We start from the raw sequence: 55,031 nt of genomic DNA, 5'->3' as shown, positions 1-55,031 counted from the left end.
ATGGCTACTTCGATCGACACCACCGACTCAGATCCATCGTCCTCCGGTCACCGCGAGGCAGAGGATCTGCCCGAGGCCGTTGCGCAATACTTCGGCAAGCCACGCGCACGCGGCTGGATTCACCTCTACTCCGCCGTCGTCGCGGTCGTGGCCGGTGCAGCCTTGGTGGCGGTGTCCTGGGCGCAGGAGGGCCCGCGGGCGGGTCTTGCCACGTTGCTCTACACCGCGACGATCGTCGCCATGTTCTCCGTCAGCGCCACCTATCACCGTGTGACCTGGGTGTCACCGACCAAGCGCAAGTGGATGAAGCGCCTGGACCACTCGATGATCTTCCTGTTCATCGCCGGCAGCTACACGCCGTTCGCGCTGCTGGCCTTGCCGTCCGACCAAGGCATGCTGCTGTTCTGGATCGTCTGGGCCGGCGCCCTGGCCGGAGTGCTGCTCAAGATGTGCTGGCCGTCGGCGCCGGCGTGGGTAGGCGTACCGCTCTACCTGCTGCTCGGGTGGGTCGCAGCGTTCTTCATCGTGCCGATCATGCACGGCGCGGGCGTCGCGGCGTTGGTGCTGCTCGTCGTGGGCGGTGCGCTCTACAGCGTCGGCGGGGTGTTCTACGCCCTCAAGTGGCCCAACCCGTGGCCGACCACGTTCGGCCATCACGAGTTCTTCCACGCCTGCACCGCGGTCGCGGCGACGTGCCACTACGTGGCGATGTGGTTCGCGGTCTTCAGTTAGACCTGGCTGAAGTTCTCAGGGCCCCAGTAGGCCTTCATCGCCGTGATCTTGCCCTCGTCGTCGAACGCCATCACGCTGAGGATCTCCAGGCGCGTCCGGCCGGCCTCGCCACCGTCGATGATCAGCGCCCACAGGTAGGCCGCCTCGTGGCCGAGCGCGCGCAGCGTGATGATCTCGGTCTCGGCCTTCATCCCGAGCATGCCGGCGTAGAAACCGTGGATCGCCGAGCGCCCGATGTGCACCTCGCCGCCGACCGGATCCTCGACCGTGGCGTCGTCGGCGTACAACTCGGCGATGTCGTCGACCTTCGCCTCGCCGACGAGTTCCAGGTAGCGGTGGACGTTCTGCGTCATCAGCTCGGCACTCGGCATGCGCCGCACGCTACACGGCCGCGACGAGGGCGGCAGCGAGATCTTCCACCGTGGTGACGGGAAGGTCGCACACGTGCCCGCGGCACACGTAGGCAGCGTCGCGACCGCCGATTCGGTCGCGCCCGCGCAGCAGCTCCGAGGAGTCGACCGGTCCCCCGACGACCATCGCACCGCCCGGCGCCAGCCGGCGCGCGGCGGCCAGCAGCGCCGAGTCCGACGGGCCGCACGCCACCGCGATCTGCAGTGGCCCGCGCAGCTCGGCCTCGGCCACGGCGAGCCAATGACCGCCCGAGCGTGGCAGTTTGACCAATATCGGGGTCGCCGCGGCAAGTGAGGCACGGGCCGCCGACGCGTACCGTTCGGATCCGGTCAGGTGCGCGGCGAGCTGCAGCGCCTCGGTAATCGCCGACGCACCCGACGGCGTCGCGCCGTCGAGGGGGTCCGACGGCCGGACCATCAGCCGCTCCGCGTCATCGGCGGTGTCGAACCACCGCCCCTCACGGTCGGGATCGGCGAAGTGGTCCAGCGCGACGTCCAGCAGCCCGGTGGCGGCGGCCAGCCAGTCCGGGTCACCGGTGAGCTGGTAGAGCACCAGCAGTCCGGTCGCCAGGGCGGCATGATCCTCGAGGATGGCGGCGCTGTCGCCGACCCGGCCGCCAAGGCTGGCTCGCCGCAACCGGCCGTCGACGACGTGCAGGTCGAGCACCGACCGTGCGCATCGGGTTGCGGCATCGAGGAATTCGGGCCTGTCCAACGCCACCGACGCCTCGGCCAGCGCGGTGATCGCGAACCCGTTCCAGGCCGTCACCACCTTGTCGTCACGGGCGGGTTGCGGCCGGGTACGCCGGGCGTCCAGTAGCGTCGCCCGCACCCTGGCCAAACGCGACGCCGAATCGGGCGCACGCCGCAGCTGCAGCACCGAGGCTCCCTGCTCGAACGTGCCGGCGTCGGTCACGTCGAACAGCGTTGCGGCCCAAGCACCGTCGTCGTCACCGAGCACCTCGCGCAATTGCGCGGGCGTCCAGGCGTAGGTGAGCCCCTCCACCCCGTCGGCATCGGCGTCCAGCGAGGAGGTGAACATCGCGCCCTCGCCGAGATCACGCAGCAGGAACGTCGCCGTCGCCTGGGTCACCTCGCGCGCCAACGCGTCTGCGCTGCGTCGCGCCCAGTGCGCGTACGCCCGCAGCAGCAGCGCGTTGTCGTAGAGCATCTTCTCGAAGTGCGGAACCACCCACTCGGCGTCGACGCTGTACCGGGCGAAGCCACCGGCCAGCTGGTCGTAGACGCCGCCGCGCGCCATGGCGCGTAGCGTCCGCTCGACGGTCGCCAGCACGCGAGCGTCGCCGGTGCGTTCGACGTTGCGCAACAACGCCTCCACCAACGCCGACGGCGGAAACTTGGGCGCACCGCCAAAGCCGCCGCGTGCCACGTCCTCGTCGGCGAGGACGTCGTCGACGGCCCGGTCGCACACCGCCGCTTCCAACGCCGGGCCACCGCCGGGCAGACCGGACGCCATCGCGGCGAGCTCACCGGCGATGTCATCGGAGGCCCGCTCCACCTCGCTACGGCGCTGCCGCCACGTCTCGGCGACGGCGGCCAACAGCTCGAGGAAGTTCGCCTTCGGGTAGTAGGTGCCGCAGAAGAACGGCCTGCCGTCCGGGGTCAGGAAGCACGTCATCGGCCAGCCACCCTGACCGGTCAGCGCAACCGTCGCAGACATGTAGACGGCGTCGAGATCGGGGCGTTCCTCGCGGTCGACCTTGATGCAGACGAAGTCGGCATTCATCGCGGCGGCGACCTCGTCGTCGGCGAAGGACTCGTGCGCCATGACGTGGCACCAGTGGCAGGCGGCGTAGCCGACCGACAACAGGATCGGCACGTCCCGCACCGCCGCTTCGGCGAGCGCCTCGGCAGTCCACTGCTGCCAGTGCACCGGGTTGTCGGCGTGCTGGCGCAGGTACGGACTGGTGGCCTCCCCGAGGGCGTTACCCGCCACCGTCGAGACGACCGCCCTTCGTCGACCCTGGGTCACCAGGCTCGACGACGGTCCCGTCGTCGACGGCTTGGTCGGGCTCGGGATGCTCGGGGTCGAACGATTCCGGCAGCTTCTTGAGGTGCTTGTTCATCGACCACACCAGCAGAAAGGTGCCGATCAGCAGGACCACGATGACCACCAGGCCGAACGGGCTGGCCTTGCCGAAGTCCGGTCCGGTGTCGCGGGGCGTGTCGTCGGCGAGCAGGCCGACGACGAGCAGCAGGTGGTCGGTCACGGTTCGATCCCGGCGAACAGGTCGTCCTCGGGCAGCGACACGGGGAGGCGGGAGCGCGCCAGCTCGTAGTCCTCGGTCGGCCACAGCCGCTGCTGCCACTCCATCGGGGTGGTGAAGAAGAAGCTCTTCGGGTCGATCTGCGTGGCGTGGGCCAGCAACGCCTGGTCCCGCAGCACGAAGTACTTCGAGCACTCGACGCTGGTGGTGATCCGGCTGGCGACGACGTCGAGCTCCGGATCCCAGTCCTTGAGCCACTTCTCGAACGGACCCACCTGACCGTTCTTGGCGAACTCGTCCTGGAACAGCTGCATGCGCCGGCGCAGGAAACCGTGGTTGTAGTACACCTTGCTGACGGCCCACGGCTCGCCCGCATCCGGGAACAGACGGTAGTCGGCGGCGGCCTCGTAGGCGGCAATCGACACCTCGTGGCACCGGATGTGGTCGGGGTGCGGGTAACCGCCGTTCTCGTCGTAGGTGGTCAGCACGTGCGGCCGGAACTCCCGGATCGAGCGCACCAGACGCTCCGTGGACTCCACCAGCGGCACCAGCGCGAAGCAACCCTCCGGCAGCGGCGGCAGCGGGTCACCCTCGGGCAACCCGGAGTCGACGAACCCCAGCCACTCGTGCTCGACACCGAGGATCTGGGCGGCCTTCGCCATCTCGTCGATGCGGATCTCGTGGATTCGGCCGTGCACCTCGGGCAGGTCCATGGCGGGGTTCAGGATGTCGCCCCGCTCGCCGCCGGTCAGCGTCACCACCTTCACGCGGACGCCCTCGTCCACGTAACGGGCCATCGTCGCGGCGCCCTTGCTCGACTCGTCGTCGGGGTGGGCGTGGACCGCCATCAACCGCAGTTCGCTCACGTGTGCCTAATCTCCGGTGCCTGTCGCTTGAGTCATGGTCGTCACGGTTCAACCCGTTTGGGTGCCCCTATAGTTCCAGTCCTAGTCCAATCGTCCGAAACCAGACCCATGCCGACCGTCCACGGAGGGGTGAATCACCGCGTGATCGAACGCCCCGCCGCCCGCTACGGGCGCCAACGGATGGCCGCCGGCTCCCGCCGTCGGCTGGTCGCCGTGCTCTTCGTCGTCATCGTGGCCGCCGGCGTCGCGCTGGCGCTGGTCGCCTATCAGCGGCTTGGCACCGGGGAGGTCAAGGGCGACCTCGGTGGCTACCGACTGGTGGGCGGCGACCGCGTCGAGGTCACCGTCAGCGTCACCCGGGACGACCCGTCGCGGCCGGTGGTGTGCATCGTGCGCGCCCGGTCCGTCGACGGCGCCGAAGTCGGTCGGCGCGAGATCTTGGTGCCCCCCTCGACCGCGGAGACGGTCCAGGTCACGACGATGGTGACGGCCACCCGGCCGCCCGTGGTCGGCGACGTCTACGGCTGCGGCACCGACGTGCCGGGCTACCTCCGCGCACCCTGACGAGGTTTGGTCGGCGCGGCTCCCGGGCAACCCCGGGAGAACGCCGAACAGCCAATACGTGAAGTTTGGTCGTCTTGGCGGTGCTAACATGGACGGCGTACACGGTTCCTATTGGAGCCGTGTTTGCTGCTTTAATGCGCCCTCAGCGCCTGCGATCAAGGCATACGCCGAACACTTCCCGCTGACAGCGCGAGACCAAGACAGGAGCGCGACGACATGACGGATACCCAGGTCACCTGGCTCACCGAAGAGGCTTTCGACCGGCTGAAGGCCGAGCTCGACCAGCTCATCGCGAACCGACCCATCATCGCTGCCGAGATCAACGACCGACGCGAGGAGGGCGACCTCCGCGAGAACGGTGGCTACCACCAGGCGCGTGAGGACCAGGGCCAGCAAGAGGCCCGCATCCGGCAGCTCCAAGAGCTGCTCAACAACGCCAAGGTCGGCGAGGCCCCGAAGCAGTCCGGCATCGCGCTGCCCGGCTCGGTGGTCAAGGTCAAGTTCGTCGACGGCGGCGACGTCGAGACGTTCCTGATCGGCACCCGCCAGGAGGGCGTGACCGACGGCAAGCTCGAGGTCTACTCCCCGAAGTCGCCGCTCGGCGGCGCGATCATCGATGCCAAGGTCGGCGAGAAGCGCAGCTACGTGGTGCCCAACGGCAGCACCGTCGAGGTCGAGCTGCTGAGCGCGGAGCCGTACCACTCCTAGCCGCTCGTGGCGCAGATCGCCGAGGACCTGTTCCTCCTTCTCGTCGACAACGCCACCGCCCAACTCGCGCTGGAGCGTCAGCGGCGCGAGAAGGTCTTGGCGGTCGGCGTCCTGCTGGACCTCGCACTGGCGTGTCGCGTGCGGCCGTCGGCACCCGGTGACGCCGTCGAGCAGGGCCGGCTCGTCGCCCTGCAGTCGGGCGCCGCGACCGACGCGATCGTCGAGCCCGCGTTCGCCCTGCTTCGCGAGAAGCCGCTGACGCCGGCTCGGGCCGTGGCCAAGGTCGGCAAGGGCGTGGAGGCCGCCGTCGCCCAGCACCTGGAACGCCTCGGCGAGATCAGCCGGGTCAAGGTGCCGTCGACGCCCCTGCACCCGCAGTACGCCTGGCCCTTCGTGCGTCGCGAACGGGTCACCGCCGCCCGCACCAACCTCTTGGCGGCCCTCTTCGACCGGCGGCCACCCACCCCGTCGACGGCGGCCATCGTCACCGTTCTGCACTTCGCCGACGGGCTGGGTGCGCTGCTGAGCCTCAACGATCGGGGCTGGCGGTGGGTGCACTCGCGGGCCACCGAGATCGCCAGCGGCAGCTGGGTCGACGAATCTCCGAGCGCACTGCCGGAGGTCAACCTGGCGGTCACCGCCTCGGCGCTGCGCTCAACCCTTTCCTAGGGCCTGTTCCAGGTCGCCGAGCAGGTCCGCGACGTCCTCGATGCCCACGGACAACCGCACCAGGTCGGCGGGCACCTCCAACTGCGACCCCGCGGTGGACGCGTGGGTCATGGCGCCGGGGTGCTCGATGAGCGATTCCACGCCGCCCAGGGATTCGGCGAGGATGAAGATCTCGGTACGCGCGCAGAGTTGCCGGGCGGCGTCCTGGCCACCCTTGAGCCGCGCCGACACCATCCCCCCGAAGCCGGACATCTGCCGGGCCGCGACGTCGTGGTTGAGGTGGCTGGCCAGACCGGGATACAGGACCGTGTCGACCGCCGCATGCTCGGCGAGGAACTCGGCCACCCGCGCCCCGTTGGCGCTGTGGCGTTCCATTCGCAGCGAGAGGGTCTTCAGTCCGCGCATCGTCAGGTAGGCGTCGAACGGTCCCGGCACGGCGCCGGCACCGTTCTGCAGGAACGCGAACGCCTCGTCGAGTTCCTCGTCGTTGGTGAGCAGTGCCCCGCCGACGACGTCGGAGTGCCCACCGATGTACTTCGTCGTGGAGTGCAGCACGATGTCGGCACCCAGAGCCAGCGGTTGCTGCAGGGCGGGTGAAGCAAAGGTGTTGTCCACCAACACCTTCACGCCGGCAGCGGCGGCAAGTTCCGCGATCCCGGCGATGTCGGCGATCGTCAGCAGCGGGTTGGTCGGCGTCTCCACCCAGATCAGCTTGGTCGCCGGCGTGATCGCGGCGCGCACGGCGTCGAGATCCGACAGGGGCACGGGGGTGTGCGTCACGCCCCACTGTGAGAACACCTTGTCGATCAGACGGAACGTGCCGCCGTAGGCGTCGTCCGGGATGACGACGTGGTCGCCGGGGCGCAGCATTGCGCGCAGCGTGCAGTCCGTGGCCGCCATGCCGGAGCTGAAGGCCCGCCCGAACGTGGCGCCCTCGACGGCCGCCAGGCCTGCCTCCAGCGCGGCGCGGGTCGGGTTGCCCGTGCGGGCGTACTCGTAACCGCCTCGCAGCCCGCCGACGCCGTCCTGGGCGAAGGTCGAACTGGCGTAGATCGGCGCGTTGACCGCGCCGGTCCCCGGATCGGGCCGGTAACCGGCATGGATCGCCCTGGTCGCGGGACCGTAGGCGCGGTATGCATCTGCCTTGGAACGCTGCTCACTCATCGTCGTTCAGGGTAACGGTGTCGAGTATCAGCGGGCGCCGGTGTAGAACGAAGAGCATGTCCACCACGATCGAAAGTCTTCTCGACCTCGACACGCTGCTGACCCCCGAGGATCTCGAGCTGCGCACCATGGTCCGGCAGTTCGGCGATTCCCGGCTGCGCCCGAACATCGCGGAATGGTTCGAGACCGGTGAGGTGCCCGTACGCGACCTCGCCGTCGAGATCGGGAAGCTGGGGTTGCTCGGCATGCACCTGGAGGGCTACGGCTGCAGCGGATCGTCGGCCACCGCCTACGGCCTGGTGTGCCAGGAGCTCGAGGCCGTCGACAGCGGCCTGCGGAGCCTGGTGTCGGTGCAGGGCTCGCTGGCGATGTTCGCCATCCACCGCTGGGGCAGCGAGGAGCAACGCGAGCAGTGGCTCCCGGGTATGGCCGCCGGCGAGTCGATCGGCTGCTTCGGTCTGACCGAACCGGACTTCGGCTCCAACCCCGGCGGCATGCGGACGACCGCCCGCCGCGACGGGTCGGACTGGATCCTCAACGGATCGAAGATGTGGATCACCAACGCCTCGATCGCCGACGTCGCGATCGTCTGGGCCCGGGCCGAGGAGGGCGTGATCGGGTTCGCGGTTCCCACCTCGACGCCAGGTTTCTCGGCGCGGGCGATGACGCACAAGATGTCGCTGCGCGCATCGGTCACCTCGGAGTTCAGCCTCGACGACGTGCGCGTACCGGAGGATGCCAAACTACCGGGCGCACGGGGCTTGTCGGGTCCGTTGGCCTGCTTGTCGGAGGCCCGATTCGGCATCGTGTTCGGGTCGGTCGGTGCGGCCCGTGACTGCCTGGAGACGACGCTGGACTACGTCGGCACCCGGGAGGTCTTCGACAAGCCCCTGTCCGGCTATCAGCTGACCCAGGCCAAGATCGCCGACATGGCAGTCGAATTGGGCAAGGCACAACTGCTGGCCCTGCACCTGGGCAGACTCAAGGACGCGGGCACGATCAAGCCCGAACAGGTCAGCGTCGGCAAGCTCAACAACGTACGCGAGGCGATCAAGATCGCCCGTCAGTGCCGAACGTTGCTGGGCGCCAACGGCATCACGCTGGAGTATCCGGTGATCCGTCACGCCAACAACCTCGAATCGGTGCTCACCTACGAGGGCACCTCAGAGGTGCATCAGTTGGTGATCGGCGAGGCGCTCACCGGAGTCAGCGCCTTCCGCTGAACCACGGTCGACGTCAGCTTGTCGGAGAAGGTCTGCCGCTTGCGGTCCCACAGGGGCCAGAGCAGACCGAGCCCAAGGGGTAGGACGTCGACGACGTGGACGAGTTGGCGAATCGTCGACCGCCAGAAGCCAATCGGCTGAAGCGTCGTCGCGTCGAGGACCCGAATTCCGACGAGACCCTTGCCCAGGCTCGCACCGCCGCGCCCCTGCAGCCGCCCGACGTTCCAGAGCGCATACCCGATCGACGCCACCCAGCAGGCGACGAAGCACCACCAGCCCAGCGGCGTCGCACCCGCATCACCGCACTGAGACCCGAGGTCACGCGCGGATGGATCGCCGTCACACACCGGGTTTCGCGTGAACGACACCAGGGCTACCGCCACCAAGGCGAGCACGACGACGGGAACGAGGTCGACGACCGCCGCCACGACCCGCCGCCACCAGGGCGCGTGGATCGGTACTCCGGGTTCCGAGGATTGCACCACACGACGCTACCGAACGACCCGACGAGGACCCGTCTTCGGTGCTAGGGAGTCAATGGCGCCACTTGACCACCGGTCAGCCTGCGATAGGCGTGCACCATGAACAGGTATGCCACCGGAGCGGCGACCAGCAGGCCGATGAAGCAGACCAGCGCACCCACCACGATCATGACCAGAGCGATCAGCCAGGTGAGCAGCACCTGAACGAAGTTGTTCTTGGCAATGCCGACGCTTGCCTTGATCCCGTCGACCGGCGACAGCCCGCGTTCGACGATCGACACGGTGGTGAACAACGTGAAGATGGAGACGAGGAGGCCCGGGATGATGCAGAGGAACGAGCCGATGGAACTCGCGATGCCGACGATCAAGCTGGCAATCAGGACGCTGCCGACGTTGCGCGGCTTGAAGAATGAGCCGATCTCGACCTTCTCGCCGTTGGCGATGTCGAGCAGACCGCCCCAGTACGCCGAGGCGATCGCCCCGCCGAGGACGAACAACACCAGATAGCCGACGATCAAGACCAGGATGCTCGCCACGCCGTATCCGGCACCGTAGGAATAGCTGAAGCCCCCGCCGTCATAGGAGTCGTACGTGCTCGTCGTCGTGGGCGCCACGGCGCCCGCCAAGAACGTGACGATGCCGTAGACGGCCGCGAGCACCAGCGCGTAGACGAGCGTCGGCACGATGAGCGGGACGGCGTTCTTGCTGAACTTGTTCCACGCCCACCCGAACGCCTCGCCGACGTCGACGTTGTTGGTGGGGGCAGGCGGGTATCCGCCGTAGCCACCCTGCGCGGGGTAACCGCCCTGCTGATAACCGCCCTGCTGGTAACCACCCTGCTCATAACCGCCCTGCTGGTAACCGCCGGGAGGCGGCGGGGCGTAGCCGCCCTGCGGCGGTGGGGGCGGCGGATAACTGCCCTGCGGCGGTGGCGGTGGCGGGTAGCCACCCTGCGGGGGCGGCGGGTAACCACCCTGCGGCGGTGGGGGTGCGCCGTAACCGCCCTGGGGCGGCGGTGGCGGGTAGTTCCCCTGCGGGGGCGGCGGGTAGTTGCCTTGCGACGGGGGCGGGTAGTTGCCCTCGTTCGACGGGTGGTCACCCTCGGGCGGTGGTGGGGGGTTGGTCATGTCAGTCCTTGATGGTTCGGGCAGCGAAGCGCGACTACGGCCACGAGGCGTGGCGGCCGCGCCTGGCGATTGCGAGACGGCGAATCAGTTGGAGGAGAAGAACACGAAGTACGCGATCAAGCTGATGACCAACGACGCCGCGCCGACGATGATGCCGGCCAGTGCGAGGCCGCGGCCGGCTTGGCCGGTCTGCTTGATCTGATTGATTGCGACGAAGCCGAGGATGATCCCCACGATCGACCCGATCCCGCAGAACAGGCCGATCACCGAGCAGACCAGGGAGGCGATGGCGAGGTTGTTGTTACTGGGGGTGGGAGCGGGCTCGAAACCGCCGTATCCACCTGGTGGCGGATAACTTCCGGGTCCCCCCGGCGGCGGGTAACTTCCACCCGGAGGCGGAGGCGGATAGCTTCCGCCTGGAGGCGGCGGCGGGTAGTTGCCGGGAGGGGGCGGCGGATACTCGGTCATGAACGCCTTCCACTAAGCAATGTGCTGGTCCTAAGCGCTGCTACCCTACCCGAGAACCTGCTGAAAGAGGTCACCAAAAGGTCATCTGTTCGCTCGAAGTCCTTGCCCCGGCCAAGGGGCGTGGGACGGCCGAATCCGGCACTGCGGCATCGCTATCGGCGAGTGCTGCCGTTCGACAGGAACCCGAGCAGGTCGTGTCGCGTCAGCACGCCGACGGGCTTGCCCTCCTCGACCACCATCACGGCGTCGATGTCGCGTAGTTCCTTGGCTGCGGCACTGACCAATTCGCCCGCACCGATGAGCGGCAGCGCCGGGCTCATGTGCTGGGACACGGCGTCGGCGAGCTTGGCCCGGCCCTCGAACACCGCCGAGAGCAGTTCCCGTTCCGAGACGCTTCCCGCGACCTCGCCCGCCATCACGGGGGGTTCCGCACCGACGACTGGCATCTGGGACACCCCGTACTCACGGAGGATCCCGATCGCGTCGCGCACCGTCTCCGACGGGTGGGTGTGTACGAGGTCGGGCAGCGCACCGGACTTGCCGCGCAACACGTCTCCGACGGTGGTCTGCTCCATCGACCCGTCGAGCCGTTCCCGGAGGAAGCCGTACGACGACATCCAGGAATCGCTGAAGATCTTTGAGAGATAGCCTCTTCCGCCGTCGGGCAGCAGAACCACGACGACGGCGTCGGGCCCGGCCCGCTCGGCCACGCGGATCGCGGCGACCGCGGCCATGCCGCAGGACCCGCCGACCAGGAGCGCTTCCTGGCGGGCGAGTCGGCGCGTCATCTCGAAGGAGTCGGCGTCGGAGACCGCGATGATCTCGTCGGTGACGGTGGGGTCGTAGGCCGACGGCCAGAAGTCCTCTCCGACGCCCTCGACGAGGTACGGCCGGCCGGTGCCACCCGAGTACACCGATCCCTCCGGGTCGGCGCCGATGATCTTCACCGCACCACCCGAGACCTCCTTGAGGTAGCGGCCGGCGCCGGTGATCGTCCCGCCGGTGCCGACGCCGGCGACGAAGTGGGTGATCTTGCCGTCGGTGTCGGCCCAGATCTCCGGACCGGTCGTCTCGTAGTGGCTCGCAGGGCCGTTCGGGTTTGAGTATTGGTCGGGCTTCCACGCGCCGTCGATCTCGCGGACCAGGCGATCCGAGACGCTGTAGTAGCTGTCGGGGTGATCGGGCGGCACCGCCGTCGGTGACACGACGACGTCGGCACCGTAGGCGCGCAACACGTTTCGCTTGTCCTCGCTGACCTTGTCGGGGCAGACGAAGATGCATCGGTAGCCACGCTGCTGCGCCACCAGGGCCAGCCCGACACCGGTGTTGCCGGAGGTCGGCTCCACGATCGTGCCACCGGGCTTGAGCTCGCCACTGGCCTCCGCGGCGTCGATCATCTTGATCGCGATGCGGTCCTTGGAACTGCCACCGGGATTGAGGTACTCGATCTTGGCCGCTACCAGGCCCGCACCTTCGGGCACAACGGAGTTCAGCCGGACGAGAGGCGTATTGCCGATGAGCTCACTGACATGACCCGCGATTCGCATGCGTCCATCGTGTCAGGCGCACGGTTCGGTTACCAGGTCGCCTCTCGGATGTAGTCGCCGATCTGCTTCAGCGACCGCGTCGCTTCCTTCACACTCGGCGCCGCCAACTGGAATACGTGCATCTGACCAGGCCAGACGTGCACTTCGACGGGCACACCAGCCGCGGCGAGCATGTGCGCGGCCTTTCTGGCGTCGTTGAGCAGAACTTCCGAGCCGGACACGTGGATGAGGGTGCGCGGCAGACCGGTCTCGACGTGGTCGAGCGGTTCGTAGACCTCCTCGGACTTGCGCTTGGCCGCACGTTCGATGAGGTCGACGAGCGCGTCGAACGCCTTCGACGGGAACATCGCGTCGGAGTGTGCGTTCGGATGCTGGGCCCGGCCGTCGTTGTCGATCTCGAACAGCGGCGACATGGTGACCATCGCCGCGGGCAGCTCGCCCTCCAGATTGAGGCGTTCGGCCAGCGCCAACGACAGATAACCGCCCGCCGAGTCGCCCGCCAGGACGATCTGGGACGGGTCGTACCCCTTGAGCCGCAGCCAGCGGTAGGCGTCGTAGCAGTCGTCGACCGCCTCGCCGATGGAGTGCTTGGGGATCATGCGGTAGTTGACGACCAGGGCCGGGCTGTCGGCGAACCGCGACAGCGCGGTCACCATGCGACCGTGGGTGTTGGCACCACAGGCGAGGAACGCCCCGCCGTGCAGGTACAGGATGACGCTGCGTTTGCCGTCGGCCGGCAAGACACCGGCCGCCCTAATGAGCTGCGCAGTGCAATTCGGCAGGCCGATGGTGGCCCGCACGGTGCCTGGGGCTGGTCGCAGCACGCGGGCAGCGAAGTCGACCACGCCGAACGGGAATGGCACTCGCGACGCGTAACTACCCACGGCGAGCGTTGGCTTGATTGTCAGCATTGCTCCAAGAGCAAACAACCGACCCGCAAGGCTCGGGCCGTCTTCGACCACTTCGACCGGGGTACCGTCACTGACGGGGAATCGTCGCGTTTTACGCGCCCTACCACTGGTTACGGCGGATCCGTACGAACCGGAGATCTCACTTGGTGCGGTCATCGTCACCACTTCCCTACGCCAATGTAGTGCCCGGTTCGGTTAATGCTTAGCCAACCCCAGGTAACTTAGCTTGACACCTGCCAAATGTTCAACGAACGTAGAACTTGATTTCGTACCGGACTTGATATCGCACCGTGACCGGCCGTGACCGTGACCACGCGGATAACCCGGCCCGACGGACCTAAACTGATCGCGTGGTCATCCGTGGACCGCGTCGGTCGACCATTGCCCTGGCAGCGGCCGCCACGCTCGCATCGACGGGCTCCGCGTACGTCGGAGCCCGGAACCTCCTGCAGGTTCAGGCCGACCAAGCGCGCCAGGTCATCCCCAAGTCGTGGGACGTCCCCCCGCGGGCCGACGGCGTCTACGCGCCGGGCGGCGGACCGTTCGAGAAGTGGCATCGCGGCGTGTCGTTCGACATCCATCTGATGGTGTTCGGCGACTCGACGGCCACCGGCTACGGCTGCCGGATCGCCGACGAGGTGCCGGGCGTGTTGATCGCCCGCGGACTCGCCGAGCAGTCCGGCAAGCGGATCCGCTTGAGCACCAAGGCGATCGTCGGCGCGACGTCGAAGGGCCTCTCGGGACAGATCGACGCCATGTTCGTGGCGGGTCCGCCGCCGGATGCCGCCGTGGTGATGATCGGCGCCAACGACGTCACCGCGCTCAACGGCGTCGGGCAGTCGGCACGGCGCGTGGGTGCCGCGGTGAGGCGACTGCGCGGCAGCGGGGCCGTCGTCGTCGTCGGCACGTGTCCGGATTTCGGCGTCATCACCGCGATACCGCAGCCGCTGCGCACCGTCGCCCGCACGATCGGTCTTCGCCTGGCCCACGCACAGGCCACCGAGGTGCGCGCTGCGGGTGGCGTTCCGGTGCCGTTCTCGGAGCTGCTGGCCTCGGAGTTTCAGCAGGCTCCAGAGGAGTTCTTCTCCCAGGACATGTTCCATCCGTCGGCGGCCGGTTATGCGCTGGCCGCCCAGCAGCTGCTGCCCGCGCTGTGCAAGGCACTGGGCGAGTGGACCGTCGACGCCGACGTCGAGCCGGCACTCGAAACCCGGGGCGGCGGCGATTCGTTGTTGGCCCGTCTGGGCGGGGCCGCGCAGTTCTGGCGGCGGACGACGGGCGTACCCGCACCGATCGTCGCCACGGTCACGGGTTAAGTTCGCTGTAGCCGTCACCGTGCCGAGAAGCCACTGAACGAGGAGTTCGCCATGCCCGAAGCCGTCATCGTCTCCACCGCCCGCTCCCCCATCGGCCGCGCCAACAAGGGCTCGCTGGTGAACATGCGGCCCGACGACCTGGCGGCACAGATGGTCAAGGCGGCGCTCGACAAGGTGCCCGGGCTCGACCCGCGCGACATCGACGACCTGATCATGGGGTGTGGGCAGCCCGCCGGCGAGGCGGGCTTCAACATCGGGCGTGCCGTGGCCGTCGAGCTGGGCTACGACTTCCTGCCCGGCACCACCGTGAACCGGTACTGCTCGTCCTCGCTGCAGACCACCCGGATGGCGTTTCACGCAATCAAGGCCGGTGAGGGCGACGCCTTCATCTCCGCCGGCGTCGAGACCGTGTCGCGCTTCATGAACGGCAGCGCCGACGGGTGGCCCAACGGCAAGAACCCGGAATTCGCGGACGCGCAGGCCCGCTCCGACCAGGCCGCGACCGGCGCGACGGAGTGGCATGACCCCCGCGAGGACGGCCTGCTGCCCGACGTCTACATCGCCATGGGCCAGACGGCGGAGAACGTGGCCCTGTTCACCGGCATCAGCCGCGAGGATCAGGACCACTGGGGCGTCCGCAGCCAGAACAAGGCCGAGGAAGCCATCAACAGCGGCTTCTTCGAGCGGGAGATCTCGCCGGTCACGCTGCCCGACGGCACGGTCGTGTCCAAGGACGACGGCCCACGCGCCGGCACCACCTACGAGAAGATCAGCCAGCTCAAGCCCGTCTTCCGGCCCAACGGCACCATCACCGCGGGCAACGCGTGCCCGCTGAACGACGGCGCGGCCGCCGTGGTGATCATGAGCGACACGAAGGCGAAGGAGCTGGGGCTGACACCGCTGGCCCGCATCGTGTCGACCGGTGTGTCGGGGCTGTCGCCGGAGATCATGGGCCTCGGCCCGATCGAGGCGTGCAAGCAGGCGCTGGCGCGGGCCGGCAAGTCGATCGGCGACATCGACCTCTACGAGATCAACGAGGCGTTCGCCGTTCAGGTGCTGGGCTCGGCTCGCGCGCTCGGGATGGACGAGGACAAGCTCAACGTCTCCGGTGGTGCGATCGCGCTCGGCCACCCGTTCGGCATGACGGGTGCCCGCATCACGGCCACGCTGCTGAACAACCTGCAGACTCACGACAAGACGTTCGGCCTGGAGACCATGTGCGTTGGCGGCGGCCAGGGCATGGCGATGGTCATCGAGCGCCTGAGCTAACCGCTCCTCTCCATCGAGTGTGCGTACAGATCGCGATCTCAGAACTTTTCGCGATCTGTACGCACACTCGATTGCCACGCTCGTTGCACGCGCGCCAGGACGTCTGATTCCCGATTGGCCTTCGCCACCCGAATGACGTGCCACCCGAGTTCTTGGACTCGCTCGACGCGCACGATGTCCTTCGCGAATTGCACCGGGTCGGTGCGATGGTGGTCCCCGTCATACTCGACGGCGAGTCTTACGTCTTCCCAACCCATGTCGAGGAAGTACGTCGGCTGCCCGTAGCCCCCGCCTATCGGAATCTGCGTGCGGGGGCGTGGATAGCCCGCCCGAATCAGCAAGAGCCGCAACCACGTTTCTCTCGGCGACTCGGCGCCCGGGTCGTACAGGTTCAGCACCGCGGGCAGCTGTCGGACCCCTGGTGATCCCGGATGCCGCTTCGCCACCGCCATCACCGCCTCGACCGCCAAATCCGTTGCGTTGCCGAGTGCGTCGAGGCGCTCGACGCATCCGTTCACCGATCCTCGACGGCCGAGGTCGAACGCCGTTCTCGCCGCCGTGGTCACCCACATGCCGTCGATGGTTTCGAACTCGCCACTGCGCAGACGATCTCGACGGGTCTTCACGCCGCGCGGCGGGCGTGCATTCGGCCAGATGAGTTCGACCGGCACGTCGTCGGCAATCCAGCGACTGCCGTGCATCGCCGCAGCCGCCAGCCCGCAGACGACGCCGTCGCCGTAGGTCCACTGCCACGCGCCACGGATCCGCTGCCGCAGCGTCGGCTGAACACCGGCGGGCAGGTAGATGTCGGGAAGGATTGGCCGATGCGCGGTGCGCAATCGGTACTTGTTGGCCACCCGCCCGTTGACCAGTGCCTCGCTGCCGATGAAGGGCATCGTGTCGTCGTCCACGTTGGCAGCGTCACCGTGGCGACCGACCGCACGCCCCGTCGCGTGTGCTTGCAGATCGCGATCTGTGGACGAATCGCGATCTGTGAGCACACTCGACGAGTTGGGGGATTCGGGAGAAGAGCCCACCCGGACCCGGACAAGCAGAAAGCCCGTTCGCAATACGCGAACGGGCTTCCCGGGGAAGCGCTGCTAGTCGTTCTGGAAGTAACTGAGCAGACGCAGGATTTCGAGGTACAGCCACACCAGCGTCACGGTCAGACCGAGCGCGATGCCCCAGCCCGCCTTCGACGGCACACCGGCGCGGACCATCTGGTCGGCGGCGTCGAAGTCGATGAGGAAGCTGAACGCGGCGAGCGCGATGCACAGCAGCGAGAAGCCGATCGCGATGGGGCCACCGCTGCGCAGACCGAAGCCTTCGCCGCCGCCCACGCCGAACATGGCGAGGACGATGTTGAGCAGCATCAGGGCCATCACGCCGAACAGGCCGGCGACGATCATGCGGGTGAGCTTGGGCGTGACGCGGATGGCGCCGGTCTTGTAGACGACCAGCATGCCGAAGAACACGCCGAGCGTGCCGACGATCGCCTGCGCGATCATGCCGGGGCCGCCCGTGGAGACCAGGTTGGCGAACAGGAACGACGCGGCACCGAGGAAGAGACCCTCGAGCGCGGCGTAGGTCAGCACGATGGCCGGATTGTCTTGCTTGCGACCGAACGTCGCAATCATGACCAGGACGAAGCCACCGAGGCCGCCGACGAGCGTGAAGGGCATCATCAGCCCGACGTTCTGCGACACCAGGAAGTAGGAGACCACCGCGACCGCGGACAGCACGGCCAGCGTGATGCCCGTCTTGGTGACGACGTCGTCGATGGTGAGCGGTCGGGAGACCTTGCTGGACTGGTCGGCGTACGGCTGAGCCGCGTACGGATCGGCCTGTACCGTGGCCGCGCCGTAACCGGCGGCTCCGCCACCGAATTGGGCATAACCGCCGCCCTGCTGCTTTGGCAGGGAACGGAATACCGGGTTGCTGCTCTCGCGCACCGTCGGTTCCTCTCGTGATGCTTGTCGTCCGTCGGGTGACGAACTGTGCCGAACAATGGGTCAACGTGTGGCGACTCGGACCGGTTCCCGGCCTCGTCGGTGAAACTGTGAACTCCTTGGCAAAGGTTACCCGTGTCGCTCCGACCTGGGGTCACGATCTAGATTGCACACCGTGGCCGAAAACGAGGATCTCCTAGTAAAAGTCGAGAACGGCGTGGGTGTCGTGACCCTGAACAGGCCAAAGGCCATCAACTCCCTCACCCACGGCATGGTCGCCGACCTTGAGAACGCTCTCAGGAACTGGGCCGACGACGCTGCCGTGCACACCGTGCTGCTGACCGGAGCCGGCGAGCGTGGACTGTGCGCGGGCGGCGACGTCATCGCAATCCACGACAGCGCCAAGGCCGACGGCTCCGAGGCACGTTCGTTCTGGCACGACGAGTACGTCCTCAACGCCTACATCTCCCACTACCCCAAGCCCTACGTCGCGATCATGGACGGCATCGCGATGGGCGGGGGCGTCGGCGTGGCGGCCCACGGCAGCGTCCGCGTCGTCACCGACACCACCAAGATGGGCATGCCCGAGGTCGGCATCGGCTTCATCCCCGACGTCGGCGGTACCTACCTGCTCTCCAGGGCGCCGGGCCGCCTCGGACTGCACGCCGCGTTGACGGGCGCGCCGTTCTCCGGGGCCGACGCCATTGCCATGGGCTTCGCCGACCACTACGTTCCCCACGACCGGATCCCCGACTTCACCGGTGCCGTCGTCGCCGACGGGATCGAGGCGGCCCTGTCCGCGTTCGCCGTCGAACCACCCCCCAGCCCCCTTCTTGCACAGCGCGATTGGATCGACGAGTGCTACGCCGGTGAGACCGCCGCCGACGTCGTCGACGCACTGCGGGCCCAGGGCCCCGGCCCGGCCGAGGACGCCGCGAACCTCGTTGGCGGCCGGTCCCCGATCGCGGTGTCGGTGACCCTGGAGGCGGTGCGCCGGGCTGGTCGGCTCGACACCCTGGAGGACGCGCTGCGACAAGAGTTCCGCACGTCCTGCCGCTCCTTGGGCTCCCATGACCTCGTGGAGGGCATTCGCGCGCTCCTGGTCGACAAGGACCGCAATCCTCAGTGGTCGCCGGCGAGTCTGGCACTGTGTTCCAAGGACGCCGTCGACGAATACTTCGCGCCGGCCGACCCCGACCTGACGTTCCCCGGCGAGAAGGATTGATCGAACGATGACCTACGAGACCATCCTGGTCGCGCGCGAGGGCCGCGTCGGGACCATCACGCTCAACCGCCCGAAGGCGCTCAACGCCCTCAACAGCCAGGTGATGGTCGAACTCACCACCGCTGCAGCGGAATTCGACGCCGACCCGGGTATCGGCGCGATCGTCGTCACGGGTAACGAGAAGGCCTTCGCCGCCGGTGCGGACATCAAGGAGATGGCCGACCTGTCGTTCGCCGAGGTCTTCGCCTCCGACTTCTTCGCGACGTGGTCGAGGTTCGCCGCCACCCGCACGCCCACCATCGCCGCCGTCGCGGGGTACGCCCTGGGCGGCGGGTGTGAACTGGCGATGATGTGCGATCTGCTGATCGCCGCCGACACCGCCAAGTTCGGCCAACCGGAGATCAAGCTCGGCGTGCTTCCGGGCATGGGCGGTTCGCAGCGACTCACCCGCGCCATCGGCAAGGCCAAGGCGATGGACCTGATCCTCACCGGCCGCACGATCGACGCGGCCGAGGCCGAACGCAGTGGCCTGGTGTCGCGGGTCGTCCCTGCCGACGCGCTGCTGCAGGAGGCGAACTCGACCGCCGCCACCATCGCCGGCATGTCGCTGTCGGCGGCCCGGATGGCCAAGGAGGCCGTCAACCGCGCCTTCGAGTCCTCACTGACCGAGGGGCTTCTCTACGAGCGGCGACTCTTCCACTCCGCGTTCGCCACCGACGACCAGACCGAGGGCATGGCGGCCTTCACCGAGAAGCGCCCGCCGAACTTCACGCACCGATAAAGTGCGGTGGTGACGGACACGGACACCACCACCGACGAGCGGCCACTCGCCGCCGCCGAACCCGCCCCCAAACCCGACTGGTGGGTGCGGCACTACACGTTCTTCGGCACCGCGTTCGGGTTGGTGTTCATCTGGCTGTCGCTGACGCCGTCGCTTCTCCCCCGCGGACCGCTGTTCCAGGGTCTGGTGAGCGGCGCTGCGGGCGGCATCGGCTACGGCCTCGGCGTCTTCAGCGTGTGGCTGGTCCGCTATCTGCGATCGGCGAACACCAGTCCGACGCCACCCCGATGGGCGTGGATCGCCTTGGTCGTCGTCGGGCTGATCGGACAGACGCTGGCGGTCATCGGGTTTCACGTCTGGCAGGACGACGTGCGCGACTACATGGGCGTGCCCCGGATGGACTTCTGGGACCACCCGCTGACCGCGGTCCTGTCGATCGTGTTCCTGTTCACCTTCGTCGAACTCGGGCAGTTGGTGGGCAAGCTGGTCCGATTCCTGGTTCGGCAGCTCGATCGCATTGCGCCGCCCCGGGTTTCGGCAGTGGTGGTGGTGACGCTGCTGCTCGTGCTGAGCGTCGCGCTCCTCAACGGCATCGTGGTGCGGTTCGCCATGAGCACGCTCAACCACACCTTCGAGTCGGCCAACGACGAGGAGGATCCCGACACCGCCGCACCGACCACGCCGCTGCGATCGGGCGGACCGGGGTCGCTGGTCAGCTGGTCTTCCCTCGGGCATCAGGGTCGCATGTTCATGGCGGGCGGTCCGTCGGTCGCGGACCTCTCGAAGTTCAGCGGCACCAACGCGATCGAGCCGATCCGCGTCTACGCCGGACTGAACTCCGCCGACGGCTTCAAGGCAGCCGCCGAACTCGCCGCCCGCGAACTGTTGCGCACCGGGGGCTTGGATCGCGCCGTCGTCGCGGTCGCCAACACGACCGGCACCGGGTGGATCAACGAGGCCGAGGCCGCGTCGCTGGAGTACATGTACAACGGCAACACCGCGATCGTGTCGATGCAGTATTCGTTCCTGCCGAGTTGGTTGTCGTTCCTCGTGGACAAGGAGAATGCGCGCCAGTCGAGTCAGGCGCTCTTCGAGGCCGTCGACGCCCTGGTGCGCACGATGCCCGAGGCCCGTCGACCCAAGCTGGTGGTGTTCGGTGAGAGCCTCGGCTCCTTCGGCGGCGAGGCGCCGTTCCTGTCGCTGAACAACCTCATCGCGCGCACCGACGGCGCGTTGTTCTCCGGCCCGACGTTCAACAACACCATCTGGACCACCCTGACCGAGGAGCGCGACGCGGGATCACCGCAGTGGTTGCCGATCTACGACCAGGGCGAGAACGTCAGGTTCGCCGCCGACGCCGCCAATCTTCAACGGCCGCAGTCTCCCTGGGGTCAGCCCCGGGTGGTGTACCTGCAGCACGCCTCGGATCCCATCGCGTGGTGGAACCCCGATCTGTTGTTCGCCAAACCGGACTGGTTGCGCGAACCCAGGGGTGACGGCGTCTCACCCGAGATGGAGTGGATCCCCGTGGTGACCTTCCTGCAGGTGTCGGCCGACATGGCGGTCGCGGTGGACGTGCCGGACGGCCACGGCCACGTCTACGTGCGCGACGTCGCGAACGCGTGGGCGGCCATCATGCAGCCACCGAACTGGACGCCAGAGAAGACCGAACGGCTACGGCCGCTGCTGCGCTCCGACGAATGACGCGTCGAGCCGGTCGAGGACCCCGGCCGACTTCAGTGCGTGGTAGCCGCCGATGACGTCGGTGGCGCGGTGCAGGCCGAGGTCGACGAGTGCGGCCGCCGCGAGGCTCGAGGTGTAGCCCTCCGAACACAGCACGATCCACTCGACGTCGTCACCGACCGCCTCGGGCAGCCGGGCGTCGCTGGTGGGGTCGCAACGCCACTCGAGGACGTTGCGTTCGATGAGCCGGGCCGCGGGCACGTCGCCTTCGGCGGCGCGCTGGACGGCGGGCCGGATGTCGACCAGCAGAGCGCCACGCTCGAGGGCGGCCGGCACGTCGGCGGCGTCGATTCTGGTCAGCTTGTCGCGCGCGGACTCCAGTACGGCGTCGATTCGGCTGGGCATCAATCCCCCTCGGGCTTGTCCGTCAGCTCCGTCCGCTCCCGCCGCAGGGTGTTGCGCTCGGTGACCTCGTAATAGGACATCGCGGTCAGCGGCGGGGAGTAGGCGTGCACGCTCAGGGTAGGCGCCGGGGTCGGACCGGAGAGTCGCACGGGCTGAGACGGGGCCCAGACCACGTCGTGGACCCAGCCGAGGGGAAAGCCCGCCTGGTCTCCCGCGTCGAGTCGACGCTGTCGCAACGCGCCACCGTCCCAACGGGTTTCGACCAGCGCGCCGGACACCACCGTGACGGCACCGAGGGAGCCGCCGTGGTCGTGGAGTTCGGTGGAGCGCTCGGGCACCCAGCTGATGAGCCAGACGTCGAGTTCGTCGTCGCCGTGCAGGCGCGTGAACCAGCGTTCGTCGGTGGGTGGTCCGCCGACGGGCAGGACGTGGTCGTAGCGGCCCGAGAGCACGTGGTCGGCGGCGACGTCGGTGGCCTGCAGCAGGTCGGGGATGCGGAGGCGAGTGGGGGCGACGGCGGACGGCAGGACAAGAGACATGTGGGAACTCCAGGGTGAACCGGGAAGACGGAGACGATCAGGGGGCGGGCGTTACGCCCGACAACACTCCCGACGAATGGTCCGTTCCAACACGCTGGCGAGTGTTGCATAGATTGGGGGCATGCGCAGCTACCCGATCCTGGCCGCGGCAGCGTTCGCGGTCCTCCTCGCCGGCTGCTCGTCGGGTGCCGACGGCGGCGACGCCACACCGTCGACGACGGCGTCGGGCACCCCGACAGCGACGACCACGACGTCCCTGCAGACCCACACCGCCGAGCCCGGCGCGACGGGGGTGTCGCCGAACGGGGTGACGACGGCGGTCGGCGCGCCGGCGCAGTCGACCGAGGACGAATACTTCCAGGCCTGCCACGCTGCGAAGACGTGGATGCAACAGCGCGGCGGCGATCAGAAGGGGCAGTTCGAGCCCTACCTGGAGAGCCTGCAGAAGTCGGACTCCGCCGGGCCCGGCACGTTCGACACGCCGTGGTCGCGGCTGCCCGCGGCTCGGCAGGCGGCGGTCATCGTGGCGGCCGACGCGGCCGCTGACGACCTCTGCGGCTGAGCATCCGCGATGGGGCGCCGCGGGTTTTAATCACGCGGGTCGGAAAGAACGCCCGAATGCCAAGGTGCGCAAACTATTAGACCGTCTACACGTTTGTGGCGCATGTCACATTCTTCGGTACTATGTGTCCCTCATCACCTTGGGAGGGCTCATGATCGGACCGGACGACGGCAAGACACGGACTGCATTGCCCCGCGCCGCCGGCGGCTCGATCAACGGCATGCGGATCCTCATGGGACTGCTGCTGTTCGCCATCCTCGTCGGCTCGATCATGGGTGTCGTGGTGGCTCTGTCCAGCGGGCAGCCGACCATCGCCTTGATCATCGGGCTGATCGCCGCCGCGTTCTTCACCAGGGTGGGCTGCTAGCCCGCTCCCCCCTCACACCCGGCAGGACGCGTGTCCTGCCGGTCCCGCCTGTCTCCGCAGCGACAATGTAGCGATGCGAGTAGCGCTCAGTCTGGGCAGCGGCGGCGCCCGGGGATACGCGCACATCGGGGTGATCAACGAGCTGCGCGACCGTGGCCACCAGATCGTCGGCATCTCGGGATCGTCGATGGGAGCCCTCGTCGGGGGGCTGGCCGCCGCCGACAAGCTCGACGAGTACACCTCCTGGGCGACGTCACTGACCCAGCGTGCGGTGCTGCGGCTCCTCGACCCCTCGCTGACGTCGGCGGGCGTGCTGCGCGCCGACAAGATCCTCGACGCCGTGCGCGAGATCCTCGGCGACGAGGCGATCGAGAACCTGCCCGTCCCGTTCACCGCGGTCGCCACGGATCTCATCGCGGGAAAGTCGGTGTGGCTGCAGCGCGGTCCGGTCGACGCGGCCATCCGGGCGTCGATCGCGATCCCCGGCGTGATCAAGCCGCACGTGCTCGACGGCCGACTGCTGGCCGACGGCGGAATTCTCGATCCCCTGCCGATGGCACCGCTGGCCGCGGTCAACGCCGACCTGATCATCGCGGTCAGCCTGGGTGGCGACGATCCCACCCGGGCCACCCCGGGGCCCAGTCCGAGCCCCGGCGCGACCACCGAACGTCTGAGCCGGATGTGGCGCAACACCACAGCCCTGCTGGACACGACGACCGCACGAGCGCTGCTCGACACCCCCGCCGCGAAGACGGTGCTGAGCCGGTTCGCCAACGACGGGGTCGAGATCGACGATCACGACGACCACACCGAGACCGTGGTGCCGCGACTGGGCGGCTTCGAGGTGCTCAACCGTTCCATCGACATCGCCCAGGCCGCGCTGATGCGCCACACCCTGGCGGCCTATCCGCCGGATCTGTTGATCGAGGTGCCACGCACGGTCGCGAGGAGCCTCGAGTTTCACCGCGCCGAGGAGGTCATCGAGATCGGTCAGGAGCTTGCCGCGGCCGCCCTGGACACCTTCACGCCACCGTCGTCACACGCCTAGGAACCGCCCGACCCGTTCGGCGTGGCGCCGCCCCTGGACCCGGCCGGCCTGCGCGGCCGGAAGCCGACAGGCCGGATCCAGCGGATTGGGACCGAACGCGGCGATCGCCTCGTCGTCGGCGAACACGGCGAGGGCGTCCCCTGGGAAGGCGCCGATCTCGGCGGCGGCCCCCTCGCCGAACGGCGTCGGCGACGTCTCGCTCGCAGGCACGAGGACGACCACCGCGTCGCAATCCGCCGCGGCGGTCACGTTGACGGCACTCCCGACGCCGCCGTCCATGAATCGCCGGTCGCCGACCGTCACCGCCGGCCAGACTCCCGGCACCGCGCAACTCGCCGCCACGGCGTCGACCAGGGCCACGCCCGAGTCGCGATCCAGGACCACCAGCTCGCCGGTGTCGACGTCGATCGCGGTGATGCGCAGGATCCGCTCGGGCCAGTCCCGCGACGGCAACCGATGGCCGATCACGGCGCGGCGCACCGGCTCGGGAACGGTGTCGGCGGCCGCGGCGACGGCGCCGATGCGCTGGAGCTTCTCCCTGGGCGTGGCGCCGGGCGCACCGATGGCGCTGACGAACAGCTCCATCACCTCGTCGATGCTCGTCCTCGGGGCGAGCTCGTGGGTCTCGGCGGCGAGCTGGGCGTCGTAGAGCACCTCGAGGCTGGCGCCGCTGCCGAGCTGAGCGGCCACCGTCGACCCGGCCGACGTGCCGAGCAGCACCTCGGCGTCGAGCAGGGCGCGGGCCACCTTCGGTGCTTCGTCGGCGATGCCGATGAGCACTCCGGTCTCCCAGGCGATGCCCGCCAGTCCTCCGCCCGCCAACACGAGTCCACGTTTGGTCACGGGTGCCGAGTGTGCCAGGTGTCACGGGCATCGTCGGTGATTGCCCCGCGCCGGCCGACTGCGCCATGATGGTCTGGTACCTTCCGGTACCACGCGTCTGACGAAGGGATCGACATGGCAGAGACGATGAGAGCGCAGCGCTTCTACGCCGACACCAGAAAGGTCACCGTCGAGGACGTTCCGATCCCCGAGCTGGGACCCGGCGAAGTTCTGGTCAAGGTCGCCTTCTGCGGAATCTGCCACTCGGACCTCAGCCTGATCAACGGCACGTTCCCCTCCCAGCGCGCGGTGGTCACCCAGGGGCACGAGGCCTCCGGCACCGTAGCCGCGATCGGCCCGGACGTGACCGGCTGGTCCGAGGGTGACCGAGTGGTGGTCGCCGCCGGACGCCCGTGCCTGGCCTGCGCCAACTGCCGCCGCGGCGACCTGTCGAATTGCCTGCACATTCAGCTCATGGCGTTCGCCTACGACGGCGCCTGGGCCGAGTACACCGTCGCACAGGCCTTCGGGCTCACCAGGATTCCCGACGACGTCTCCCTCGAGCACGCCGCGATCCTCGCCGACGCCGTCTCCACCCCGTACGGCGCGGTGGTGCGAACCGGCAAGGTCGGTATCGGCGAGTCGGTGGGCGTCTGGGGCGTCGGCGGTCTCGGCACCCACGTGGTGCAGCTGGCCCGTCTGGTCGGCGCGGCGCCCATCATCGCCGTGGACGTCAAACCCGCCGTGCTCGAGCGTGCTCTGGCCGTCGGCGCCGACTACGCGTTCGACGCCCGCGACGACGCACTTCACGACAAGATCCTCGAGGCCACCGGTGGCCGCCAACTCGACGTCGCCTTCGACGCCGTGGGCATCTCGTCGACGTTCGAGCAGGCCCTGGGCAACCTGACCGTCGGCGGCCGCGTCGTCGGGATCGGCATGAGCGCCGACATGCCGTCGATCGGTTCGACGGCGATGTTCAACCTGTTCAAGTGGCAGGCTCTCGGCCACCTCGGCTATCAGAACGCCGACATCGGCACGCTGGCCACCCTGGTGTCGAGGGGCCGCCTGGACCTGTCGAGGTCGATCAGCGACGTCGTGTCGCTGGAGGACGTCGCGACGGGCATCGAGAAGCTCGACACCGGTGACGGCGATCCGATCCGGATCCTCGTCAAGCCCTAGCGCAGGTGCGGTGCCGCCTTGCCGCTGATCAGCGGCAAGTCCAGATAGGTGGCGATGCCGGGCGCGGCGGCGCACACCGCGGGGATGGAGTTCACGCAGTGCGCCGCCGTCGCGACGATGCCGTCGTTGCTCTCCAGCCCCTCCTCGACGCTGTCGGGCTGGAAGCCCTTCACGGTGACGGTGAAGTCGGGATTGCCCTTGACCTCCATCTCGTAGCGTTCGCCGGCGGGCCCGAAGTTCCACGCCGGGTCCAGGTGCTCCTGCCCCATGAACCAGTTCACGGTGACGCGCACGACGACCTCGTCGCCAACGAGGGCCTCCCAGTGGAACTTTCGGCCCGCGACCTGCCCCGGCTGGATCTCACCCATCGGCGAGTCGATGGGCGCGGTGGCCACCGCGATCTCCTGGGTGGCACGGATCTGCGGGTCGGCGGCGAAGCCCAACTGGTCGACGCACATGCGGACCGACTGGATGAACCCGCCGTCGAGCAGTTTCTGCATCGGACCGGTCAGCGCCTTCTCGGGCGTGTCGCCGAAACCCATCACGTACCGCAGGACGTCGGGGGCGTCGTAGGTCCGTAGGTCCGAGAACTCCTCGGCGCGAACGAATGTCACGCCGGTCGACATGGTGGACAGCAGCAGTGGGAACTTCTCGCTGATGCCACCGGGCGCGATACCCGTGCCGTGCAGGGTGACCCCACCGGCCAGCGCCGCATCGCGCATCGGGCCGGCCTCCCGTTCCCCGGGGTAGAACCATCCCACGGGGGTGACGACGTTCTTGCCCGAGCGCAGTAGGGCCGCCACTTCGTCGGGGTTGGGCATCAGCGGCGAGTACAGCACCGCGTCGGCGTCGAGCGCGAGGATCGCGTCGACGTCGGCGGTGGCCGTGACTCCCACCGGATCCCCACCCACGAGTTCGCCGACGTCCTTGCCGCTCTTGGCTTCCGAGTGGACCCAACAGCCGACCAACTCCAGGTCCGGGTGCTCGAGCACGCCCTTGATCGCGGCAACGCCGACCCCGCCGGTCGCCCACTGCACCACTCGCAACGTCATCGTCACTCCCGTCGACCCCAGAACTAGAACACGTTCTACCTAGGTCTACACCACGCGGATCCGGCCGACTCGGTTTCCGCCTAGGTACCTCCACCAGGCATTAGGGTGACCTCTGGCACGCAGGGTACCGCGCTGGTGGCACGAGGAGACCGCAGATGACCGAGCCGAAGTCGCGCGAGGGCACCATGTTTGGCCACTACCGCCTGCTGCGGCTGATCGGCAGGGGCGGAATGGGTGAGGTCTACGAGGCGCAGGACACCCAGAAGGACCGCATCGTCGCGCTCAAGCTGCTGCCCGAGAGCGTCTCCCACGACCCGGTGTTCCGGGCGCGCCTACAGCGCGAGGCCCATTCCGCGGGCCGGCTGCAGGAGCCACACGTGGTGCCGATCCACGACTACGGCGAAATCGACGGGGTGCTCTTCGTCGACATGCGCATGATCAACGGCTCCGACCTGCGCAAGCTGCTGCGGGACTTCGGTCCGATGACGCCAGCCCGCGCCGTGGCCATCGTGCGCCAGGTCGCCTCGGCCATCGACGCGGCCCACGAGAACGACCTCGTACACCGCGACGTCAAGCCCGAGAACATCCTGGTGACCCGGGACGACTTCGCCTATCTGGTGGACTTCGGCATCGCCAACGCCAAGAGCGACGAGAAGCTCACCGAGCTCGGCACCGCCGTCGGCACCTACGCCTACATGGCGCCGGAGCGATTCTCCGGTGACGAGGTGACCTCCCGCGCCGACGTCTACGCCCTGGCCTGCGTGCTCTACGAATGCCTCGCCGGCTCACAGCCGTTCTCCGGTGACAGCGTCAGCGTCGTCATCACCGGCCATCTGATGCAGCCGATTCCGCAGCCGAGCCTGCAGCGGCCCGGCATCCCTGCTGCCTTCGACCTGGTGATCGCCCGCGGGATGGCGAAGAAGCCTGCCGAACGGTTCGCCACCGCAGGCGATCTCGCGAAGGCGGCCACCGACGCGTTGACGCCGCGCGACCAGGATCACGCCGCGACGATCATTCAACGCGGCGCGGCGGCCGCCGCCATGCCGAGTGGCCCGACGCCGAATCAGGGGCCGACGATGGCCGCCCCGATCCCCGGTCCGCCCCCACCGCCGGCGTACCTGCCGGCGTACGGGGCCACGACACCACCCCATCCGATGACGCACCCACCCGGGCCCCATCCACCACCGCCGTACGGCTATCCCGGCGGACCCCCGCCGCCTCGGCCGTTGGGCCGCAAGAAGACTCCGTGGGTGCCGATCGTCGTCGCATCGGCCGTGCTGGTCCTGGTCCTCGGTGCCGTCGGCACCTTCTTGCTGACCAGGTCCGACAGTGCGGACGCGCCGACCGCCACCACGTCGACGAGGGCGTCGACCGCACGCGAGCGGCCGTCGACCACCCGCACCACCGCACCGAGGACGACCGACGCCGGGGACCCCAGCGGCTTCGACGCCCGACTGATGGCACTGATCCCGCCCAGTTATCCGACGAGCGCGTGCGAGAAGGCGATTCCGCCCGCGCCGGGTGCGCTGGCCACCGTCGACTGCCGCGAGTCTTCACAACCCGGCGGTCCCGCCGCCGCCCGATACTCGCTGTTTCCGACCAAGGATCTGCTGAGCAGCCAATTCGAGTCCGCCATCGGCGAGAACGAGGAACTGCTGCGATGCCCGGGCGCCGACGCCGACTCCCCCATCAGTTGGCACTACCAGGCCACCCCGGACGAGGTGGCCGGATCCGTCGCCTGCGGCACCTACCAGGGCAACGCCGACATCGTGTGGACCCAAGACGACGACCTGCTGCTGGCCGACGTGCAGAGCGCCGACATGGACGCCCTGCACGATTGGTGGCTCAACTACAGCTGAGGTCCGCTGCTATGTTTCGACGAACGCAGCGTCGCGAAGGAGTAGCCATGGCCAAGGGCAGCAACAGGGTGTTCGTCGTCGGGGTCGGGATGACGAAGTTCGAGAAGCCGGGCGCCCGCGAGGGGTGGGATTACCCGCAGATGGCCAAGGAGTCCGGCACCAAGGCACTCGAGGACGCCGGCATCTCCTACGACGCCGTCGAGCAGGGCTACGTCGGATACTGCTCGGGGGATTCGACCTCCGGCCAGCGCGCCCTCTACGAACTGGGCATGACGGGCATCCCGATCGTCAACGTCAACAACAACTGCTCCACCGGGTCTACGGCGTTGTACCTTGCGGCGCAGTCCATCCGCGGCGGCCTGGCCGACTGCGTCCTGGCGCTGGGTTTCGAGAAGATGCAGCCGGGCTCCCTCGGCGGCGGCGCGCAGGACCGCGAGTCACCGCTGGGCAACCACGTCAAGGCGCTCGCGGCGATCGACGAGTTCGCATTTCCCGTGGCGCCGTGGATGTTCGGTGCCGCCGGCCGGGAGCACATGAAGAAGTACGGCAGCACCGCCGAGCACTTCGCGAAGATCGGGTACAAGAACCACAAGCACTCGGTGAACAACCCGTACGCGCAGTTTCAGCAGGAGTACACCCTCGACGACGTGCTCGCCGCGAAGATGATCTCCGATCCGCTGACCAAGCTGCAGTGCTCGCCGACCTCGGACGGTTCGGGGGCCGCGATCGTGGTCAGCGAACGGTTCGTCGACGAGCACGGGCTGGCCGATCAGGCCGTCGAGATCGTCGGCCAGTCGATGACGACGGACTTCGCCAGCACCTTCGACGGCAGCGCGGCCAACGTCATCGGTTACGACATGAACGTCCAGGCCGCGCGAAAGGTCTACGACCAGTCCGGCCTTGGCCCGGAGGACTTCCAGGTGATCGAGCTGCACGACTGCTTCAGCGCCAACGAGCTGCTGCTGTACGAGGCGCTGGGGCTGTGCGGCGAGGGCGAGGCCCCTCGGCTGGTCGACGACGGCGACACCACCTACGGTGGCCGGTGGGTGGTCAACCCCTCGGGCGGGTTGATCTCCAAGGGTCATCCACTGGGTGCGACGGGGTTGGCGCAGTGCGCCGAGCTGACCTGGCAGCTGCGCGGCACCGCGGACAAGCGTCAGGTCTCCGGTGTGACCGCGGCTCTACAGCACAACATCGGCCTCGGCGGCGCCGCCGTCGTAACGGCTTATCAGCGCGCCGACCGCTAGTCGCGAGCCTCCTGCACCTCGTAGACACCCTCGGCGTGGCGCGCCCGGATGGTCTTCTTGTCGTACTTGCCGACGCTGGTCCTGGGCACCGCGTCGACGAAGGTCCAGCGCTCGGGCAACCACCAGCGAACGACCTTGTCGGCGAGGAACTCTCGTAGTTCCGCGGCGGTCGCCTCGGCGTCGTCGTCGAGTACCACCGCAGCCAGCGGACGCTCCTGCCAGCGCTCGTCGGGCACGCCCACGACGGCAGCCTCCAACACGGCGGGGTGCGCGATGAGGTGGTTCTCCAACTCGACCGAGGAGATCCACTCGCCACCGGACTTGATGACGTCCTTGGCGCGGTCGGTCAGGGTGACGTAGCTCAACGGGTCGATGCGGCCGACGTCACCGGTGCGCAACCAGCCGCCGGCGAACTTGGACTCGTCGCGGTCGAGGTAGTAGGAGCCGGTGATCCACGGACCGCGGACCTCCAGCTCGCCGACGGCCTTGCCGTCGTTGGGCACCGGCTCACCGGCGTCGTCGACGATGCGCACCTCGACCCCGCACATGGGCCTGCCCTGGGTGGCCCGCAACGCCCAGTGCTCCTCCTCGGAGGCACCCGGCGGCGGCCAGGCCATCGTCGCCACCGGCGAGGTCTCCGTCATCCCCCACAGTTGCCGGATCTGCACGTCGAACTTCGCCTCGAAGGCCTTCATCAGCGACACCGGTACTGCCGAGCCGCCGCACGACACCAGCCTCAGCGACGAGATGTCATGTCCCGGTGAGCTTTCCAGGCAGTGCATGACGTCGTTCCAGATGGTCGGGACGGCACCGGCCACCGTGGGCCGCCGAGTCTCGATCACGTCGACGATCGACTTCGCGTCGAGGAAGCGATCGGTCAGCACCAGGTCGGCGCCGGCCATCAACGCGGCATACGGCAGACCCCACGCGTTGGCGTGGAACATCGGCACGATCGGCAGCACCGAATCCTCGGCGCCGATGCCGAGAGTATTGGCCGAGCACGTGCTCATGGCGTGCAGATAACTCGAACGGTGGCTGTAGACAACGCCTTTCGGGTTGCCCGTCGTGCCGCTGGTGTAGCACATGGCCGCTGCGTCGGTCTCGACGATCGTCGGCCAGTCGAACTTCGGGGACTGCCGGGCCAGCACCTCGTCGAATCGCACCACGGCCGGTCCCGACCCCACCAGCGCGTCGACGTCGCCGTCGCCGACCGCGATCACGGTGTGGACCGTCTCCAGCAACGGCAGCACCGCCGCGAGCTGCTCGGTCAGCGAGAGGTCGGCGATGATCACCTGGTCTCGCGCCTCGTTGGCGATGTAGGCGATCTGTTCCGGCGACAACCGAATGTTCAACGTATGCAGCACCGCGCCCATCGACGGCACCGCAAGGTATGCGGCGAGGTGCTCGGCGTTGTTCCACATGAAGGTGCCCACCCGCTCGTCGCCGGTGATTCCCAGCTCTCGCAACGCGTTCGCAAGCTGGCCCACCTGCTCGCCGAGTTCGCGGTAGGTGACGGTGCGGTAGCGACCGTCGCCCATGGCGGTGGTGACGGTGCGGTCGCCGTTGACCTCGCAGGCGTAGCGCATGATCGTCGTGACGGTCAGCGGGACGTCCTGCATCGTGCTCTGCATGTCGGATCTCCCCTGGTTGGCCCGTCGAGTGCAACGAAAACCCCGCGAGCGGCGATATGGAGGTGAAGGATTTCCTCCAAAGATAGGGGGCGCCGATGCGTCCATCGTCCGTTCTCTCCACATTCGTCACTTCTGCCGCGGTGGTCGTCACCACGCTGGCCACGTCGACCGTCGCCAGCGCCGACCAGACCGCCCGCGAGAAGATCGACCAGCTTCAGTCCGAGGGGTTCACGGTCAACGTCGACCGAGTCGGCAGCGGTCCCATCGACGGCTGCGTCGTCACCAGCGTCCGCAACCCTCAGACCCAGACCCGCAACGTTCGGGACTACTACGGCCCTCGAGATGCCAACGGCGACCGCAAGTACCGCATCGTCGAGGTCGTCGTCAGCCGGACGATCTCGGTGTCGCTGGACTGCAGCAACTAGGGTCGACGCCGTCGAGGTTTCCCCGGCGGCCCCGATGGTGGATGATTGCCAGCAACCTGACAGGAAGGCGCCTCATGCGCATGAAGTGGACGATCGCCGCGGCAGCCGTCGGAGTGTGCGGAGCTGCCCTGGCGCCGGCGGTGCTCGCCGGTGCCGAGACGGCGCAGGAGACCATCAGCCGCCTGCAGTCCGAGGGCTACACCGTCACCATCGACAAGCTGGGCACGGCGCCGATCTCGCAGTGCGAGGTCACCAGCGTGCGCAACCCGCAGAGCACCTCGCAGCTGGTGCCCTACGTCGGTCCCGGCAACAACGGCGACCGCATCCTGGTCCAGCAGCAGACCAGTCAGACCATCTCGGTGTCCCTGGACTGCACCCGCTGACCTGACCGCAGACGCGAAAGAGCCCGGCCGGTGGATCCGACCGGGCTCTTCCCGTTGCGCCCTATGCCGGTGCGGGGAGCTTCGCCTGCGCCGGCTCTTCGGCGCGCGAATCGTGGTCGTCGACCATCGTCAGCTCGTTGAAGGGGTCCTTGCCGCCGAGCACCCGGTCGACCTGAGCGCGGTCCACGGTCTTGGTCCACGAACCGACCAGCATGGTGGCAACGGCATTGCCGGAGAAGTTGGTCACTGCGCGGGCTTCGGACATGAACCGGTCGATGCCGACGATCAGGCCGACGCCGTCGAGCAGGTCGGGGCGATGGCTCTGCAATCCGCCGGCCAGGGTGGCCAGGCCGGCGCCGCTGACGCCTGCCGCACCCTTGGAGGCGACGATCATGAACACCAGCAACGAGATCTGCTCGCCGAGCGCCAACGGCTTGCCCATCGCGTCGGCGACGAACAGCGACGCCATGGTGAGGTAGATGGCCGTGCCGTCGAGGTTGAACGAGTAACCGGTGGGAACCACGACGCCGACGGTGGTCTTCTCGACGCCGAGGTGCTCCATCTTGGCGATCAAGCGGGGCAGCGCCGACTCCGACGACGAGGTCGCGAAGATCAGCAGGTATTCCCGGGCGAGGTAGCGCACCAGCTTGAAGATCGACACCCCGGCGACGGCACGCAGCAGCACGCCGAGGACGCCGAACACGAACAGCAGGCACGTGATGTAGAAGCCGAGCATCAGCGTCAGCAGCTGGGTGACGGCACTCCAGCCGGTCTGGCCGACGACGTTGGCGATGGCGCCGAAGGCACCGATGGGGGCCAGCCACAGGATCATCGCCAGCACCTTGAAGACCAGCTTCTGAACGGCTTCGATGCCGCGCAGGATGCCCTCGCCCGCTGAACCCATCGACTGCAGTGCGAAGCCGACGAGCAGCGCGACGAACAGCGCCTGCAGCACGTTGCCCTCGGTCAACGAGGACAACAGCGACGTCGGGATGATGCCTTGGACGAACTCCATCAGACCGCCCGCCTTCTCGGCGGTCTCGGCGAGCTGGGTGCCCTTGCTGGAGGTCGACTCGATGTTGAGGCCGGTGCCCGGGCTCAGCAGGTTGCCGACGACCAGACCGATGGCGAGTGCGACCGTCGACATGGCGAGGAAGTACACGAACGCGAGTCCGCCGACCTTGCCCACGGTTGCGGCAGCCCGCACCTTGCCGATGCCCAGCACGATGGTGCAGAAGATGACCGGGACGATCATCATCTTGATCAGGCTGACGAACATGGTGCCGAGCACGCCGACGCTCTTGCCGACCCCTGGGGCCAGGATGCCGACCGCGACGCCGGCCACGACCGCGACGATGACGGCGATGTACAGCCAGTGCGTGCGGTCACGCTTCTTGGGTGGGGAGGAGGTGTCGACGTGGTCGGTCATGGCGGGTGCTCCTTGATGCGGTCGGCCTGAGAACGGTCTAAAAGGGTCTGCAAGGATGATGTTCCCCCACGTGACCCACGTCACGCTTTAGTTCATTGTGTTCAGCCTGACACGATCCGGAGACCCGATGCGCCAGTGGTGGCCACGCTCGTTGGCTGGCCAGGCCATCGCTCTGCAGGTCGGCGTCATCGCCATCGTCGTGCTGGTCGGCAGCGTCCTGGCCCTGCTGGACGCCCGGCGAGACGGCGACGACGCGGCCCGTCAGCAGGTGGTGAGCATCGCGACGGCGCTGGCGGATTCGCCGTCCACCGCGCAGGCGATCTCCTCGGGCCGAGCGACGCAGATCCTTCAGCCGGTGACCGAGGCGGTGCGGACGAACACCCAGATCGCGTTCATCACCATCATGTCGCCCGACGGGACGCGGTTCACCCACACCGATCCCAGCCAGATCGGCGGCCACTACCTGGGCACCATCGCGCCGGCCCTGCGCGGCGACACGTTCAGCGAGGTCTACACCGGCACCCTCGGCCCGTCGATCCGCGCGGTTGCGCCCGTGCGCGACGCGTCGGGCCGGGTGATCGGGTTGGTCTCCGCGGGCATCACGCAGCAGACGTTGGCGCAGCGGTGGCGCGACCAGTGGCCGACGATCGCCGGCGTCGGGCTCGGCGCCCTGGTGCTCTCGATGATCGGGGTCTGGGCGATTCGGCGGCGGCTCCTGCGCCAGACCCACGGCCTGCGACCCGACGAACTGCGGGTGATGTACGAACACCACGACGCGATCCTGCATTCGGTGTCCGAGGGGCTGGTCGTGCTCGACCGCGACCGCGTGTTGTTGGTCAACGACGAGGCGCGCCGTCTGCTTGGTCTCGCGCCGGGGCGCGTCACCCAGGCGGATCTGCCAGAGTTCTTGCGCGCGTACGCACCTGGGGCCCGCGACGAGGTGCACGTGACCGAGGACCGGGTGTTGGTGGTCAACCGGTCTCGCGTGGCGGACTCCGCGCATTCGGAGGTGGTGACCGTGCGCGACCGCACCGAATTGCAGGGTGCGCTCGGTGAGTTGAGTTCGCTTCAGGTACTCACCGATTCGTTGCGGGCTCAGGCCCACGAGGCGGCCAACAAGCTGCACACCGTGATCACCATGGTCGAGATGGGCAAGCCGGAGGACGCCGTCCGCTTCGCCACCGAGGAATTGGCCGTGTCGCAGCGCCTGGTGGACCGGCTCTCCCACGACGTCGGGGAGCCCGCGCTGGTCGCGCTGCTGCTCGGCAAGACCGCCCAGTCCGACGAGCGAGGCATCCCCCTGACGATCACCGAGGACACGCACCTGCCGTCGGACGCCGACGACGTGCCGCTGTCGGCGCAGGAGATGATCACCGTGCTGGGCAATCTGATCGACAACGCGATGGACGCGTGTGACCGGAACGACCCGTGGGTGGAGGTGACGGTGGCGTTGGATCGGACGGGGCTGTTGATGCGCGTGGCCGACAGCGGTGACGGCATGGACGAGGAGGCCTTCGACCGGGCCATGCAGCGCGGGTATTCGACGAAGAGCAACACCGAACCCGGCCAGCACGGCCTGGGCCTGGCGCTGGTCGCCCAGGTGGTACGGCGCCACGGCGGCACGTTGACCGCCGACGTGACCTACGGTTCGGTGGTCACCGTGCGAGTTCCGGGGCGTGGCGAATGATCTCGGTCTTGATCGTCGAGGACGATCCGTTGATCGCGGAGGCACACCGCACGTATCTCGCACGCCTGGAGGGCTTTTCGGCGGTCGCGGTGGTGCACACCGCTCGCGATGCCATGCAGGCCGCGGCGGGGGCGGCGTCGACCGACTCACCCGTCGACTTGGTACTGCTGGACCTGGGACTTCCCGACGCCAGCGGGATCAGTCTGGCCTCGGCGCTGGCCGGTTTGCGCCCGGCTCCGGACATCATCGCGATTACCTCCGAACGCGACCTCGAGATGGTGCGCGCGGCGGTGGCCCACGGCGCACTCGCCTACCTGCTGAAGCCGTTCACGTTCGCGGCATTTCGCGACCGGCTCGAGAGATACCGCCGCTACCGCTCTGCACTGCCTGCCGGAGTCGACGCCGCCAGCCAGGAGGAGGTCGACCGGGCGATGGCCGAATTGCGCGTCGCCACCGACAAGTCCGTGGCACCGAAGGGGGCAGCTCCGCAGACCAATGACGACATCGCCCGCGCGGTGCGTGACGACGCCAACGGCGCGACGGCCGACGAGGTCGCCAAACGCGTTGGCGTGTCGAGGGTTACCGCGTGGCGGTACCTGGAGCGCCTCGCCGACGAGGGCACCGTCACCCGTACGACGGACTACGGCGGCGCAGGGCGTCCCAAGACGCGCTATCAGTGGCGCTAGCCGAGGCTCAGACCGCGGGCTCGAGCTCGCGGGGCGCCGGCAGAGCCGAGGCATCGACGAACTGCGAGTACAGCATCGGCACCGGTGCCGCCACGGTGTAGGAGGTGACTCCTCCGTCGTAGTCGGCGACGAAGAGGCGCTCGCCGCTCAGGGCGATCGCCGACGGACGTGCTCCGACCGACACCTCGGCGACGACCGAGCGGTGCTCGGTGTCGACGACGGCGACGTGGTCGTAGTCGACGACGTAGGCGCGCCCGCCGTCCTCACTGAGCACGAGCTGCGTGGGCGCCGCGGCGACGGAGAGGTCGGCGGTGATCTGGTTGTCGACCAGGTCGACCACGTAGAGGACGCCACCGTCGACGATGTCGGAGGTCAGGACGTAGGCGGTGCTGTCCATTCCTAGGGCCAGACCGCGGATGGGGGCGCCGATCTCGAGGGTGCGCCGCACGCGAGCGGTCTCCACGTCGACGGTGAGCAGTCGGCTACTACGCGAATCCGACAGGCCTACGTAGAGGCGGCGGCCCGTGGCGTCGAGGCACAGCGCGTCGATCGTGGCGTCGGCGTCCTTCGCGACGTAGATGGTGCCGACGCGTTCGGCGTGCACGTCGAGCACGGCGACGTCGACGCCCTCTTCACCGGCGCGGCCCGCATAGACCCGCTTGCCGTCGGCGCTGGTCGCGATCGCCGTCACGGTAAACGACAGCGGGTATTCCCGGACGATCTCGCCGCTGGTGGTGTCGATCACGACCACGGCGTCGTAGCTTGCCGACGACACGGCCGCGAAGGCGCGGTCGCCGACGATCTTCACGGCAGTGGGCTGGCCTGCGACCACACCACCACGCAGGGTGAGGGTGTCGGCTCCGATGACGGAGACGGAGTCGTCGCCGAAGTTGGTCGTGACGACGGTGTCCGCGTCGACGGCGATGTCCGAGATCGGACCGCGTCCGATCGTCGCGGACTTCAGCAGGGCGACGTCCTGGGTTCCAACGGTGACGTTGGTCGTGCGCGTACGAGCGATAGCCATGTGTTCGGCACCTCCGCCGGCATCACGTGGGCCGGCAATAGATTCGAGCTGGTGACGTTCCCGACGGGAGCGTGGTCGCATCCGATTGTAGCGACGGTTCCCCGGGTTCCCTGGAGTCGCGAAACGCGCGTGGCCAACCCCTTCCCGATCCTCTCAGGACACGCTTAAGAAACATTCCGTTACCGCATCGTTATCATTTGCACGCAATTCGAAAGGGGCTCTCCAACTGCAACTTCCGTGTCGTGGCAATCTCCGCGGCAGCGCCCCGAGAAGTTGTTCAGGTCACGGTTTCTTAGCATTGCCCGGCAAAAGTGAGCGGCAGATCACACGCGACACGACAGCAAATTTCACCGACCTACGAAACGCGACGGACACACGTGGTCCACGAGGCGTACGGGGCGCAGATGGCCGATCTCGCGTGGGTGTCGCGGCGAATATTCGCGCCGGGCGCGGCGTTGTCACCAGTGGCCAGGTCCGTCGGCGAATCATCCCCGACGCCGGCGGACCGGCCGTTCAGCTTCCTCGCCGACCGGTCGTCGAGTTCATCCCCGTTCGACGACGTTGGAGTCTCCCGATTGGTCGACCTCGGGTGCGCCCGCCAGGAAGGTCACCCGGTTGTCCATGCCCGAGATGCCGATCTTCACCGACGAGTCGACCGTGATGGTGTTCTCGATACCGGAGACCGTGATGCTGGCGCACGTTCCGGTGATCACGACGGTGTTGCTGACGCCGCTGACCGCGACGTCGCCGTCGGCGCATACAACGGTCTCGTTCTCGCCGACCCCCGAGACGGTGACGACGCTGCCCGGAACCGCCGTCGCCTCGGTGGGCGCGCGATGACCGGGGCGGGTGGCCGGTTGCCGCCGCTGCGACTCGTCGGATCGTCGAACGGGCCACCTCCCCCAGAGCCATTGGGGATCGTCACCGTCGGACTGCTGCCGAACCCGTCGGAGGGGGACCCGACACCGGACAAGACCGTCGAGAAGAACGTGACGGCACCCACGGTGATCGCCCCGACGGCACCGGCCACGACGCCCCAGAGGACCCAGTTCGTGCGGGACGCGCGGACGGGCGGCGGCGGCGGCGGCGGAAACGGCTGCCCGTATGGCGGTTGGCCTCCGTAGAAGCCCTGACCGCCATGGCCCGGGGGCGGAAGATGCTGGAACGCCTGGGAGTCGACCCGAGTCGGAGGGGCGGCGTCGAAACCGATCTCGCTCGAACTGTGGGTCAACTCCGACGATTGCTCGTTCAGCGAGCGCTCCAGGTCCCGGATGCGGGCCTCGGGATCGTCTGGCGAGGTCATCCGGCGATGCTCGCACGAGGCAGGCGGCCGGCAGGTGAACTCCGGTGAACGTCTCCGACCACCACGCTCGTCCAGCGCCCGCCGGCTAGTTGGCCTTCAGCAGTCGCTGCGAAACCTCGAGCATCACCCGTCGAGGCGTGAACCGGTAGCCGGTGGCCAGCAGGGTGTTGGCCAGGCCGGAGACCACCGTCGGGGTGGACTTGTCGAGCGCCGCCATCGCCACGTCGACGACCTGCGTGGGGGTCTGCCGGCCGCTGGTGAGGAATTCCTCGCCGGTCCGCTCGAAGAACTCGGTGTCGGTCGCGCCCGGGCACAGGGCGAGGACGCGGACGCCGCTGCCCTTGGTCTCCTTCCACAGCGCCTCGGTGAAGGACAGCACGAAGGCCTTGGTGGCGCCGTACACGGCCATCCCCGGGGTGGGCTGGAACGACGCGGTGGAGGCGACGTTGAGGACCACCCCGTGGCGGGCCGCGGTCATCGCAGGCAGATACAGCCCGGTCAGCTCGACGAGGGTCACGCAGTTGAGGTGGATCTGAGCGGCATTGGCGCCGACGTCCTGTCCGGCGAAGTCTCCGTGCAGACCGACGCCGGCGTTGTTGACCAGGACGTCGACGCGGCATCCGAGCTCGCCGACCTTGGCGGCGAGCTCGGCGGCGGAGCCGGGCAGGGACAGGTCGGCGGCGACGACGTCGACCCGGAGGCCGGGGGACGTCTGCAGCAGCCGGTCGCGGAGGGCGGTCAGCTTGTCGGCCCGCCGCGCCACCAGCACGAGATTGACTCCGCGCCTGGCGAATTGCACGGCGAACTCCTCGCCGATGCCACCGCTGGAGCCGGTGATCAACGCGGTGTCGTTCTTCAGGTCCATGAGGGGTCTCCGGGCGGTCGGGTCAACGGGGCGTGGGGATGGTCTGAACGATCATATGGTGGGGCCATGACATCAGGACCAACTCCGAACCATCCGCAGATGGCGGCCGCCCGCGGCCGAGTCGAGCCGGCGCCGCGGCGCGTGCGGGGCCTCCTCGGCGAGCGGGTGTTGTTCGACACGACGGCGGCCCGTTACGTCTGGGAGGTGCCCTACTATCCCCAGTACTACGTGCCGGTCGAGGACGTCGACCTAGGCCTCCTGACCGACGAGAACCATTCGCAGCGAGTGCAATTCGGTCCGTCGCGACTGTATTCGATCACGGGAGTCCCTCGGGAGAAGCCGGCGGTGCGCGTCTTCGACGCCGACGGTGACGGTCCGGTCGCGGGCTACGTCAGGGTCGAGTGGGACAGCGTCCGATGGTTCGAGGAGGACGAGCAGATCGTCGGCCACCCTCGCAACCCGTACGTCCGCGTCGATGCGCTGCGATCGCACCGCCACGTTCGGGTAGAGCTCGACGGGACCGTGCTCGCGGACACCCACAGCCCGGTCCTGCTCTTCGAAACCGGTTTGCCGACGCGCTATTACGTGGACCGCACCGACGTGCGCTTCGACGCGCTGGTGCCCAGCGACACCGAGACGCTGTGCCCGTACAAGGGCACCACCTCCGAGTATTGGTCGGTGCGTGCCGGCGCCGACGTCCATCCCGACCTGGCGTGGACCTACGCCTATCCGCTGCCCGCGGTGTCGGCGATCGCCGGACTGATCGCGTTCTACGACGAGAAGGTCGACGTCGTGCTCGACGGCGTCCGCCAGGTTCGGCCCGTCACCCACTTCGCCTGAGCGGCGGTCGATCACATCCCCGGGATACCGAGACCGGACAGACCGGGCAGTCCCATCTGAGCGCCCTGCCCGATCCAGTTGCCGTTGGCCAGCGACGCCATCATCGACGGGCAGTACATCGAGATGGCAATGCTGGTGAACAGGTTGGCCATGCCCGGGGACACCCCGTTGGTGCCGCCCATCTGCGAGGCGACGGCGGCGAAGTTGCCGCCCGGTTGCACGAGCATGGGACAGATCGACTGCGCCATGGTCACGGCCATGTTCGGGTCGGCAACGGAGACACCGGAGCCGGTGAGGGCAGCCAGGAATTGGTCGCCGACCGCGTCGGCGCGGGCGGTCGCCGGGGTGGCCGCGGCCGCGACCACGATGCCCGCGGAGAGCGCCATGGCGATCGACGCCTTCGCCGATACGTCGATCAAGCCGGTGATGACCGTCATGGGTGCTCCCTAGGTTGATCACGAAAGTGAATCACTGCCGTAACTTCTGGCACACTGCTCTACTTGCGTAACATTTGGAGCACGACGCGGCCACGGTTCGTACCGGGCGCGTTTCGCGAGCCGGACCTCGACGACCTCGGTGCGACACTCCCCGGCCGACGCCTCCCCTCGGGCCGCACCCAATTCGTCTCGCGGCCAACGGCATTGACCCATCACCGGATGTGACCTACGCCGCACTTGGTGAATTCGAGTCACCCGCGCACGCTCACATTAGAAAACGATGAGAGGATTCGGTCGTGGACGAGGACGCGCAGACCGCGCAGGCGCTGGCCCTGTTGCACGAGTTGCACGGCCACGTCGCCGGCATCTCGCACAAGCTCGAGGCGGCCGAGGCCCGTAGTCGCCGGGCCCGGGCGCGCGGCAACACCCGCAAGGACCCCGTCACCAACACGCTTCGGCGCGATCTCTACGAGGCGCACCGCCTCATCGACGGGTTGCACGCGCGGTATCCCAAGCTCACCCGTGAGCGGTCGACGATCTCCAGCTGATCTCCACACCACCTCCAAGCTCGGGGGTGCCACCGACCCGCACCATTCATTCGAGTCACCAAGCACGACATCGGAAGATCTCCGAGGTGACCCGAACGAAAGGACCGGTCATGCGCACCGCATCGATCATCACCGCCGCCGCGAGCATCGCAGCCGCCGCAGCCATCGGAACCCTCGCGCTGCCGGCCGCCCCGGCCAATGCCGCCGACTCCGCCATCGTCACCATCGGCCAGCTCAAGGCCCAAGGCTTCGACGTGCGGGTCGACCGCATCGGCAGCGCACCCCTGTCGCAGTGCGTGGTCACCGACGTCCGCAACCCCCAGGAGCGCACCGAATTCGTCGACGTCGACCGGATCGGTCGCGACCGCGTGATTCCCATCGTGGTCGCCCGGACCATCACGGTCTCGTTGGACTGTTCCTCGCGATAGGTCGGGGAATGCGAACGCCCGCCTCGACGTCATTCCTCGTGAACGTCGCCAGGTCGGTGACGAAGAAGGAGTGGGCGTGCGCGTCGGAGTGGTCTTCCCCCAGACGGAGCTCGGCGGCGACGCCGGCGCGGTGCGCGCCTACGGTCAGCGGGTGGAGGAGCTCGGCTTCACCCACCTCCTGGCCTACGACCACGTGGTCGGCGCCGACCCCGCGGTGCACACCGGCTGGGACGGTCCCTACGACGTGCGCACCACCTTCCACGAGCCGCTGGTGATGTTCGGCTTCCTCGCCGGGATCACGCAGACCCTCGAGTTCGTCACCGGCGTGGTCATCCTGCCGCAGCGCCAGACCGCGCTGGTGGCCAAGCAAGCCGCCGAGGTCGACCTCCTCAGTGGTGGCCGCCTGCGGCTGGGCGTCGGAATCGGTTGGAATGCCGTGGAATACGACACCCTCGGTCAGGACTTCGGGACGCGTGGCAAGCGCTCGTCCGAACAGATCGACCTGCTTCGCCGGCTGTGGACCGAGCCGTCGGTGACCTTCGACGGTGAGTTCGACACGGTGACCGGCGCCGGAATCGCCCCGCTGCCGGTGCAACGGCCGATCCCCGTCTGGATCGGGTCCGCGTCGTCCGCCGGGTACCGCCGGACCGGGCGGCTGGCCGACGGTTGGTTCCCGATGATGTCACCCGGACCGCGCCTCGACGAGGCGCTTGGCGAGATCGAGCGGAGCGCCACGGAGGCGGGCCGCGATCCCTCGACGATCGGCATGGAGGGCCGGGTCCGGTGGACCGGTGACGCCGACGCCGTCGCCGGGTCGATCGCGGCGTGGGCGAAGGTGGGCGCCACGCACCTGTCCGTCGACACGATGGGCGCCGGCCTGACCCACGTCGATCAGCACCTCGACGTGCTGGCCCGGGTCGCCGAGACGTTCTAGCCGGGCGCGGTTGCGCGCCTCTGCCGGTCACCGCGGTTAGGCTCAGGGGCGACATGTCGAGACGTTTGGTGCCGTGGATCGTGCTCTGCGCCCTGCTATTTGGTTCCACCGGGTGTTCGCTGTTCTCCAGCCCCGGCCCGCAAGACGCGTTGCGCGCGTTTGCCGATGCACTTGCCAGCAGGGACGCCTCCGCCGCCGGCGCGACCACCGACGACCCGGGCACCGCGACCACGGCCATCACCTCGATGTTCGACGGCATGGCCAAGGACGCGACACTGACGGTCGCCGTCGCCCAGCCCGGTGACGACGACAGGACCGGACGACTGAATTACTCGTGGTCGTTTGGGTCGAACAAGACCCTTGCCTATGATGCGACGGCGACCGCCACCCAGTCCGGCGAGGACTGGAAGGTGCACTGGGACACCACGGTGCTGCACCCCAAGCTTCGACCCGGGATGACCTTCCAGTACAGCGACGACAAGAACTACCTCACCCCGGTCACCGACCGGGACGGGCAACCGCTGCTGACGTGGCAGACGATCGGTGTCGTCGGACTGACGCGGGAGCACCTCGACTCCGCCGCCGCCCTGGCCGAGGTCCTGCGCCCCATCGACGACACCATCACCGCCGAGTCGATCGCCGGCCAGTTCGCCGCCACCCGCGACGACCGGGTCACCGTGATCAAGCTGCGCCAGGACGACTTGGCAACCGTCGCCGACCAGCTCAAGCAGATCGCCGGGGTGTCGGTCACCGAGCAGGGCGCGCTACTGACGGCCAACCGCGACCTCTCCTCCCCCGCCATCGACGGCCTGCCCGCCCTGTGGCAGAAGGCCGTCGACGCCGGGGCGGGATGGTCGGTCACGTTGGTCTCCACCCAGGGAGCCGACGCGGGACAGCCCACCGAGCAGCTGACTCGGACACCGCCCGGAGACACCCCGCCGATCCGCACCACCCTCGACATCAGACTGCAGTCACTGGCCCAGCAGGCCGTCGCCAAGGAAGCCCGGCCCGCCGTGCTGGTGGCCATCTCGCCGTCGACCGGGGGCATCCTCGCCGCCGCACAGAACGCGGCGGCCAACGCCCAGGGCCCCATCGCGTTCTCCGGGTCCTACCCGCCGGGCTCGACGTTCAAGACCATCACCACGGCCGCAGCCATCACGGCGGGTCTCGTCACGCCGGACTCCCCCGAGGCCTGTCCCGGCACCGTCACCGTCGAGAACCGCACCATCCCCAACGAGGACGAGTTCGACCTCGGCACCGTGCCGCTGTCGACGGCGTTCGCCAAGTCCTGCAACACGACGATGGCCGCGCTGGCCGACAGGCTCCCCGCCGATGCACTGCCAAACACCGCGCGACTCTTCGGCATTGGCGTCGACTACGTGATCCCCGGCCTCACCACCATCACCGGCAACGTGCCGAACGCGGACACGCCGGCCCAGAAGGTCGAGAACGGCATCGGACAGGGCACCGTCACGGTCAGCCCGTTCGGGCTGGCGGTCGCCGAGGCCAGCCTGGGTCACGGCTCGACCATCACGCCCACACTGGTCGTCGGTGAGAACACCACGGCCAACACTGCGTCGCAACCCATTCCCGGGCCCGTCGCCGCCGACCTGCGCGCGATGATGTCGCAGACGATCGCCGACGGCACGGCCACTGCGCTGCAGGACGTTCCGGGTCTCGGCGGCAAGACGGGCACCGCCGAGTTCGGCGACAACACCCATTCGCACGGCTGGTTCGCGGGCATCGCCGGTGACATCGCCTTCGCGACGCTGGTCGTCGGCGGCGACACGTCCACCCCCGCCGTCGCGGTCACGGGCGACTTCTTGCGTCCCGCCGTCGCGGGCTGACGCCATGCCGGGCCGTCGGCAGTATCGTCCGAGTATGGCTGACGCCCCGACGACACCGCTGACGATCATGTTCTGGCCCGAGTCCGCCTACGGGCCGACGAATCAGTGCATCGGGCTGGCCGCCATCCTGCGCGACCGCGGCCACACCATCGTCTTCGCGGCGGAGAGTTCGTGGGCGGGCAAGCTGGCACCGTTGGGCTTCGTCGAGGAACTCGTCGACCTGGCCGAACCCGCCGCCGACGCCGGTACGGAGGACGCCGGAAAGTTCTGGACCGACTTCATCGCCGAGACCGCACCAGAGTTCCGCAAGCCCACGGTCGAACAACTGGAGTCCTTCGTCGCGCCGACCTACCAGGCACTGATAGACGGGGCGAGGTATTGCGAACCTCGGCTACGCGAGATCGTCGCCGCCCACCGCCCCGACGTCATCGTCGAGGACAACGTCGTTCTGTTTCCGGCGCTGGTGACCTCGGGTGCGCCGTTCGTGCGCATCGTGTCGTGCAGTCCGCTCGAGGTTCCGGGCCCCGGTGTGCCGCCGCCCTTCTCGGGGCTGCCGAGCGCCGATCCCTCGCAGTGGGACGCGTATCGCGCCGAGTTCGACCGGACCCACCGCGCCATGTGGGCGGACTTCGACGCGTGGGTTCGGGCCCAGGGCGCCGCCGCGCTGCCCGAGCTGGAGTTCATGCCCCGCGCCAACGCCGCCAACCTGTACGTCTACCCCGCCGAGGCCGACTATCTCAAGGCCCGCCCACTCGACGAGACCTGGACCCGGATGGACTCGAGCGTGCGCGAGACCGACGGTGACTACGAGGCGCCCGCCGAGGTCGCGGACCGGCCGCCGGACAGCGCCCTGATCTACCTGTCGCTCGGCTCGCTGGGCGGGGCCGACGTCGACCTGATGCGTCGTCTGGTGGCGATCCTGGGCACCACCCGGCACCGCTTCATCGTCAGCAAGGGTCCCCAGGCGGATCAGATCACGTTGCCCGACAACATGGTCGGTGCGCAGATGCTGCCGCAGACCAAGGTCATCCCCCAGGTCGACCTGGTGATCTCCCACGGTGGCAACAACACCACCACCGAGGCACTGCACTTCGGCAAGCCGCTCGTCGTCCTGCCGCTGTTCTGGGATCAGTACGAGAATGCCCAGCGCGTCGACGAACTCGGGTTCGGCGTGCGGTTGGACACGTACTCCTTCGCCGACGCCGAACTGGTCGACGCCGTCGACCGACTGCTTGGCGACACCGACCTCCGGGCACGGCTGGACACGATGGGCGCCGCGATCCGTCGACGCGACGGGCTGCGGGTCGGCGCCGACGTCGTCGAGGAGGTCGGCGCGCGTCACCGACACTCGGGTGCCTGAGCCCCTCGATTCGCTACCGATCGCCGAGGACCGACGTCTTGCCGTCGTCGCCGACGGCAGCGGTCTCGCCGCGATCCCGCAGGTGCGCGGCGCCGACGGGCGATGGCGCCGCGCCCACCCCGGTGACGGTGCCGCGTCGGGTCTGCTGGAACTGCTGGCGGTGGGTTCGGTCACCTACGGAGCCTTCTCGGTGCGGTCGTGGTCGACGCGAACGGCCAACGGCGAGAGGTCGGTTGGCGTGGACCAAACCAACGAGTCGGTGATCGTCGGCGACGCCGCCGTGGTCAAGTGGGCGACTCACCTGCAGGACGGTCCGCATCCCGCGCCGCGACGGATCGAAGTGCTTCGCGCGGCCGGGTTCGACGGCATGCCGACGCCGTGGGGCATTGTCACGTGGCGCCCGCCGACCGGCGCCGAAACCGTGGTGGCCTACGTCGACGACTACCTTCCCGACGCGGTCGACGGCTGGACGTGGGCGGTGGACCTGGCGACCACGGGGGCGCGAGACGGACACTCCGAGGAATTCGTGGCCGCGGCGGTCGAGGTGGGCACCGTCGTCGCCGAACTGCACGCGGCGTCGTCGGCCACCGTGACCGCCGCCTCGACCGCCGACGCGCAGCGGTGGCTCGACGGTGCGCGCGAGACCCTCGACACGGCCTGCCGGCTCGGGCACCCCGGAGCGCTGGCTCGTCGCGTCGAGATCGAGGCGGTGCTGGCCGACCTCAGCACGCTCGCGGGAACACCCGTCGTCGACGGGCACGGCGACCTGCACGTCGGTCAAGTGCTCTGCGGCCGTGGCCGTTTCGTCGTGACCGACTTCGACGGCAACCCGGTGCTCTCCGCGCCCGAGCGAATCTTGCCGGTGCCCGCGGTGCTCGACGTCGCCGGGATGACGCAGTCTCTGGCGCACGTCGCGGTCGTCGCCGCCAAGCACACCGCCCTCGACCCGGCCGTCCTGGCCGGCGTCGACCGCGCTGCGCGCACCGCCTTCCTCGACGCCTACGTCCGCCGCCTCGACGCCCTCGGGCACGCCGACCTGTTCGACCCGACTCCGCTGCGTGCATTCCGCACCCAGCAGGTTCTACGCGAGATCGTCTACGCTGCAACCCATCTCCCCCGCTGGATGTACGTTCCCGATGCGGCGCTGCCCGCACTCCTCGACGAAGGGACCCCACCGTGAAGCCCGACGGATTCGCCGCCGACCTACGGCGCAAGCCCGAGGTGCTCGAACACCTCGCCACGACGGTGGCGGCGCGCAACCCGTGGGCGGAGGTGGTACCGGCCGACGTGCAGCGCGTGGTGCTGCTCGGGATGGGCTCCTCGGCGTACGCGGGCGGCGTGGCCGCGGCACGGATGCGGGCCAAGGGGTTGACGGTCACCGCCGAGTTGGCGTCGTCGACGCTGTTACCCGACTGGGGCGCGGGTACTCTCGTCGTGGCGACGTCGGCGAGCGGCGGCTCGGTCGAGACGCTGGACGCACTGGAACGCCTGCCTGCGGCCGCCCACGTGATAGCCCTGACGAACACCCCGGAATCGGCGATCGGGCAGCGGTGCAGGGACGTGGTCGACCTGGCGGCCGAAGTCGAGGTCGGTGGCGTGGCCTGCCGCAGTTATCAGCACACCCTGGCTCTTCTGATGGCACTCGAATGCCACCTCCTGGGCACCGGCACTGCAACCCTGGCGACGACGATCAGCGCCGCGGCCGACGCCTGCGCACACCTTCTCGATCACGAATCCGAGTGGTTCCCAGAGACTTCCGAGCTGCTGATCGGCCCCACGGGTACGCACTTCGCCGCGCCCGCGCACCGGTTCTGCTCAGCACAGCAGGCCGCCCTCATGCTGCGCGAGGGTCCGCGTCTGCCGGCCGTCGGGTGCGAGACCGGCGACTGGAGTCACGTCGACGTATATCTGACCAAGACCACCGACTACCGGCTCGCAGTCTTCGCGGGCTCGGCCTGGGAGGCGCAGCTGGCGGAGTGGACGACCGCGCGCGGCAGCACCGTCGTCGGCATTGGCGGCGAGGTTCCGGGCGCCCGGCGTCAGGTGCGCTACCCCGGCGACGGCGAGGACGACGTCCGCCTGCTGACCGAGGTGCTGGTGGCGGAGCTCATCGCCGCGGCCGCGTGGAGTCGCTGAAACCTTCTGTGTCACATCGGTTTTAGGACCGATTTGTTGTCGGTGGGTCGTACTAGTGTCCGGGTATGAGTTCGGATCGGGTCACCGCGGCGGTTGCGGAGTACCGCGCTGCTGCGACCGAACTCGTGCAACGCTCCTTCGAAGAGTTCACCCACCTCGAACTCCCACCGTCGGTCACGAGGTGATCGCCCGCCTGCAACGCGAAGCGTCCGCGGAGGAATTGGGGGCCAAGTCGCTGAAGAGCGTGTTGGTTCAGCGGTTGCGGATCTCGGGCAAGGAGGCCGCACGCAGGTTGGCCGAGGCCAAGGAGCTGGGTCCGCGGACCGCGTTGAACGGGGAACCGCTGGAGCCGCTGCTGGCCCCGACCGCGACCGCCCAGCGGTCGGGTTCGATGGGGCCGGAGCACGTCAAGGAGATCCGGTGGTTTCTCGTGCAACCCGGAAGACCACGAACCGAGAACCTCCGGCACGCCGTCGCAGGAGCAGATCGACGCCGACACCCGCACCCTCGGGCAACGCAATCACGACGCCTTGATCGCCCTGGCCCGCACCGCATTGAGTTCGGGTGAATTGGGTCAGCACAACGGGTTGCCGGTCACCGTCATCGTCAGCACCGCCCTGCAAGACGTGGAAGCCGCCCGCGGATCCGGGGTGACCGGCGGTGGGTCACTGCTGCCGATGGCGGATCTGATCCGGATGGCGTCCCACGCCCATCACTACCTGGCGGTGTTCGACGAGCACACCAACGAAGCGTCGTACCTGGGCCGCACCAAACGGTTGGCCTCCGCAGCCCAACGCATCGTGCTGCACGCGCGGGACCGTGGCTGTACGAAACCAGGGCGCACCGTCCCCGGGTACGGCACCCAGGTGCACCGCATGACCGGCTGGGCGCGCAACGGCCTGACCGACGTCGATGCGGTCACCCTGGCCTGCGGCCGGGGACAACCGGCTCGCCGAGAACGGGTGGACCGTCCAACTGAGAGATGGCGTGGTGGAACGGATGCCGCCCCCGGAACTCGACGTCGGGCAAAACCGCGTCAACTACCTCCACCACCCCGAACGACTTCTGCTGGAATCCGGGTCCTAGGCCGCCAGGTGACCCCACCGTGGCGCCAGCTCAGCCCACGGGCCGGTCGCCGCGACCATGCCGTCGACCAGCACGACCACCCGGTCCGCCCTGGCCAGTGCCGCCCGCTTCGAGGTGGCGCCCAGCACCGTCGTCCCCCGCGCCCGCAGGCCGTCCCACAGCTCGACCTCGGTGGCGGCGTCCAGTGCACTGGAGACGTCGTCGGCCAGAAGGAGTTCCGGCTCCACGGCCAACGCCCGGGCCAGAGCCAGCCGCTGCACCTGTCCACCCGAGAGGCGGACCCCGCGGTGACCGACGAGCGCGTCGACCCCGCCGGCGTCGGCGACGTCGGGCCCGAGTCGTGCGTCCTCGACGGCCCGCTCGACGTCGCGATCGTGGTCGAGGCGCACGTTGTCGGCGAACGTGCCCGAAAGCACCAGCGGCACCTGGGCGACGTGCGCGACCCGCCCTGGACGCAGGAAGGTCTGCGGGTCGGTGACGTCGACCCCGTTCCACCGGATCCGCCCGGTGTGCCCCACCAGACCGCACAGCACGGACAGCAGACTCGACTTGCCCGATCCCACCTGCCCGAGCAGCAGCACGAGCTCACCCGCCGCGATGCTCAGGTGCACGCCCGCGACGCCCCGGGTTCCGTCGTCATGCACGGCCGTGACGTCGACCAGGTCCAAGCGCCGCAACGGTGTTCGCCGGGCTGGCTCCGGCGCAGGTGCGGTTCCCCTCTGCAGGTCGACGCCCGCGGGGATGTCCATCAGGTCGGCTCCGCCGGCCAGTCGGCTGGTCGCCTGCTGCCAGGCACGAGTGCCCGGCGCGTCGGTGACCACCGCGCCGGCGACGCTGCCAAAGTAGCCGAACCCGGCGACCGCTCCCGAGACCAGCAGTGCCGCCGCCAGATTCCATCCGCCAAGGAGGTAGACGACCCACGCCGCGACGACGCCGAGCTGCACCATCACCTCGGGCACCCCGAGGAGGATCGATTGAACGCGGTGTTCGCGCACCGCGGCACCCACGCGGCCACCGTCCACGCGGTCCAGATGCGCGCGGACGTCGGCGGTCGCGGCGGCGAGCTTGACGGTTCGCACGCATTCGAGCACCGACACCAGCGAGCGGCCGAACTCGGCGCGAGTGGTCGAGGCAGCCGCCGCCGAGCGGCCCGCGACGGGTCGCCCGGCCACCGACGCCACGGCGGCGGCCACCATCACCGCGAGCAGGATCGCTCCGGCGACGGGTGTGCCGCTGAGGAACGAGGCGATGACCACGATGACCACACCGCCGACCACGTCGTTCCACCGGTCTGCGTAGTGCAGGAAGCGGTCGGAGTCGAGCACGCGCGATACCACCTCGCCGGGCGGCGTGCCGGACAACCGGTGTTGCCGAGTCTGGGCCTGCAGCACCGTCATTCGGATGCGTAGCGCACACGCCGACCACCACGGCAGGAAGCGCCGCAGCGCCAGCGCCAACACCAGCGGTTCGACGACGATGCACAGCACCACCGAGACGGCGATCAGCGTCGGAGTCTCGCCCTCGCTGAGACCCTGGACGAGATGCCCCCACGCGAACCCGCTGACGGCACCGGTGGCCCCGACCAGTCCGGTCAGAACGAACAGGGACGCGCCCAGCAGGCCCCAGGTGGGGTGCGTGCGGATCATGCGGGCGATGCCGCGGGCCAGGCTGGGGCCGCCGTCGACGTCGGGAGACTCCGGGGCGATCCCGTTCCTGCGGGTCGCAACGACCGCGGCGCCGTCGTCGGCGACCGGTGGGGGCGCGTCCTCGTCCGCGCCGCCGGCCTGCAGGAGCCGATGGAACGGTCCCGGTCGGGCGGCGAGGTCGGCGTGCGAACCCTGCTCGACGACGAGGCCGCGGTCGAGCACGACGACGTGGTCGGCACGGGTCACGGTCGAAAGTCGATGGGCGATCAGGATTCCGGTGCGGTTGGTCAGCAGCCGGTCGGCGGCGCGGACCACGCGCGCCTCGGTCAGCGGGTCCATCCTCGCGGTCGCCTCGTCGAGCACGACGACGCGCACCTCGCGGACCAGGAGCCGGGCGAAGGCGACGAGTTGCTCCTCACCCGCCGACAACGTCGTCCCACCGGGACCCAGGAGGGTGTCGACGCCGTCGGGGAGACTCTCGATCCAACCGGTCAGGTCGAGTTCGGCCAGGGCGTCGCGCACCCGTCGTCGTGGCACGTCGGCGAACAGCGTGACGTTCTCGGCGAGCGTGCCCGCGAGGATCTCGGTGCGCTGGGTCACCACCCCGACCGCGGACCGCAGACGGTGCACGTCGAGGTCGAGCACGTCGACCCCACCGAGGAACACCGAACCGCGTTCGGGGTCCACGGCGCGCGACACCAGCGACGCGAGCGTCGACTTGCCCGAACCGGTTCGTCCGACGAGGGCACAGGTCGTCCCCGCGGGGATCCGAAGGTCGACGCCGCGCAGCACCGGTGGCCCACCGGCATACGAGAAGCTCGCCCCGCGCAGCTCGACGTCGACCGCATTCGTCGAGAGATCCTGCCCACCAACGGGTTCGGCCTCGGCGACGATCAGTTGCCGAAGCCGGATGACCGCACCCATGCCCGCCTGAAGTTCGGGCAGCTGGCGGGTGAGTTGCGCGATCTCGCCGACCAGGGTCGCGCTGACGAGAAACAGCGTGATCAGTTGGGCGACGTCGAGGTCGCCGTCGACGACTAGGGCGACGCCGGCGATCACCACGCCGCCGAGCACGGCGTGAAGCAGTCCACCGGCCCGCAGGGTGATGCGCGACTCGACGACCACCACCGCGCGGAAGCACCGCTGGATGGTGGCGGAGAGTTCGGCGCACCGTCGGATGACGAACGCCTGACCGAGGCTGGTGCGCAGGTCGTCCCGCGCGGCGATGCCCTCCTCCATCGCCGCGGCGTGGTCGGTCCAGGCGACTTCCTCGGCCACTTTGCGTTGGCCGAGTTCTCGCAACAGCGGCCGGATCGCGACCGTGATGAGTGGGACGACGACGGGAAAGACGATCCAGGCCGGCCACCAGGTCAACCCGGCGACGACCCACATCGGCACCGCGGACACGACGGTGCGCATGGCCTCCCACACCTGCGAGCGCACCAGCGACCCGACTTCGTGGGTGTCGTCGTCGACGCGGTCGAGGATCTCGCCGACGGCTTGCTCGGAGAGCCGTGCCAGCGGCTGGCTCAGGGCCGCGGTCAGCAGGTCGGCACGTAACCGGCCCTCGGCCCTGTCGGCGATGCGGGCCCAGACGGTACGGCCCAGGGTGTCGAGGACGGCGGCGCCCAGCAGGCATGCCGCGAGCACTCCCACCGTCGTCCAGACCGGGTTGGTCGCGAGGCGGCCGATGACGACGGTGCCCAGTGATTGCAGCACCGCCGCGATCGTCATCGTCAGGAGCGCGACCGTGACGCCGGGGCTCGCGAGCCGCCGCCATCCGATGGTGCGGTCGAGGCCGTTCGCGTGATCCCGGTTCCCCACGGCGGACCCCGACGGGATGGTGTCGGGCCGGGTCGTCGTGGTCATCGCGACGTGGACGCTACACATCGCCGACGTCGCGACGCACGTTCTTTTCGGTGGGCGGCCGCCGCTCGACCGCCGGCGGTCAGTCGGTGACCTGCGGTGTGATCAGGAACTTCTCCCCGGTGGCGCGCTTGAGGTAGGCGGTGAACGCCTCGGGTGCGAGCATGCCGGCCAGGGAGACCTCGCGGTCGTAGGTGCTGGCGAAGGTCGTGGTCAGTTCGTCGGCCACCCGGGAACGCAACCGTCCGACGGTGTCGGCACCGGCGTTCTGGAGGAATGGGGTCAGCAGCCACCCGCCGAGGCCCCACGCCATGCCGAACTTCCTGGTGAGCATCGTCGGGCCGGTGTCGAGGGCGCCGTATACGTAGACCTGCTTGTGCACGGTGGAGCCGTAGCGCGAATATCCCGCGCCGGTCGCGTTGGCGGCGCGCTCCATCGCGTTGAGGATGTCGCCGGCGACGGTGCCGCCACCGATGGCGTCGAATGCCAGCGTCGCGCCCGTCTCCACGAGCGCGTCGTAGAGGTCGGCGGCGAAGGTCGGCGAGGTCGAGTCGACTACGTGCACCGCGCCGATCGACCTCAGCAGCTCTTCCTGCTCGGGCTTGCGGACGACGTTGACCAGCGGTATGTCGTCCTCGAGGCAGATCTTCACCAGCATCTGGCCGAGGTTGGATGCCGCGGCGGTGTGCACCAAGCCCGAATGTCCCTCGCGCTCCATGGTTTCCACCATGCCGAGCGCCGTCAGCGGGTTGACGAAGGAGGATGCGCCGTCGCGAGCAGGCGTCCCGTCGGGCAGCACCAGACACGCCGCGGCCTTCGCCACGCGGTACTGCGCGTACATGCCGCCGCCCGCGAGCCCGACCGTCTTGCCGAGCAGTGCCTGGGCGCCGGGCGAATTGCCCGCGGCGACGACGGTTCCCGCGCCCTCGTTGCCAACGGGCAGGGAGTCGTCCAGGCGAGCGGACAGGGCGTCGAGCGCCTCCGGCGCGATGGGCGCGGTGACGACGGGGCGCTCCGGCGTGCCGCCTACCGTGGCGGCGTCCATGTCCGCGGAGGCGACGAGCAGACCGATGTCGGACGGGTTGATCGGGGCTGCCTCGACACGAACGAGGACCTCATCGTCGGCGGGGGTGGGTACCGGGACGTCGCACAGTGACAGTTCGAGCGTGCCCTCTGCGCTCACCAGCGATCGCAACTCCAGGGCGGTCTCCGGAAGGTCGTGGGTCATGGGTGGTGCCTCGTTCCTGTGGTGGGTCTGTCGTCCACCTTAGGAACCCGCGCCGCGGGACCCGACCGGCGTCAGCAGAGTTCGCGCATGGAGGCCGAGATGACGTACATCGCACCGGCCACGGTGGTCTTGAGGTCGTTCATCACCACGGGGATCGCGTCGGCGGTCGGCCTGCCCGCGCCGACGTAGCGGCACACCTTGTAACCCTCGGTCCGCAGCTGCTGGGTGCTCAGCGACGTGAGCCGCGGCGCCAGTTCGTTCAGGTAGCCAGCCTCGTCGGCTGCGGCCGGCGCCGAGACTCCGATCGCCGTCAATGCCGCTACCACTGCTGCGAACACGACCTTCACGTCACACCTCCTGGTCCTCGCCACCGTAGGACACAGTGACGTCTTTGCTGACCGTTTTGATGCAACCCGTAATAGTCTTCGCTACGGCCCGGCTCGCCCGCGTGCGCCGACGTCCGGAGACCGGATGAGGAGCCGTGGCGCGTTGAGCGGCAATCCCGGGGGGTGACGCCGGCGATTGCCGTCGTCACCACCACCGGGGCGGTGACCTAGTGGTGACCGTTGCTGCCGTTGCCGTTTCCGTTGGTGTGTTGGCGTGCCTTGAGGGCGGTCATGGCGCGGTGTTCGGAGGCGTTGGCGGCCTCGACCAAGGCGGCCTGTTCACCTTCGGGGTCGGGATAGAGGAAGTTGCCCGTCCCGGGTGCCCCCGCCGAGCCCAGCTTGTTCATCCGCTTGGGCAACGGTGCGCCCTGATACTGCAACGGGATCGGGTGACCGTGCTCGTCGACCGGTCCCAACGGCTGATGCAACTCCACGTAGGCCCCGTGCGGGAGCC

General features: G+C 68.8%; 56 protein-coding genes and 3 pseudogenes. 33 read left to right on the top strand and 26 right to left on the bottom strand.

What is annotated here, in order from left to right; translation table 11 throughout:
• Positions 1 to 732: a hemolysin III family protein gene (locus ABZ195_RS19925; RefSeq protein WP_355220785.1), complete on the top strand. Its 732-nt coding sequence runs from the start codon at positions 1 to 3 to the stop codon at positions 730 to 732.
• Here ABZ195_RS19925 and ABZ195_RS19920 read toward each other — a convergent pair.
• From ABZ195_RS19920 to mca, 4 genes are read right to left on the bottom strand one after another with little or no spacing between them, the layout of a single operon-like run.
• Positions 729 to 1,103 (bottom strand): nuclear transport factor 2 family protein, encoded by a 375-nt coding sequence (locus ABZ195_RS19920; protein ID WP_355220783.1) that lies wholly within the window; start codon positions 1,101 to 1,103, stop codon positions 729 to 731. The two genes, ABZ195_RS19925 and ABZ195_RS19920, sit on opposite strands and share 4 nt — an antisense overlap.
• Positions 1,104 to 1,113: 10 nt before the next feature.
• Positions 1,114 to 3,099 (bottom strand): thioredoxin domain-containing protein, encoded by a 1,986-nt coding sequence (locus ABZ195_RS19915; RefSeq protein ID WP_355220781.1) that lies wholly within the window; start codon positions 3,097 to 3,099, stop codon positions 1,114 to 1,116.
• Complete coding sequence (locus ABZ195_RS19910; RefSeq protein ID WP_355220780.1) at positions 3,089 to 3,373, bottom strand: hypothetical protein; 285 nt, start codon at positions 3,371 to 3,373, stop codon at positions 3,089 to 3,091. Before ABZ195_RS19910 ends, ABZ195_RS19915 begins: the two co-directional genes overlap by 11 nt.
• Positions 3,370 to 4,236 carry a mycothiol conjugate amidase Mca gene (mca, locus tag ABZ195_RS19905; protein WP_355220778.1) on the bottom strand — a complete coding sequence of 289 codons (867 nt, stop codon included), beginning with the start codon at positions 4,234 to 4,236 and terminating at the stop codon, positions 3,370 to 3,372. The genes ABZ195_RS19910 and mca overlap by 4 nt, the downstream gene beginning before the upstream one ends.
• A 141-nt stretch (positions 4,237 to 4,377) precedes the next feature.
• Between mca and ABZ195_RS19900 the strand changes: the two genes are divergently transcribed.
• The 3 genes from ABZ195_RS19900 to ABZ195_RS19890 all read left to right on the top strand — a co-directional run bounded on the left by ABZ195_RS19900 (position 4,378) and on the right by ABZ195_RS19890 (position 6,177).
• Positions 4,378 to 4,800 carry a DUF4307 domain-containing protein gene (locus ABZ195_RS19900; RefSeq protein WP_355220776.1) on the top strand — a complete coding sequence of 141 codons (423 nt, stop codon included), beginning with the start codon at positions 4,378 to 4,380 and terminating at the stop codon, positions 4,798 to 4,800.
• Positions 4,801 to 5,016: 216 nt separating this feature from the next.
• The gene (gene greA, locus ABZ195_RS19895) at positions 5,017 to 5,508 is read left to right on the top strand and encodes a transcription elongation factor GreA (protein WP_263994435.1); all 492 of its coding nucleotides are present in this window, start codon (positions 5,017 to 5,019) and stop codon (positions 5,506 to 5,508) included.
• 6 nt (positions 5,509 to 5,514) lie between these two features.
• Positions 5,515 to 6,177 (top strand): GPP34 family phosphoprotein, encoded by a 663-nt coding sequence (locus ABZ195_RS19890; RefSeq protein WP_355220774.1) that lies wholly within the window; start codon positions 5,515 to 5,517, stop codon positions 6,175 to 6,177.
• Here the strand turns inward: ABZ195_RS19890 and ABZ195_RS19885 are convergent.
• Positions 6,163 to 7,341 carry a cystathionine gamma-synthase gene (locus tag ABZ195_RS19885; RefSeq protein WP_355220772.1) on the bottom strand — a complete coding sequence of 393 codons (1,179 nt, stop codon included), beginning with the start codon at positions 7,339 to 7,341 and terminating at the stop codon, positions 6,163 to 6,165. The two genes, ABZ195_RS19890 and ABZ195_RS19885, sit on opposite strands and share 15 nt — an antisense overlap.
• A 56-nt stretch (positions 7,342 to 7,397) precedes the next feature.
• Between ABZ195_RS19885 and ABZ195_RS19880 the strand changes: the two genes are divergently transcribed.
• Positions 7,398 to 8,564 carry an acyl-CoA dehydrogenase family protein gene (locus tag ABZ195_RS19880; RefSeq protein ID WP_355220770.1) on the top strand — a complete coding sequence of 389 codons (1,167 nt, stop codon included), beginning with the start codon at positions 7,398 to 7,400 and terminating at the stop codon, positions 8,562 to 8,564.
• On the opposite strand, the gene ABZ195_RS19875 is transcribed toward ABZ195_RS19880, so the two are convergent.
• From ABZ195_RS19875 to ABZ195_RS19855, 5 genes and pseudogenes are all read right to left on the bottom strand, one after another.
• The gene (locus ABZ195_RS19875; protein ID WP_355220768.1) at positions 8,516 to 9,046 is read right to left on the bottom strand and encodes an RDD family protein; all 531 of its coding nucleotides are present in this window, start codon (positions 9,044 to 9,046) and stop codon (positions 8,516 to 8,518) included. The two genes, ABZ195_RS19880 and ABZ195_RS19875, sit on opposite strands and share 49 nt — an antisense overlap.
• 44 nt (positions 9,047 to 9,090) lie before the next feature.
• Positions 9,091 to 10,173, bottom strand: coding sequence for a hypothetical protein (locus ABZ195_RS19870; RefSeq protein WP_355220766.1), 1,083 nt, complete (start codon positions 10,171 to 10,173; stop codon positions 9,091 to 9,093).
• 84 nt (positions 10,174 to 10,257) lie between these two features.
• Positions 10,258 to 10,632 (bottom strand): annotated as a pseudogene (locus ABZ195_RS19865) (DUF4190 domain-containing protein); the annotation flags it as partial.
• 161 nt (positions 10,633 to 10,793) lie between these two features.
• A complete protein-coding gene (locus ABZ195_RS19860) occupies positions 10,794 to 12,188 on the bottom strand; it encodes a cystathionine beta-synthase (RefSeq protein WP_355220764.1) in 1,395 nt (464 codons plus the stop codon).
• Positions 12,189 to 12,217: 29 nt separating this feature from the next.
• Complete coding sequence (locus ABZ195_RS19855; RefSeq protein ID WP_355220762.1) at positions 12,218 to 13,255, bottom strand: alpha/beta hydrolase; 1,038 nt, start codon at positions 13,253 to 13,255, stop codon at positions 12,218 to 12,220.
• 194 nt (positions 13,256 to 13,449) lie between these two features.
• Here ABZ195_RS19855 and ABZ195_RS19850 point away from each other — a divergent pair, with 194 nt between their 5' ends.
• Together ABZ195_RS19850 and ABZ195_RS19845 are read left to right on the top strand one after the other, a co-directional pair.
• Entirely contained in the window at positions 13,450 to 14,415 is a 966-nt protein-coding gene (locus tag ABZ195_RS19850) for an SGNH/GDSL hydrolase family protein (protein ID WP_355220760.1), read from the top strand.
• 51 nt (positions 14,416 to 14,466) lie between these two features.
• Positions 14,467 to 15,684 carry an acetyl-CoA C-acetyltransferase gene (locus ABZ195_RS19845; RefSeq protein WP_355220758.1) on the top strand — a complete coding sequence of 406 codons (1,218 nt, stop codon included), beginning with the start codon at positions 14,467 to 14,469 and terminating at the stop codon, positions 15,682 to 15,684.
• 38 nt (positions 15,685 to 15,722) lie between these two features.
• Here ABZ195_RS19845 and ABZ195_RS19840 read toward each other — a convergent pair whose 3' ends face one another.
• Both ABZ195_RS19840 and ABZ195_RS19835 read right to left on the bottom strand, forming a co-directional pair.
• Positions 15,723 to 16,580, bottom strand: coding sequence for a DUF559 domain-containing protein (locus tag ABZ195_RS19840; protein ID WP_355220995.1), 858 nt, complete (start codon positions 16,578 to 16,580; stop codon positions 15,723 to 15,725).
• 204 nt (positions 16,581 to 16,784) lie between these two features.
• Positions 16,785 to 17,636, bottom strand: coding sequence for a Bax inhibitor-1/YccA family protein (locus tag ABZ195_RS19835; protein ID WP_355220756.1), 852 nt, complete (start codon positions 17,634 to 17,636; stop codon positions 16,785 to 16,787).
• Positions 17,637 to 17,808: 172 nt separating this feature from the next.
• Here ABZ195_RS19835 and ABZ195_RS19830 point away from each other — a divergent pair, with 172 nt between their 5' ends.
• Genes ABZ195_RS19830 through ABZ195_RS19820 form a run of 3 tightly spaced genes read left to right on the top strand, consistent with a single transcriptional unit; the run spans position 17,809 to position 21,343 of the window.
• Entirely contained in the window at positions 17,809 to 18,858 is a 1,050-nt protein-coding gene (locus tag ABZ195_RS19830) for an enoyl-CoA hydratase/isomerase family protein (RefSeq protein WP_355220754.1), read from the top strand.
• Positions 18,859 to 18,865: 7 nt separating this feature from the next.
• Positions 18,866 to 19,639, top strand: a complete 774-nt coding sequence (locus ABZ195_RS19825; protein ID WP_355220753.1) for an enoyl-CoA hydratase — start codon at positions 18,866 to 18,868, stop codon at positions 19,637 to 19,639.
• Between the two features lie 9 nt (positions 19,640 to 19,648).
• Entirely contained in the window at positions 19,649 to 21,343 is a 1,695-nt protein-coding gene (locus ABZ195_RS19820) for an alpha/beta-hydrolase family protein (RefSeq protein WP_355220751.1), read from the top strand.
• On the opposite strand, the gene ABZ195_RS19815 is transcribed toward ABZ195_RS19820, so the two are convergent.
• Positions 21,314 to 21,727 carry a rhodanese-like domain-containing protein gene (locus ABZ195_RS19815; RefSeq protein WP_355220749.1) on the bottom strand — a complete coding sequence of 138 codons (414 nt, stop codon included), beginning with the start codon at positions 21,725 to 21,727 and terminating at the stop codon, positions 21,314 to 21,316. The genes ABZ195_RS19820 and ABZ195_RS19815 overlap by 30 nt on opposite strands.
• Positions 21,727 to 22,266: a cysteine dioxygenase family protein gene (locus ABZ195_RS19810; protein WP_355220747.1), complete on the bottom strand. Its 540-nt coding sequence runs from the start codon at positions 22,264 to 22,266 to the stop codon at positions 21,727 to 21,729. Before ABZ195_RS19810 ends, ABZ195_RS19815 begins: the two co-directional genes overlap by 1 nt.
• A gap of 121 nt (positions 22,267 to 22,387) precedes the next feature.
• Here ABZ195_RS19810 and lpqV point away from each other — a divergent pair, with 121 nt between their 5' ends.
• The 3 genes from lpqV to ABZ195_RS19795 all read left to right on the top strand — a co-directional run bounded on the left by lpqV (position 22,388) and on the right by ABZ195_RS19795 (position 24,243).
• Positions 22,388 to 22,828: a lipoprotein LpqV gene (gene lpqV, locus ABZ195_RS19805; protein ID WP_355220745.1), complete on the top strand. Its 441-nt coding sequence runs from the start codon at positions 22,388 to 22,390 to the stop codon at positions 22,826 to 22,828.
• A 151-nt stretch (positions 22,829 to 22,979) separates the two neighbouring features.
• A complete protein-coding gene (locus ABZ195_RS19800) occupies positions 22,980 to 23,195 on the top strand; it encodes a hypothetical protein (protein ID WP_355220743.1) in 216 nt (71 codons plus the stop codon).
• A 73-nt stretch (positions 23,196 to 23,268) separates the two neighbouring features.
• On the top strand, positions 23,269 to 24,243 hold the full coding sequence (locus ABZ195_RS19795; protein ID WP_355220741.1) for a patatin-like phospholipase family protein: 975 nt from the start codon (positions 23,269 to 23,271) through the stop codon (positions 24,241 to 24,243).
• Here the strand turns inward: ABZ195_RS19795 and ABZ195_RS19790 are convergent.
• Positions 24,232 to 25,086, bottom strand: coding sequence for a patatin-like phospholipase family protein (locus tag ABZ195_RS19790; RefSeq protein WP_355220739.1), 855 nt, complete (start codon positions 25,084 to 25,086; stop codon positions 24,232 to 24,234). The genes ABZ195_RS19795 and ABZ195_RS19790 overlap by 12 nt on opposite strands.
• 114 nt (positions 25,087 to 25,200) lie before the next feature.
• On the opposite strand from ABZ195_RS19790, the gene ABZ195_RS19785 reads away from it, so the two are divergent.
• A complete protein-coding gene (locus tag ABZ195_RS19785) occupies positions 25,201 to 26,244 on the top strand; it encodes a zinc-binding dehydrogenase (RefSeq protein WP_355220737.1) in 1,044 nt (347 codons plus the stop codon).
• Here ABZ195_RS19785 and ABZ195_RS19780 read toward each other — a convergent pair.
• Positions 26,241 to 27,296 (bottom strand): dihydrodipicolinate reductase, encoded by a 1,056-nt coding sequence (locus ABZ195_RS19780; protein WP_355220736.1) that lies wholly within the window; start codon positions 27,294 to 27,296, stop codon positions 26,241 to 26,243. The genes ABZ195_RS19785 and ABZ195_RS19780 overlap by 4 nt on opposite strands.
• Positions 27,297 to 27,451: 155 nt before the next feature.
• Here ABZ195_RS19780 and ABZ195_RS19775 point away from each other — a divergent pair, with 155 nt between their 5' ends.
• Positions 27,452 to 29,155 carry a serine/threonine-protein kinase gene (locus ABZ195_RS19775; RefSeq protein ID WP_355220735.1) on the top strand — a complete coding sequence of 568 codons (1,704 nt, stop codon included), beginning with the start codon at positions 27,452 to 27,454 and terminating at the stop codon, positions 29,153 to 29,155.
• 47 nt (positions 29,156 to 29,202) lie between these two features.
• Positions 29,203 to 30,402, top strand: a complete 1,200-nt coding sequence (locus ABZ195_RS19770; RefSeq protein WP_355220733.1) for a lipid-transfer protein — start codon at positions 29,203 to 29,205, stop codon at positions 30,400 to 30,402.
• Here the strand turns inward: ABZ195_RS19770 and ABZ195_RS19765 are convergent.
• Complete coding sequence (locus ABZ195_RS19765; protein ID WP_355220731.1) at positions 30,399 to 32,033, bottom strand: fatty acid--CoA ligase; 1,635 nt, start codon at positions 32,031 to 32,033, stop codon at positions 30,399 to 30,401. The two genes, ABZ195_RS19770 and ABZ195_RS19765, sit on opposite strands and share 4 nt — an antisense overlap.
• A 95-nt stretch (positions 32,034 to 32,128) precedes the next feature.
• Between ABZ195_RS19765 and ABZ195_RS19760 the strand changes: the two genes are divergently transcribed.
• A complete protein-coding gene (locus ABZ195_RS19760; protein WP_355220729.1) occupies positions 32,129 to 32,458 on the top strand; it encodes a hypothetical protein in 330 nt (109 codons plus the stop codon).
• A gap of 74 nt (positions 32,459 to 32,532) precedes the next feature.
• Positions 32,533 to 32,841, top strand: coding sequence for a hypothetical protein (locus tag ABZ195_RS19755; protein WP_355220727.1), 309 nt, complete (start codon positions 32,533 to 32,535; stop codon positions 32,839 to 32,841).
• 61 nt (positions 32,842 to 32,902) lie between these two features.
• Here ABZ195_RS19755 and ABZ195_RS19750 read toward each other — a convergent pair whose 3' ends face one another.
• Complete coding sequence (locus ABZ195_RS19750; protein ID WP_355220726.1) at positions 32,903 to 34,270, bottom strand: cation:dicarboxylase symporter family transporter; 1,368 nt, start codon at positions 34,268 to 34,270, stop codon at positions 32,903 to 32,905.
• Between the two features lie 127 nt (positions 34,271 to 34,397).
• Between ABZ195_RS19750 and ABZ195_RS19745 the strand changes: the two genes are divergently transcribed.
• A complete protein-coding gene (locus tag ABZ195_RS19745; protein ID WP_355220724.1) occupies positions 34,398 to 35,957 on the top strand; it encodes a sensor histidine kinase in 1,560 nt (519 codons plus the stop codon).
• A complete protein-coding gene (locus ABZ195_RS19740; protein WP_355220722.1) occupies positions 35,954 to 36,643 on the top strand; it encodes a response regulator in 690 nt (229 codons plus the stop codon). The genes ABZ195_RS19745 and ABZ195_RS19740 overlap by 4 nt, the downstream gene beginning before the upstream one ends.
• Positions 36,644 to 36,650: 7 nt before the next feature.
• On the opposite strand, the gene ABZ195_RS19735 is transcribed toward ABZ195_RS19740, so the two are convergent.
• Complete coding sequence (locus ABZ195_RS19735; protein ID WP_355220720.1) at positions 36,651 to 37,667, bottom strand: hypothetical protein; 1,017 nt, start codon at positions 37,665 to 37,667, stop codon at positions 36,651 to 36,653.
• Between the two features lie 542 nt (positions 37,668 to 38,209).
• Complete coding sequence (locus ABZ195_RS19730) at positions 38,210 to 38,356, bottom strand: DUF3060 domain-containing protein (protein ID WP_355220993.1); 147 nt, start codon at positions 38,354 to 38,356, stop codon at positions 38,210 to 38,212.
• Between the two features lie 16 nt (positions 38,357 to 38,372).
• Here ABZ195_RS19730 and ABZ195_RS19725 point away from each other — a divergent pair, with 16 nt between their 5' ends.
• Both ABZ195_RS19725 and ABZ195_RS19720 read left to right on the top strand, forming a co-directional pair.
• On the top strand, positions 38,373 to 38,507 hold the full coding sequence (locus ABZ195_RS19725) for a hypothetical protein (protein ID WP_355220719.1): 135 nt from the start codon (positions 38,373 to 38,375) through the stop codon (positions 38,505 to 38,507).
• Positions 38,504 to 38,791 carry a hypothetical protein gene (locus ABZ195_RS19720; RefSeq protein WP_355220717.1) on the top strand — a complete coding sequence of 96 codons (288 nt, stop codon included), beginning with the start codon at positions 38,504 to 38,506 and terminating at the stop codon, positions 38,789 to 38,791. Before ABZ195_RS19725 ends, ABZ195_RS19720 begins: the two co-directional genes overlap by 4 nt.
• 264 nt (positions 38,792 to 39,055) lie before the next feature.
• Here the strand turns inward: ABZ195_RS19720 and ABZ195_RS19715 are convergent, their stop codons facing one another.
• Positions 39,056 to 39,835, bottom strand: coding sequence for an SDR family oxidoreductase (locus ABZ195_RS19715; protein ID WP_355220715.1), 780 nt, complete (start codon positions 39,833 to 39,835; stop codon positions 39,056 to 39,058).
• A 66-nt stretch (positions 39,836 to 39,901) separates the two neighbouring features.
• Here ABZ195_RS19715 and ABZ195_RS19710 point away from each other — a divergent pair, with 66 nt between their 5' ends.
• The gene (locus tag ABZ195_RS19710; protein WP_355220714.1) at positions 39,902 to 40,675 is read left to right on the top strand and encodes a DUF427 domain-containing protein; all 774 of its coding nucleotides are present in this window, start codon (positions 39,902 to 39,904) and stop codon (positions 40,673 to 40,675) included.
• An 11-nt stretch (positions 40,676 to 40,686) separates the two neighbouring features.
• Here the strand turns inward: ABZ195_RS19710 and ABZ195_RS19705 are convergent, their stop codons facing one another.
• On the bottom strand, positions 40,687 to 41,112 hold the full coding sequence (locus tag ABZ195_RS19705) for a DUF732 domain-containing protein (protein WP_355220712.1): 426 nt from the start codon (positions 41,110 to 41,112) through the stop codon (positions 40,687 to 40,689).
• Positions 41,113 to 41,408: 296 nt separating this feature from the next.
• Here ABZ195_RS19705 and ABZ195_RS19700 point away from each other — a divergent pair, with 296 nt between their 5' ends.
• The 10 genes and pseudogenes from ABZ195_RS19700 (at position 41,409) to ABZ195_RS19655 (ending at position 49,451) form a co-directional block, all read left to right on the top strand.
• Positions 41,409 to 41,660: a hypothetical protein gene (locus ABZ195_RS19700; RefSeq protein WP_355220711.1), complete on the top strand. Its 252-nt coding sequence runs from the start codon at positions 41,409 to 41,411 to the stop codon at positions 41,658 to 41,660.
• A 110-nt stretch (positions 41,661 to 41,770) separates the two neighbouring features.
• Complete coding sequence (locus ABZ195_RS19695) at positions 41,771 to 42,088, top strand: hypothetical protein (protein ID WP_355220709.1); 318 nt, start codon at positions 41,771 to 41,773, stop codon at positions 42,086 to 42,088.
• A 76-nt stretch (positions 42,089 to 42,164) separates the two neighbouring features.
• Positions 42,165 to 43,022 carry an LLM class F420-dependent oxidoreductase gene (locus tag ABZ195_RS19690; RefSeq protein WP_355220707.1) on the top strand — a complete coding sequence of 286 codons (858 nt, stop codon included), beginning with the start codon at positions 42,165 to 42,167 and terminating at the stop codon, positions 43,020 to 43,022.
• A 53-nt stretch (positions 43,023 to 43,075) separates the two neighbouring features.
• Positions 43,076 to 44,869: a penicillin-binding transpeptidase domain-containing protein gene (locus ABZ195_RS19685; protein WP_355220705.1), complete on the top strand. Its 1,794-nt coding sequence runs from the start codon at positions 43,076 to 43,078 to the stop codon at positions 44,867 to 44,869.
• A gap of 34 nt (positions 44,870 to 44,903) precedes the next feature.
• Positions 44,904 to 46,229: a nucleotide disphospho-sugar-binding domain-containing protein gene (locus ABZ195_RS19680; protein ID WP_355220704.1), complete on the top strand. Its 1,326-nt coding sequence runs from the start codon at positions 44,904 to 44,906 to the stop codon at positions 46,227 to 46,229.
• Positions 46,222 to 47,409: a glucosamine kinase gene (locus ABZ195_RS19675; RefSeq protein ID WP_355220702.1), complete on the top strand. Its 1,188-nt coding sequence runs from the start codon at positions 46,222 to 46,224 to the stop codon at positions 47,407 to 47,409. The genes ABZ195_RS19680 and ABZ195_RS19675 overlap by 8 nt, the downstream gene beginning before the upstream one ends.
• A complete protein-coding gene (locus ABZ195_RS19670; protein WP_355220700.1) occupies positions 47,406 to 48,365 on the top strand; it encodes an SIS domain-containing protein in 960 nt (319 codons plus the stop codon). The genes ABZ195_RS19675 and ABZ195_RS19670 overlap by 4 nt, the downstream gene beginning before the upstream one ends.
• Positions 48,366 to 48,546: 181 nt before the next feature.
• Positions 48,547 to 48,933 carry a DUF222 domain-containing protein gene (locus ABZ195_RS19665; RefSeq protein ID WP_355220698.1) on the top strand — a complete coding sequence of 129 codons (387 nt, stop codon included), beginning with the start codon at positions 48,547 to 48,549 and terminating at the stop codon, positions 48,931 to 48,933.
• Positions 48,851 to 49,123, top strand: a pseudogene (locus ABZ195_RS19660) (DUF222 domain-containing protein); the annotation flags it as partial. The gene ABZ195_RS19665 and the pseudogene ABZ195_RS19660, both read left to right, overlap by 83 nt.
• Positions 49,124 to 49,277: 154 nt before the next feature.
• Complete coding sequence (locus tag ABZ195_RS19655) at positions 49,278 to 49,451, top strand: hypothetical protein (RefSeq protein WP_355220696.1); 174 nt, start codon at positions 49,278 to 49,280, stop codon at positions 49,449 to 49,451.
• Here the strand turns inward: ABZ195_RS19655 and ABZ195_RS19650 are convergent.
• The 4 genes and pseudogenes from ABZ195_RS19650 to ABZ195_RS19635 form a co-directional block, all read right to left on the bottom strand.
• Entirely contained in the window at positions 49,448 to 52,966 is a 3,519-nt protein-coding gene (locus ABZ195_RS19650) for an ABC transporter ATP-binding protein (RefSeq protein ID WP_355220695.1), read from the bottom strand. The genes ABZ195_RS19655 and ABZ195_RS19650 overlap by 4 nt on opposite strands.
• 79 nt (positions 52,967 to 53,045) lie before the next feature.
• Positions 53,046 to 54,191, bottom strand: a complete 1,146-nt coding sequence (locus ABZ195_RS19645; RefSeq protein ID WP_355220693.1) for a zinc-binding dehydrogenase — start codon at positions 54,189 to 54,191, stop codon at positions 53,046 to 53,048.
• A 71-nt stretch (positions 54,192 to 54,262) separates the two neighbouring features.
• Positions 54,263 to 54,538, bottom strand: a complete 276-nt coding sequence (locus ABZ195_RS19640) for a DUF732 domain-containing protein (RefSeq protein ID WP_355220691.1) — start codon at positions 54,536 to 54,538, stop codon at positions 54,263 to 54,265.
• Between the two features lie 206 nt (positions 54,539 to 54,744).
• Positions 54,745 to 55,031, bottom strand: a pseudogene (locus ABZ195_RS19635) (cytochrome b); the annotation flags it as partial.

Source organism: Mycobacterium sp. NPDC006124 (assembly GCF_040614235.1).
Lineage (GTDB): Bacteria > Actinomycetota > Actinomycetes > Mycobacteriales > Mycobacteriaceae > Mycobacterium.
This window is presented reverse-complemented; position numbering and strand designations above follow the sequence as displayed.

What these genes read in the sequence shown, in the direction of transcription:
- ABZ195_RS19925 (WP_355220785.1), top strand. Translation starts at nt 1, where the DNA reads ATGGCTACTTCGATCGACACCACCGACTCAGATCCATCGTCCTCCGGT.
- ABZ195_RS19920 (WP_355220783.1), bottom strand. Translation starts at nt 1,103, where the DNA reads ATGCCGAGTGCCGAGCTGATGACGCAGAACGTCCACCGCTACCTGGAA.
- greA (WP_263994435.1), top strand. Translation starts at nt 5,017, where the DNA reads ATGACGGATACCCAGGTCACCTGGCTCACCGAAGAGGCTTTCGACCGG.
- ABZ195_RS19885 (WP_355220772.1), bottom strand. Translation starts at nt 7,341, where the DNA reads ATGAGTGAGCAGCGTTCCAAGGCAGATGCATACCGCGCCTACGGTCCC.
- ABZ195_RS19880 (WP_355220770.1), top strand. Translation starts at nt 7,398, where the DNA reads ATGTCCACCACGATCGAAAGTCTTCTCGACCTCGACACGCTGCTGACC.
- ABZ195_RS19870 (WP_355220766.1), bottom strand. Translation starts at nt 10,173, where the DNA reads ATGACCAACCCCCCACCACCGCCCGAGGGTGACCACCCGTCGAACGAG.
- ABZ195_RS19860 (WP_355220764.1), bottom strand. Translation starts at nt 12,188, where the DNA reads ATGCGAATCGCGGGTCATGTCAGTGAGCTCATCGGCAATACGCCTCTC.
- ABZ195_RS19855 (WP_355220762.1), bottom strand. Translation starts at nt 13,255, where the DNA reads ATGACCGCACCAAGTGAGATCTCCGGTTCGTACGGATCCGCCGTAACC.
- ABZ195_RS19845 (WP_355220758.1), top strand. Translation starts at nt 14,467, where the DNA reads ATGCCCGAAGCCGTCATCGTCTCCACCGCCCGCTCCCCCATCGGCCGC.
- ABZ195_RS19840 (WP_355220995.1), bottom strand. Translation starts at nt 16,580, where the DNA reads ATGCCCTTCATCGGCAGCGAGGCACTGGTCAACGGGCGGGTGGCCAAC.
- ABZ195_RS19825 (WP_355220753.1), top strand. Translation starts at nt 18,866, where the DNA reads ATGACCTACGAGACCATCCTGGTCGCGCGCGAGGGCCGCGTCGGGACC.
- ABZ195_RS19815 (WP_355220749.1), bottom strand. Translation starts at nt 21,727, where the DNA reads ATGCCCAGCCGAATCGACGCCGTACTGGAGTCCGCGCGCGACAAGCTG.
- ABZ195_RS19810 (WP_355220747.1), bottom strand. Translation starts at nt 22,266, where the DNA reads ATGTCTCTTGTCCTGCCGTCCGCCGTCGCCCCCACTCGCCTCCGCATC.
- lpqV (WP_355220745.1), top strand. Translation starts at nt 22,388, where the DNA reads ATGCGCAGCTACCCGATCCTGGCCGCGGCAGCGTTCGCGGTCCTCCTC.
- ABZ195_RS19800 (WP_355220743.1), top strand. Translation starts at nt 22,980, where the DNA reads ATGATCGGACCGGACGACGGCAAGACACGGACTGCATTGCCCCGCGCC.
- ABZ195_RS19795 (WP_355220741.1), top strand. Translation starts at nt 23,269, where the DNA reads ATGCGAGTAGCGCTCAGTCTGGGCAGCGGCGGCGCCCGGGGATACGCG.
- ABZ195_RS19785 (WP_355220737.1), top strand. Translation starts at nt 25,201, where the DNA reads ATGGCAGAGACGATGAGAGCGCAGCGCTTCTACGCCGACACCAGAAAG.
- ABZ195_RS19780 (WP_355220736.1), bottom strand. Translation starts at nt 27,296, where the DNA reads ATGACGTTGCGAGTGGTGCAGTGGGCGACCGGCGGGGTCGGCGTTGCC.
- ABZ195_RS19775 (WP_355220735.1), top strand. Translation starts at nt 27,452, where the DNA reads ATGACCGAGCCGAAGTCGCGCGAGGGCACCATGTTTGGCCACTACCGC.
- ABZ195_RS19770 (WP_355220733.1), top strand. Translation starts at nt 29,203, where the DNA reads ATGGCCAAGGGCAGCAACAGGGTGTTCGTCGTCGGGGTCGGGATGACG.
- ABZ195_RS19765 (WP_355220731.1), bottom strand. Translation starts at nt 32,033, where the DNA reads ATGCAGAGCACGATGCAGGACGTCCCGCTGACCGTCACGACGATCATG.
- ABZ195_RS19760 (WP_355220729.1), top strand. Translation starts at nt 32,129, where the DNA reads ATGCGTCCATCGTCCGTTCTCTCCACATTCGTCACTTCTGCCGCGGTG.
- ABZ195_RS19755 (WP_355220727.1), top strand. Translation starts at nt 32,533, where the DNA reads ATGCGCATGAAGTGGACGATCGCCGCGGCAGCCGTCGGAGTGTGCGGA.
- ABZ195_RS19750 (WP_355220726.1), bottom strand. Translation starts at nt 34,270, where the DNA reads ATGACCGACCACGTCGACACCTCCTCCCCACCCAAGAAGCGTGACCGC.
- ABZ195_RS19745 (WP_355220724.1), top strand. Translation starts at nt 34,398, where the DNA reads ATGCGCCAGTGGTGGCCACGCTCGTTGGCTGGCCAGGCCATCGCTCTG.
- ABZ195_RS19740 (WP_355220722.1), top strand. Translation starts at nt 35,954, where the DNA reads ATGATCTCGGTCTTGATCGTCGAGGACGATCCGTTGATCGCGGAGGCA.
- ABZ195_RS19735 (WP_355220720.1), bottom strand. Translation starts at nt 37,667, where the DNA reads ATGGCTATCGCTCGTACGCGCACGACCAACGTCACCGTTGGAACCCAG.
- ABZ195_RS19720 (WP_355220717.1), top strand. Translation starts at nt 38,504, where the DNA reads ATGACCGGGGCGGGTGGCCGGTTGCCGCCGCTGCGACTCGTCGGATCG.
- ABZ195_RS19715 (WP_355220715.1), bottom strand. Translation starts at nt 39,835, where the DNA reads ATGGACCTGAAGAACGACACCGCGTTGATCACCGGCTCCAGCGGTGGC.
- ABZ195_RS19710 (WP_355220714.1), top strand. Translation starts at nt 39,902, where the DNA reads ATGACATCAGGACCAACTCCGAACCATCCGCAGATGGCGGCCGCCCGC.
- ABZ195_RS19705 (WP_355220712.1), bottom strand. Translation starts at nt 41,112, where the DNA reads ATGACGGTCATCACCGGCTTGATCGACGTATCGGCGAAGGCGTCGATC.
- ABZ195_RS19695 (WP_355220709.1), top strand. Translation starts at nt 41,771, where the DNA reads ATGCGCACCGCATCGATCATCACCGCCGCCGCGAGCATCGCAGCCGCC.
- ABZ195_RS19685 (WP_355220705.1), top strand. Translation starts at nt 43,076, where the DNA reads ATGTCGAGACGTTTGGTGCCGTGGATCGTGCTCTGCGCCCTGCTATTT.
- ABZ195_RS19680 (WP_355220704.1), top strand. Translation starts at nt 44,904, where the DNA reads ATGGCTGACGCCCCGACGACACCGCTGACGATCATGTTCTGGCCCGAG.
- ABZ195_RS19655 (WP_355220696.1), top strand. Translation starts at nt 49,278, where the DNA reads ATGCGGTCACCCTGGCCTGCGGCCGGGGACAACCGGCTCGCCGAGAAC.
- ABZ195_RS19650 (WP_355220695.1), bottom strand. Translation starts at nt 52,966, where the DNA reads ATGACCACGACGACCCGGCCCGACACCATCCCGTCGGGGTCCGCCGTG.
- ABZ195_RS19645 (WP_355220693.1), bottom strand. Translation starts at nt 54,191, where the DNA reads ATGACCCACGACCTTCCGGAGACCGCCCTGGAGTTGCGATCGCTGGTG.